The organism is Bacillus sp. JHAA (genome assembly GCF_036961585.1).
Classification (GTDB): Bacteria; Bacillota; Bacilli; order Bacillales; family Bacillaceae; genus Bacillus; species Bacillus velezensis.
In genome coordinates this window covers 57672-115342 of sequence record NZ_JBAMDE010000006.1, presented here as the reverse complement: position 1 = coordinate 115342, position 57671 = coordinate 57672, and the positions used below count along the sequence as shown (strand labels likewise).

Genomic DNA, 57671 nt, shown 5'->3' with positions numbered 1-57671 from the left:
TCCGCCGCCGACACACCCACTAATTCCACACCGACATAGGCGAAGATCACCATCTGGAACGAAAGCAAAAAGCCTGAAAATCCGTTCGGAAACAAGCCGCCGTGCTCCCACAGATTCGCCGCTGAAACCGTTCCGGTATGCGTTTTGAACCCAATCACCAGCAGAACCACACCGATGACAATTAACGCGAGAATCGTGACTACCTTAATTAAGGCGAACCAAAACTCCAATTCTCCAAAAATCTTAACCGTTAACAGATTAAGCCCTAATAAAATGAGCAAACAGATAAGTGCCGGAATCCACTGCGGAATATCAAACCAATATTTCACATACACACCGACGGCGATCACATCCGCCATAGCCGTCATAATCCAGCAAAACCAGTAGGTCCAGCCGGTGACAAACGCTGCACGCGGCCCTAAGTACGCCTCGGCAATATCCGTTAATGATTGGTAGCCTGCTTTAGATAACAGCAGTTCTCCCAGCGCCCGCATGACGAAAAAAAGCGCAATACCTACAATAAAATACGCAAAGATGATAGAAGGACCCGCCAGCTGAATCGCCTTACCGGACCCTAAAAACAATCCGGTGCCGATCGTGCCGCCAATGGCGATCAGCTGCACGTGCCGATTCGATAAGTCCCTCTTTAGCTCTCGCTGCTCCACATCTGACTCCTCCTTACCTCTCTAGTGAACGACGAGCAAAAAAAGCCAATAAAAAAAGAGATTGGATGCCCTCCAATCTCATGGTCATAAGAATATCAAATTATATCTGCGCCGCTGACAATCAACAGCATGACAAATACATATTCGGTACTCTTCTGTCCTTTTGCCTGAGATTGTGAACCCTTCGGCGCCGCGGAAAACCCGCGGTCTCTCCAGAAGCCGCTCCTGCTGTAGTTCGACCCACAGCAATCATAGCCTGCTACGTATTGAGTTTCTGATAGAAATACCTATCAGCTAACTTTTTATTTTAATGGAACTTGAATGCATTGTCAATAGAGGGATGAGCTGCACGGCGTTATCCCGGTCCAATTTTTGATGCCTGAAGCGCCGTATTTTCCGTTTTCATTGTCTCAAAAAGGCGTTATGCGGTACTATCATATAAGGTCTAATCATTTAAACATTATGTCATACTTTAAATTCACTTTATCATACAATTGCTCGTAAATAAAAAGGGGATGGACGAGATTGGAAACGAAATATTTAGATCTGCTCGCACAAAAATACGATTGTGAAGAAAAAGTGGTCACGGAAATCATTAATCTGAAAGCGATACTGAACCTGCCGAAAGGAACCGAGCATTTCGTCAGTGATCTGCATGGGGAGTATCAGGCATTCCAGCACGTGCTGCGGAACGGTTCAGGAAGGGTAAAAGAGAAGATCCGCGATATTTTCAGCGGCGTCATTTACGATAGAGAAATTGATGAACTGGCGGCTTTGGTCTATTATCCGGAAGACAAACTGAAGCTGATCAAACATGACTTTGATACGAAAGAGGCATTAAACGAGTGGTATAAAGAAACGATTCACCGGATGATTAAGCTCGTTTCTTATTGTTCTTCCAAGTACACCCGCTCCAAATTGCGCAAAGCACTGCCCGCCCAATTTGCTTATATTTCTGAAGAGCTGCTGTACAAAACAGAACAAGCCGCCAACAAAGAACAATACTATTCCGAAATCATAGAACAGATCATTGCGCTCGGCCAGGCCGATAAGCTGATCACCGGCCTTGCCTACAGCACGCAGCGTTTGGTGGTCGACCATCTGCATGTTGTCGGCGATATTTATGACCGCGGACCGCAGCCGGATAAGATCATGGAAGAACTGATCAACTATCATTCAGTGGATATTCAATGGGGGAATCATGATGTTCTCTGGATAGGCGCTTATTCCGGCTCAAAAGTATGCCTGGCAAACATTATCCGCATCTGTGCCCGCTATGACAATCTGGATATTATTGAAGACGTTTACGGCATCAATCTGAGACCGCTATTGAACCTTGCCGAAAAATATTACGATGATAACCCGTCTTTCCGCCCGAAAGCGGACGAAAACAGACCGGAAGATGAGATTAAACAAATCACAAAAATTCATCAGGCGATCGCGATGATCCAATTCAAGCTTGAGAGCCCGATTATTAAGAGACGGCCGAACTTTAATATGGAGGAACGGCTGTTACTGGAAAAGATTGATTATGACCGCAATGAAATCACGCTGAACGGAAAAACATATCAACTGGAAAACACCTGCTTTGCGACGGTGAATCCCAAACAGCCTGATGAGCTGTTAGAAGAAGAAGCAGAAGTCATGGACAAGCTGCTGTTCTCTGTTCAGAACTCCGAAAAGCTGGGCCGCCATATGAATTTTATGATGAAAAAAGGCAGCCTTTATTTAAAATATAACGGCAACCTGCTGATTCACGGCTGTATTCCCGTCGATGAAAACGGCAGCATGGAAACGATGATGATAGAGGATAAAGCTTATGCGGGCCGAGAGCTGCTCGATGTATTTGAACGGTTCTTACGGGAAGCGTTTGCCCATCCGGAAGAAACCGATGATCTGGCGACAGATATGACTTGGTACTTATGGACAGGCGAATACTCCTCCCTCTTCGGAAAACGCGCCATGACAACCTTTGAGCGGTATTTCATTAAAGAGAAGGAAACGCATAAAGAAAAGAAAAACCCGTATTACTATTTGCGTGAAGACGAAGCAGCCTGCCGAAACATCCTGATGGAATTCGGTCTCAACCCGGATCACGGCCATATCATCAACGGCCATACACCGGTAAAAGAAATCGAAGGCGAAGATCCGATCAAGGCAAACGGAAAAATGATCGTCATCGACGGCGGCTTCTCCAAAGCCTACCAATCCACAACAGGCATCGCCGGCTACACGCTCTTATACAATTCTTACGGCATGCAGCTCGTCGCCCATAAACACTTTAACTCCAAGGCCGAAGTGCTGAGCACCGGAACCGACGTCTTAACAGTGAAACGATTAGTCGACAAAGAGCTGGAGCGGAAGAAAGTGAAAGAAACAAACGTCGGTGAAGAACTGATGAAAGAAGTGGCGATTTTGGAGAAGCTGCGGGAGTATCGGTATATGAAGTGAAGAATATGGAGTTCAGGGATGATTCTCTGGGCTCTTTTTTTACGGTTTCCCTGTATGTAAAACGGATTTAACCGCTTCTTCAATCTCCCTATAACCCGTACATCTGCAAATATTGGACTCCAGCCAATTTTTTATCGTGTCATCACTTGCATTCGGCTCAGTATTCACTAAAGCATGACAATTCATGAGAAAACCCGGTGTGCAATAACCGCATTGAAACGCGAATTTTTCAATAAAAGCCTTTTGAATCGGCGTATTGATCAGTCCTTCAATTGTCGTAATGTCCTTTCCTTCCCCTTCTGCCGCAAGCATTAAGCAAGATTTCATCGGCACCCCGTCCGTTAATACCGTACAGGCGCCGCAATCCCCATTTAAGCAGCCCGGTTTTGCACCAGTTAATCCGAGACGAAGACGAAGAGCAAATAACAAAGTATCAGCCGGCCTGACCGTAATCTGTCTTTCCTCGCCATTTACTTTCAACGTAATAGGATCAGACATTTGGACCTCCTTCTAATTCCCGTAAGGCATCTAAAATTGTATTTTGCAAGACAAACATTCGGTATTCACTTGAGCCTTCTGCATCATCAAGAACGGGTTTGGGTACATACTGTAAAGACCTGCGCACCCTATCTTCTAATGAATAACTTTTATCGTTAAGCACAGCCTCCATTTCAGCAGAACGAAACGGAAATGGACATACGCCGCTGAAGGCCATTCTGATCTCATCATCTTTTTTCAGCGCACAGACTGTCACCAATGGATACCCGACATTCCACTGCTGTCTTCTTTTGATACTGACAAATGGCAGGTCAACGTACGCTCGATCGACAACGACATGAAATAAAAAATCACCTTTTTGCAACTGTATTTCCTTGTTAAATACTTTATTTATGGGACGGTAATGAATCCCCGCTCTCCCTGCAATCCCTATCAAACTATCAGAAATCAACAACGGCAGCACGGCCTCACGGTAATAGATGCCCCCGCAAATGTTTCCGCCCAGGCTGATCTTATTTCGAGTCGTCCGATCGGCTATTTCACTTACTGTTTTACTTAATAGCGGAAATGGATTTTCTTCCTCCAGTTTCGTTAATGACACGCCCGCTCCGATCACCAGATCATTTTCATAAAAGCGGATGGTTTGAAATTCCGGAAGCTCGTTCATATCTATCACCGCATCCGTATAGATGATATTCAGCCTTCCTAACGTGATAATTTCCGTGCCGCCGGAATAATACATTGGTGTTTTCTTTTCGGCCGCAAGCGAGTGAAATAGATTGATTGTTTCTTGAATGGTCTTCGGTTTAAAATAGTCGAAATCAAACGGTATCATCTTTCCACCCCTCTTGCGTCCTCCATAATCGTTCGGGAATGAGAGGAAGTTGATTCAATTGGACACCTAAAGCGGCGGAAAGGCAATTTCCCAATGCTGCCGGCATCCCCAACAGTCCGTGTTCCCCGCCTCCGCGCGCTCCATAAGGCGCAATCACATGCGGGGTTTCAACAAATTCTATGATATATTCAGGCTGCTCTCCATAGTGAAGGGGGCGGTATGTTCTAAGCTGAGGATTTAATACTCTGCCATATGAATCAAATACAAAGGTTTCTCTTCCTCCAAATGCGATTCCCATACTCATCCCCCCCATCACTTGACCCCTAGCAGCTTTTTCATTCAGTACAGTTCCTATATCCACAACAGAATAGGCTTTTGTAATTCGATACGTATAATCCCGTTTATCCAACTCAACTTCAATTCCCTGAGCACCGACAGCCCACTCGGGTCCCGGCTTTCCTCTTCCCGTTTCCCGGTCTAAATTCGTCATCCGGGTTAATGTGTAATTGCCGCTCGCAATGATTTGGCCGCCAATGGTATTTCCATTCGGAAACGTATATCCGTAAGCAATGTCTTTTATTTCAACATGTACAGAAGGATGATCTATAAAATAAACCTTTCCGTCGGCCACTTCCAATTCCTCGACAGGAACCCGCAACACACATGATGCCACGTCCTTAAGCTTTCGAATGGCTTCCTCCGCTGCATTCAGTACGGCATTTCCGGCCATTAACGTCCCTCTGCTCCCCACGGTTTTCCAATGCTCGGGTGTTGTTTGTGTATCTATAAGCATTTTTACATGAATTTTGCTTATATCCATTTTCATTCGTTCCGCCAGGATTTGGGCTAGCACTGTTTTTGTCCCTGTTCCAATTTCCACTACCCCTGACATCAAATTAATGCTTCCATCGGGATTAAAGGTTAAAATCACCCCGGACGTTGCATTTGTATCAAATGTTGAGGTTTTCCAAATGCAGCTGATTCCCTTCGCCCGTATCTTCCGGCCATCGATTTCAATTCGCTGTCCCTCGGACCAATTCATTAATTCCTTCAATCTCTCAATGCATTTCGGCACATTTCCGACCGTGCTTGAATTGAGAAGAACTTGAGTCGGTGTGGTGTCACCGGGGCGAATGGCATTTTTATAGCGGAGTTCTAATGGGTCCATGTTCAGCTTTTCCGCCAATACATCCATCGTCCGCTCAAAGGCAAATAACACTTCAGCATGGCTGTAGCCCCTGAATGCACTTGGATATGGATGATTCGTATACATACAATATGAATCACACCGTATATGATCGATCGCGTACGGACCCGTACAATCAACCACCGCAGCCCGGCTGATGTCCACTCCTTTATCAGAATACGCTCCGCCATCAAATAAAAACTGAATGTCCGCCGCCTTTAAGATTCCATCCTTTGTAGCCCCTAATTTGACAATGGCATCCAACCCGATATGAACGGGAGATGTGATCAGATCCTCTTCTCTCGTATTAAACAATTTGACGGGCCGGCCTCCGACTGCTTTTGATGCCAAATAGGCAATCACCTCTAACTGAACGGCTGCTTTTCCCCCGTACGCTCCTCCTACTAAAGGCGTTTTGACGATCACCTTTCCGGGTTCGATTCCAAAATACCACTGCATTAATTTTTTAATGGCAAAAGGAGCTTGAGAGGATGTGGTAATGATAATCTCCTCATCCGCCCGAATTTCAACAATCGAGCATCTTGTTTCCATCGCAGCGTGATCAGAAGGGTTAAAGGAAATCTGGAATTCTGCTGTCACATCACTTTCCCTAAACCCGTCTTCAGTATTTCCTTTTCTAACCTTATCCAAGTTTGCGATATTGGTCTTCGGAACCGGGAATACACCTTTTGTCTTCTCATAGCGGTCCGCATGTTCATGGACGAGCGGCGCATCCTTTTGAAAGGCCTCACGGGGGGAATTGACGACGGGAAGAGGTTTATAGGATACTTTGATGGCATCCGCGGCCTTTTTAGCTGTAATCGGATTTTCCGCAACAACAACCGCAACCGGCTCACCATGGTATCTGACCCTTTTATAAGCAATCGGCGATCTGTCTTTAATTTCCTCACCTGCAAGCGGAAAAGGTTCATCACCCAATATCGCTCTCACGCCGGGAATCTTCCAAGCCTCTGAAAAGTCCATAGACACAATATCGGCATGCGCATATGGACTGACCAGCATTTTTGCGTGTAATGTGCCTGTTTCTTGAAAATCATCCGTATATTTCGCTTTACCCGTCACTTTTTCAAGAGCCTCTTTTCGAATGACACTCTTCCCGATATACTCCAACTCATTCACTCCCCGAATTTATTCAGCAGCAGCGTATAATCTTCAACTGTATCGACGTCATAAAAAAGCAAAGGGTCTTGAAAGCTGATCATTTTTCCCATATTGATCATACTTTCACGGATGACGTGCCGGGCGCCCTGATCTCCCTTTAACTGATGCAATACCGGAAAACATTGATTTGAGAATAAAATGGGGGGCATAGGAAGATGATGATTTTCAGCGGCGATAAATGAATAACAGGGCTCCTTTTGATAGGAATCAATTAACGTATTGATGATATCTGCGGTGACAAACGGCTGATCTGCAAGGAGAATGATAACGGCGTCAGCCTCATACTCTGCCGCTTTTTGCAAACCGCATTGTATAGAATGGCCTTGGCCCTTACCCGCTTGCTCACATTCTGCCTGACTCCACTTATTTGATATGGGATCTAAAAAGAAAAAATCCGAAAGCCAATGCAGTGGATCTCCCTTTCCTGTTATAACGAAAATATGATCTAATTCAGATAACAAGGCATTTTTAAGAGCCATACTTCCAAGGGAAACTCCATTGAGAACTAAACTTCGCTTATCCGTCCCCATGCGTCTGCTTGTACCGGCTGCCAGGTAAATGGCTGCTGTTTTCATAAGCGAGACCTTTGTGTTCGCATTTTTTGAATCATCTCGCCAACAATGCTTACAGCAATCTCCTCAGGGCCTTGTGCCCCGATGGGAAGTCCGATAGGGGAATGAATATCTTCCGGAATCTCAGCTCCGCCTAATAGCCGTTCAGTGCGCCTTCTAGGGCCTAATACACCTTTATAAAACACATTCTCGTTTTTTAATGTATGTAAAATGATCTGATCTTTTTGAAAGCTGTGCGTCATAATGACAACAAAATCCCTTTTTGTCATGCTCAGGCCTTCCATGACTTCTTCCGGTGCTCCTGTTATCAAATGGCCGGCTTCAGGAAAATGGCCGTGATGACATAAAGCGGGACGCCAGTCAATCACCGTCACATGAAAGCCCGCATGAGCTGCCAACGAAACTAACGGCTTCGCATCTTCCCCTGCTCCGAAGACATATAAACAAGGTTTTGGCACCATCTGATGGATAAAAAATAAATCAGAGGTATGTTCATCCCTCTTGATTCCCTTTTCCGTCTGTCTCAGTTTTTGAATACGGCCTTGTTCCATAACATCCCCGGTTCCAAACACTTCGCCGTCTTCCACTATGTACAGATCTTCCTTCGGCTCTAACGTTTTAGTGAATCGTTTCATTCGGGTCACAGACTTTTTTTCATCTAAGCATGTCTTCACTGTCATCAGATTTCGTTCCAATTCCCCTTTTACAGGCTCAAGTAAAACCGTCAAAACACCATTACAGCCAATGCCCTGTCCCCAGGATAAATCGTCTTCCGCGCTCATATCAAAGCGGACAATCACCGGCTCTCCTGCAGCCCAGACCTGTTCCGACCGTTCAACGAGGTCTTCTTCCAGACAACCGGCGGATAACATTCCGACTCTTGTTTTATCCCCTAAAATCAACATCGAAGCCCCTTCTTTCTTATAAGCGGACCCCTCTGTTTTAATAATGGTAGCCAGTACCTTAGCTTTTTTAGAAGTGGCGATGACATCCAAAATCCGGTGTATATCATCCATTTCATGTCCCCCGTTTTACCTGATCATATCTGCATCTGTATATCCGTATTCTATAATTCCAGAAAACATTACAAACGCTTCAGCAATTTCTTCGTTTCTAAAAAAAAAGAGTCTTTATAGACCTTATGACCGGGCGGCGGATGCGACAGCATGTCGGAACGGAGAGATTCCAATAACACGCTCTGTTCCTTCTGTTTCCAATTGTCTGTTTCACCCTGTTGTATGCCTTTAAAGCCCGCAAAGTATTCACTTAACACTTGTAAATCATTGCCCAGCTCCCTTTTGTCACTTGAAGATAAAGCTCCTTCTTTTTCCCATTCTTTTAACGTTTTCACTATATTTGATAAATACTCAAATCCGGCGTTCAACTTTTGCATCTCTATTTGATAGCTTGAAATGATGATTTTATGTTTTTTTCTGACGGGGTTGAATTTTAAGCTGTCAGAGGCTGTTTGCAGCATCTCTTTTGTCATATGCAGCTCTTGCAGAAGATTGTTCATTTTATACGCCATGAGGTTCCCTTTTCCTTGTCCCCACTCTGATTGCACCCATTTGGAAAGGTCTGAAAGTGTGCCGGAAAGCTGACGAGCCAATGTTTGAAAAGAGTCCGCTGCCTTTTTTGTGTAGTCCGGCGGAAAAAGGAACATGTGAACCAGAATGGCGATGATGACACCGATCACCGTATCGATGATTCGGTCGAATGCATAATCTTTAGCGTTTCGTTCAAACGTAAAGACCAACAAAATGGTGAGCGCTACCTGATGTAAAACCGTTACATCTATTCGCAACCACTTGGCAATGTAAGTACCGCCTAATAGGAACAGCCCCAGCATCCAGCCATTCATTGGCAAGTGACTGACAAGAAAGGATGTTAGCATGATCCCAATCGCAGTTCCCGCAATACGATGAAAAGAAAAGCGAATTGACTGATCTATCGTTGGCTGCAAACATAAGATAACAGATAGAGGCGCTAAATAGGGGTGATCAGAGCCCGCCAGTTTTGCCGCTTCCCAAGAAACAGCAGATGCAATCGCCATCTTCCAAACCAAAGATGTTTTGTTTTGAATTTTTTTACTCTTCATCATATCCCCCTCCTTTCAGAAACCTTTTCCACTAGGTTTCCGTGACGCAAAGGGATTTATACTGTCGTATGGAAAATGTGAAAGAAGCTGTGATTCAAGGGGGGAATTCTTGAATGACAGCTTCTTTTTGGGGTTGGGGAACATTGGGAAATGACGCATTATTTTCATGGGCAGCATTTGATATTTCAGTCCAATACAGACCTACCGGAATACGATTTAGTAGTAGTTAGAGGTTCAGAGGTGATTCTCTGGGCTCTTTTTATGGTTTTTTTAACAAATCAAGTCTAATTAATTACTTAATACTTGAAACCGAATAACGCGCCTGAACCATCTTCATTTTGTTCAAGTTCACATACAATATCTTGACTATTTAACTTGTCTTTGGAAACATCTGAATCTATTAAACTAATGATATATTGTACATCATTATCTTTGCAATATTCTTCAATAAATTCAAGATAAGATCCCTTGCGATTCTCATGCAAAGCTTCAAAAGGTCCATCGTGATATAGAAACTTAAAGAAACTTTTATTAGAGTAATAACTTAAAATAGCTAGATCAAAACACATACACAGCATTTTCCGATATGAAAAGCCCTCATCTTCATGTGTCAAGGTACCACTGTCTGTTATGATACCAGCATTAAACTCTACATTAGATGTAGTATTAGTGGAAATATCAATTATTCCATTCTTGCTCGTTATAACTTCAAAATAAGTCTTAAATAAGAATCTTATATCATTTAAAACCTTATTTCCGTTTTCTATTTTTGACTCAATTGTTTCATTAATTTTTTCAAGTTTCTTTTGCTTTTCATTTATATCTTTAATATCTGTTCTTGTCTGTAAAATGATTTCTTTTTGTGTTTCAAGACTCTGGATGCTCTTTTCTTTTTCAATTAAATTAGTTCTCAAATTTTTATACTTATTTATAACATCACTATCTTGTAATATATTCAAGATATCTGATCGTTGTTTACCTAAGTCCTTTAGCTTTCCTTCGACTAACTTAAGTTCTGCTTTTTTATCATTAAGAAGATTTGATAGATGAACTCTTCTATCTTCAAGTAAAGACTTATTAAATCTAACTAGTTCTTCATATGATTTTTCTAATTGCTCACTAAAATAAATTTCTACTTCTTCAAAAAGCTCTTTTATGTAATCGAAATTAAGAAACTCTTTTGTCCCTAAAGAATTTTCAATAAGCTCAATGTCAGATCTTAATTTATAAGCCTTATTTTGTAAAGAAATCGATTTGTTTTCTATCTCTTTAATTAATTCATTACTAATCTGTTTTTCATTTAAATAAAAATTAAATGAGTCAAGATCCTCTTCCAACAATTCTTTTTCTCTGGTAAGAATATCTATTTGCCCATTAATTCTATCAATATCAGAGGGACTATAATAGTCTTCCATATTTTTTATCTTTGTTTTCAAAGCTTCTATTTCATGATTCAGTTTATACTTTTTTAAGAGTAATTCACTATCGAATCCTAGTAATTCATACACAAAGGGTTTCCATACTTGGTCTTTAGAACTTGAGAACTTTTTCAATTGAAAAACATCACCATAATCATTTTGAGTTCTAATAAAATAGCCTACTAGTTTTCGATAATCATAATCACATAATATATTAAAGTTTAATTTCTCATTTAAGATTGCTGTTGCTGAAACGACATTTTCACTTGTAGTATTGAGAACCAAGTTTGTGTAATCCCATTCATCACAATCTATTAATACTGTTGAATAGTCGAGTATTTTCATGTCTACTCTTGTTATGTTCCCAAAAGATCTTCTAATTGTTAAATAATTGTTATTGTTCAATTTTAATTCCAGATAAAATGTATGGCGCTTAAAGACCTTTTTCTTGTTATAAAAATAGTTTCCCTTTTTTACTTCCTTCAGCAACATGAAATCTATTAGATGGATAAGCGCACTTTTACCAAGGTTGTGGGGATCATTTGCATTTTTATCATTCACATAACCAAAAATGATATTTAATCCATTTTTAAATTCAATATCTTTAAATCTTGAATCATCGCAATATAGTCTTGATAATTTCATATTTTCATCTCCAAGACATCAGATTCGATATCATAGTTTATTCTTCCTATCAAGAATAAAAAATCTACTGCCGGTAAAAACAAATATAAGGCATCATCACCAATTTGCTTCTCTAATGCATTATAAAGCTTTCTATAACTGCATTTGTGGTCATTTTCTTTGAACAGCTCTATTAATAAAGCTACCACATATATTAAGCTTCTGTTTAATTCCGTAAATTTATCCGGTCTCAGCATTACTACCACCGTTTTCCCCGATGTGACATATGTAATACATGAAATGTATTATCACACTCACCAATTCCTCATTCTCTAATATCTCAATATCATTAGAATTTAAAAATCTATCAATAATATCATTAATTACTTCGCTGAAAAATTCCTTTTCTCTTTTTATTTCAGGTATTTTTCTATTAATGGTTTTCTTAATATTATTGTAGGACTTCTTTAATTTTTTATTACGAGGATCTGATAATATATCTTTAATAGTTTTGAAATAAATGCTACTTTCAATTATGATATTGTTGTAATCATTACAACCTTCTTCTTCCAAATTATTAATTAAGTTTTTTGCCCCAATGTTTATCCTCTTTAATCCATCATCATCTTCAACACCTTGGTTAGGCTCTAACTCATCTTCTAGCTCTAATTCCAAAAAATCTATTATCTTTTTTAAATTATATGGATTAATAATGTCGCTTCTCAAATGGATAATTTTTTGGTTATATACATTACCCTGATTGTTATATACTGGGCTATGATCACCTCTTGTATTATTTTTACTACCCGTCATCTTCCATCACCAAAACGTCCTTTTACATCGCCATCGTTATTAAAAATAGGACTATTTCGTCCTTTTGTTTTGTTAATGTTTTTTTGTTTTATCTTTATTGATTTAAGAACATAGCCCCCTGTAGCTCCAAGTATAAGAGTAAGTAGATGGGTTATAACTGTTGTCCACTCAATAGTCATTTAGATTCACCTTCTTAAAGAATTTATTAGATATATGTATTCCGTAAAAATTGAGACATTGATTAACACTTAGTTATATTCAACAAGAAAACTATACAATTTGTAAATACAACATAAAAAACAAAGTCATTTCTCTGGCCTACATACACTTTCAAACCTTATACTCCCCAATACTATTAGGTTTTAATCTCCTCCTTTCTCATTTGGTGAAGATTCGGTAAACAACTCAAAAAAAGATTAGTACTAAAACGCATATTTAAAACCATTATACCATATATTATGAAAAATTAAGTAATTCTTAATCTATAAAATTCCTAAATTACTTTCTAATTTCTCACTGATTCCCCAGAGTATCATCTCAAAAAGAATCCAACTGCTTGACCTCCAATACCTCTTCATAAACTCTAATTAAGTATATTTCATGCATTTATATTTTCATTGCTTACATCAATTTTTGAAAGATAATACTTGTTTGCTGTTTAAATTCAAAAAAGTCTAATCCTTCTTTTAGTTGTAAGTTGGATCAATAAAAATTATGTTATCCCATTTATTAAACTGTCATTTACTTCTTAGTGTTGTAAAAGCCACATCACCTTGAATCATTTTCTTTTGAGCGAATTCCGCCATAACTAAAAGATATCCTTTTTTATAGCTCATGCCTATGAAGTGGCGACCTTGTGACTCCTCACTTCATAGGATGAACAGCTTCCAATCATCCTTAAGAGTTACACTCACTTATGATAAGGCTCCCCACGATTAATTCGAAAAGCCCGATAAATCTGCTCCACTAAAATCAGCCGCATCAACTGATGAGGAAACGTCATCTTCGAGAATGACAGCTTGTCATCTGCCCGTTTCATGACGGCGTCGCTTAGGCCGAGTGAGCCGCCGATGACGAAGGTGATTTTGCTTTTTCCATAAGTCGCCAGCTTATCTATTGTATCGGCCAGTTCTTCGGATGTTTTCATTTTTCCTTCGATGGCGAGGGCGATGACGTGGGTGTCCGGGCTGATTTTGGCCAGGATGCGTTCGCCTTCTTTGTCTTTGACGATTTTCATGTCTTGGTCGCTCAGGTTTTCCGGGGCTTTTTCGTCCGGGAGTTCGATGATGTCGATTTTTGCGTAGGCTGAGAGTCGTTTTTTGTATTCTTCAATGCCTTGCTTGAGGTATTTTTCTTTTAGTTTTCCGATGGTCACAATATTGATATTCACAGGTCATCCCCACTTTAGAAACAAGTTATTCATATATATTGTCCACAATTGTGGATATCTTTTCTGTATTTTGTGTAGGATCATTCGTTCCCTACTAGATATGTTGCAGTGTCCCCACATAATTCACAGGCTGTGGATAAACTGTTAGTATGTTCGATTTTTCTGATTTCGGGCGGAAGCTCATGATCATCTATGTACATGTCCAGCACGGTTTCGATATGTTCTTCACAAGAATAATAAGCGGTTTTCATTGTTACGTCCTCCGGTTTTCTTTTGCACGCGGCAATTGTTCTCTTTTCAATATAACCTATTTATACACATGTTAGTAGTGCTTCGGGCTGAGTTTTATCCACAATTCGGCAAATCACGCGCAAAAAGAGCCGGCGTTTGCAGCATCCGGCTCTTTACGTGTTTTCTCTTTTTTCTAAGCGAAGGACGAACAGAATTCCTAATAGACACGCCAGCAGCGTACAGCATACATCAATCCAGTCCGGCTTTCCGCCGTTTAAAAAAGAGTTGGTTATTACGGAAACCAGGAGAATGGTGACAGTCACCGCGGCAAGCTTTTTCTTCATCGGCTCCCTCCTTCACCGACTGTCTTCTTGTTATATAGCCTGATTAAGAGGGTCACAACGATATATACAATCATAATCAATGCCCCGTTACTCACATCAGGGTATCCAATCAACATATTCATTATGACAAAAACAATGGTTATACAAATGACGGACAACAATAAGAAGATACTGAATGATTTCAAATGACCACCTTCTTTCTTGCAGTAACGTTTCATTATAAAAAGCTTACCAAAAGCGGCAAGCTCTTCCGAAATGTTTATACTCTTCAAAGCCCACCCATCACCTGCACATCATACAGCTTGAGATGGCTTTTCGGCGTGACGATGTTTTTTAAGTTTGGGATGGTCAGGTCGTTCAGCTTTTTGCCCGTTTTCAGGTCGAAGGATTCGATTTTGGCGGGCTTTTTGTAGCTGTACGTAAACAGATACAGCTTTCCGTTTTGATGCGTCAGCTCTTTGAAGTCGGCTTTCATTCGTGATGCGGGGAGCTTGAAGGCTTTTTTGCTTTTTCCGGTCTCAGGGTTGATGCGGTACACGTTTCCGAAGCCGTCAACGAAATAGAAGCTGCGCTGCTCCATGAAAAAGCTTTTTTTGAAGCTGAACGGCATGGAGTCATAGATCGTCTGTTCGTCATTTTTATAAGCGGCGATGTCATACGTTTTGATGGCGCCGCTGTTTTTCATGACTTTCACCATTTGATAGATGTGATCTGCTTTTTCCCCTCTGGTGACAAAGCAGACGGCGCTGTCGTCCGCGGTGAGCTGGGATTCGACAGACGTGCCTTCTTTATACGTCCATGTCGCGATTGATGTTGTATGGAGCTTCTCTTTATCAGCCTGAATGTCTTGGACGTGATAGCCTTTTTCGTCATCTGTCGGCGTGAGCGCGAAAAGATGATCTTTAAAAAAGCCTGAAGCGCGGATATAGTGCGGAATGACGTCTTGCTTCCACCTGCCGTCAATCTGGCGGTACAGCTCTGAGCGATAGCTGCCGCCGCTCTTGTCGTAGCCCGAATTATACAGCGTGTAAAAGCCTTTCGCCCGTTCGATATATCCCGCGCTGTCTCCCGTATGCTGGTACGCTCTTTTATACGTGTGAAGGCCGTCCTGAACGGTATAGATTCCTTTTTTGTCCTCCAGCAGTACGCTGCCGTCATGCATTTTGGCCGATCCGAGCTCAAGCCCCTTCATGTGATAAGAAGAAAGCCGTCCTTTTTCATCGGCGAAGAGGGCGTAGCTTTTTCCGCCGCCGAACGTGTCTTGGTCAGCCGCAGTGGAGAAGTACAGCAGCGCCTCTTTATCTTTCAGAAAATCAGGGTCATTTAATGTGTCTCTCACAACCTCCGCAGGATCTTCCGTGCGGAAATAGAAGAAGCATAAAACCGCTGCGGCGGCGATGATCACTAAGGGTATCCAAATGATTTTTTTCACGTTGTTCTCCTTAGTGAATGGTCAGAATCGTGGTTGTGTAGGACGAGCTTGTGATGTCGCGCGGGTATACGCCTAAGCCGCCATTAGAGTCGATATCAATCCCGGCTTTTAAGAGGAATGCCGACCACAGCAGTTTTGAGCAGTTTTTGGCGCCTTCATGGCCCGTATTTCTGTTATTGACGAAGTTGAAGGAGTACTCATCACCGACTCTTGATACAGCCCAGTCAGCGGCGGCTTGTTTTTGGGCGTCGGTGACTTTCACGGTCTGGACGATTGAATTGTCTTCGACTTCTCTGCCGTTATAAGCAATCTGGCGGACGCCGTCTCCCGGCACGGATTCAACAATTTTATCAGCGGATGAATACATGCCGACATGCCCGTGATTGTAATAAGCGGTGTATGAGTTCGTGTAATAAATATTGCCTTTTGTGCTTTTCGGAAGTTTTTTGGTTCCTGACGATCCGCCCATCGCAGAGAGCCCTTCTTTGGAAGCGATTACATTTCCCTGCACCTTGTCTGCCGTGATTTCTTGATGAAACTGCTTGAGAATTGCTTCTGTTGAAACGTGCTTCTGTTTGGCAAGCTCTTTGGCGGATTGGAGAACGTCTTGAGGAGTCGTGCCCTGCTGAAGCTCTGCGATTTCTTTTGCGTAGCGGGCTGTTTCTGTTTCTTTCGCTTTTACATTCATACCGGAGAATGACAGAACCATGGTGAATGACAGGGCCAACGGGAGGACGGCTTTGAACAGCTTTTTACACATATTACTTCGCCTCTTTTCTTTGAGTATAATTTTTCCACATTTGTATTATATGACGGAATTGCGATAAAAAAATAGATAATTTACAGATTTTTAAAAATTTTATAACAATATATAAATCATATGCATAAAACATTTTCAAATATCAGGAAATCCGGTTATCATACAAGAAAGGGGGAGGACATATGAAGGACAGAACGATCGGTTCGATGCGGGTTTCCGCAATGGGGTTAGGGTCCATGGGCATGTCGGAATACTATGGCAGCCAGAGTGAGGAAAAGTCGATTTCCACCCTGCATCATGCCGTTCATCTCGGCGTGAATTTGTTTGATACGGCTGATCAATATGGATTGGGCGCAAATGAAGAGCTTGTCGGCAGAGCACTCGCCCCATTCAGAAAGGAGCTTTACCTCGCGACGAAATTCGGTTATGTCCGAAGCGAAAAGGGTGAGTTTATCGAAATTAACGGACGGCCCGATTATGTGAAAAAAGCGTGTGACGCCAGTCTGAAACGCCTTGGGACGGATTATATCGACCTTTATTATCTGCACCGGGTTGATCCGCGGGTGCCGATTGAAGAAACCGTCGGCGCCATGAAGGAGCTGATAGACGAAGGAAAGGTGAGATATATCGGATTGTCAGAGGCTTCCGCAGAAACGATCAGGCGCGCCGTCCGCATTCACCCGATTGCCGCGCTTCAATCGGAATATTCTTTATGGAGCAGGGAAGCGGAGGAGCATGTGCTGCCCGCCTGCCGTGAGCTCGGCATTTCATTTGTGCCTTACAGTCCGCTCGGCAGAGGTTTTCTTTCCGGAAAGATGACGTCGACCGATCAGCTGGATGCCGATGATTACAGAAGAAGAACGCCGAGATTCCAGGGAGACAATTTGGCGGTGAATATAGGGCTCGTCCAAAAACTTACCGCCATTGCCCGGGAAATGAATATCACTGCTCCTCAGCTTGCGCTCGCATGGGTTCTCGCAAATGGCGATGATCTCATTCCGATCCCGGGCACAAAAAAGAAACACTACTTGGAAGAGAACCTCGCCGCTCTCGACATTGTGCTTCCCGAGGATGTGAAGGCGCGTTTGGATGAGATGTTTCCGATCGGCACGGCGGCCGGCGAGCGTTATCCGGAACACATGATGACATTGTTAGATGAATAACAAAAGAGGCCCATCGTGCGGGCCTCTTTTCATGACAGCTTTTTGCTCATGATGACATCCGTCTCCAGAAATCCGGTCTTCTCATACAGCTTCCGCGCCGTTTCGTTATGAGCGAACACATGGAGAGAAATCTTGCGGACACCCAGGTCTTTGGCTTTGTCCTCCAGCCTTGCGAGCGCCTCTTTCGCATAGCCTTTGCCGCGGAAAGGCGGATGAAGGCCGAAATCATAAATAAATGCGTCCTGCTGCGGGTGGTCCGGATCGGCGTGCAGCCACAGCCAGCCGGCATTTTCCTTTCCGTCCAATGTCAGCGTCCATAAATAGTGATCGGCCGTCTCCAAGCCGTCAGGAAGCAGGTCATTAAACGCCAGCTCCGCTAATTCCGGCGCTTCGTCAGGCAGCCACGTTCCCGCTTTTACCTTTTCTTCAGCGTAATGCTTGGTTGAATGGGCGAGATAGGACTGAAATTCTTGTTCTGTCATCGGCTGCAGCGTGATAGCCATTGAATCACTCCTTACAAAACACAGACTGAAAGCGGTATCATGAAGTATTATCCGAAGGCTCCGTTTTCCGCCGGTTTTATGATTTGTTCGGCTTGTGCCGTTGAACCAGTTTGCGCAAATAATCCAATCGAAATGAGACTTGCCAAGGCTGCTGAGAGTACAATGAATTTACATGTTTTCATTACGAATCCCCTCCGTTAATCTCAAAATTTGGTCATTGGCATCAATTGATTCTTGAAAATACTTCGCCGCCGGTTTGTAATTCTCCTGTTTTTTAAAATGCGCCGCGGCCTGATACGACAAGTCGGAAACGTCACTCCACAGCTCTTTCCTTCTTAACTCGGCGAAAGCTGATTCAAGCGCTTCTTCATTGCGGTCAATAAAGACATGCTGTAAGATGCGCAGCTTTTGGGTGTATACGGGCTCGTTTTTTTCTTCAGCGGCATTCAGCGCTTTATGCAGCCAAAACCGGCCCTCATCCGCCTGTTCCTGTTTCAATAACACTCTGGCCAGCATGTACAGACTCCGCACCGAATACGCTGATTGCAAATGCTCCTTTTGATCGAGAGCCGTTTCAAACTCGACCCGCGCCTCCTCAAGCTTTTCCTGTCTTTCATAGCAAATGCCTGCGTTAAAGTGGGCGAGCGCCTCAATATGCGGATCGCCCGCTTTGGCGGCTTGATGAACCGCCGTCTGCAGGAGCTCTTCGGCTTTCTGATAGTGAAACAAGTCCATTCTGTTACAGCCGATCACCATTAAACACTGTGCTTCTCTGACCGCGTACATTTCATTGGCTTTGTAGATCTCCAACGCTTTTTCCGCGTGGTTCATCGCAAAGTAGTTTTGGCGGATTTCATAGTAGGCAATCGCCACTTGATAATTAAACTCGGCTCTTTCAATCTCATTCGGTATGTGCCGGAGCCTGCTTTCAGCAATCCGGTAAAAATTAATGGCGTTCATAAACCGTTTACGGTAAAACTCGTGCATTCCGGAAAAGAAATAATAATAGTATTGAATCATCTGGTCTGTTTTTTCTTTATCGGCGTTCAGCTGGATCGTTTTTAATATGCCGTCTGTTTTCTCATACTCTTCCATCAAAAGCTTATAGCGGGAATCAATTAAATTAAAATAAAGGAGCACCGTTTGATTTTGTGTCATATTTTGCAGATCCGTAAGCAGTTGTTCTCTTAACGCCTCAGCCGATTCGGTGTTGTGCTTTTTGATTTCCTCATACCAGTCACTGATTTTTTTCGCAACTGTTTCGTGGGCCATCACTTCAGCCATCTGTCAGGACACCTCCCTTTCCCATTTTGTGTAATAAATATATCATATTTACAGGTTCAAAAAGAGGGTGGCAGCCCGCTAGTTTCCTCGTGGCAACAAAAAAACCTCCGCAGGTGCGGAGGCGCATATTTTATAACAGTTTTTTTCCTAACAAAGATTCTACCAGCTCGACCGCTGTTTTGCCGGTTTTGTTTTTGTGATCGAGGATCGGGTTGACTTCGACAAATTCAGCTGAAGTGATGATGTCGGCATCATACAGCATCTCCATTGCCAAATGGCTTTCACGGTAGCTGATGCCGCCGACGACAGGTGTGCCTACGCCGGGCGCGTCGCTCGGATCAAGGCCGTCGAGGTCAAGGCTGAGGTGAACGCCGTCACAGTCTGACAAGTAGTCAATGGTTTCTTCAATGACCTTTGTCATGCCGAGGCGGTCAATCTCATGCATCGTATAGACCTTCATGCCTGTTTCCTTAATGTACTCACGCTCGCCTTCATCAAGCGATCTCGCGCCGATGATGACCACGTTCTCCGGCTTGATTTTCGGGGCATACCCGCCCAGGTTCACCAGCGTGTCGTGCCCGACGCCGAGGCTGACGGCCAGCGGCATTCCGTGAATATTGCCTGACGGCGATGTTTCCAGGGTGTTTAAGTCGCCGTGCGCGTCGTACCAGATGACGCCGAGCTGTTTATAGTGCTTTGCCGTTCCTGTCAGCGTTCCGATCGCGATGCTGTGATCGCCGCCCAAGACGAGAGGGAACCGCTCATTCTCAATGACGCTGTCCACCTTTTGGGCGAGCTGCTCGTTCCCCGAGAGCACAGAGTTCAGATTTTTCAGCTCTTCATCATTTTTGAGTTTTTCACGATTAACGGGGATGTCGCCTAAGTCTTCCACCGCATACCCCATGTCAGATAACCGTTCAATGAGATGCGCGTAGCGGATGGCGCTCGGGCCCATGTCCACTCCGCGTCGTGCTTGTCCTAAATCCATCGGCATTCCAATAACTGAGATATTCTTGTTCATCCGTTTTTCCACCTCAACATGTTGTATGTTGTCCTGTGCGGGTTTATCAAAGATGACTTGGACACGAAAAGATTTAAAGCTCTATCTGTTTTTCTGACTGCTTATGCTTTTTTACATACAGATGATAGACGATAACGCACACCGCCATGAACGGGATGCCGCAATAAAGGGCGAGCCGCTGTTCTGAATCAAATGCGAGACTGATCAGAACAACCGTATTTAACGTCAGCCCGATAATAGGCAGCACCGGGTACAGCGGTGTTTTAAACTTCAGGTCTTCCACTTTGCCGCCTTCGCGGATGTATTTCCGTCTGAACATCAGCTGCGACAGGGAAATCGTAATCCAGCCGACCTGCGCGCTTAGTCCGGCTAATGATAAGAGAAACATATAAACGGTTTCCGGCGCAGCCACCTTAGACAGCAGTGACAGGCAGGCGACGGCCAGCGTCACGATCAGAGCGTTCATCGGCACGCCGCGTTTATTTATTTTGCCGAGCGATTTAAAGGCTTGTCCTTCGTTCGCCATGGCATATAAGATACGCGTCGATGCAAACAGGCCTGAGTTGGCCACTGAGAGCAGCGCAATTAAGATAACAAAGTTCATAATATCGGCGGCATATGGAATACCGATTTGTTCAAACACCACGACAAACGGGCTTTCGACCACTCCCGCCTGCCTCCACGGAATCATGCCGGCAATGACGATGATGGAGAGAACGAAAAAGACAAGCGTTCTCCATACCGTCTGCCGGATAGAGCGCGGAATCGTTTTCTCGGGATTTTCACTTTCTCCCGCGGCAACCCCGATCAGCTCCGTTCCCTGGAACGCGAAGTTTACGGTAATCATCGTAATAAGCATAGCCTTAATGCCGTTCGGAAACAATCCATCCTCATAAAAATGAGAGAAGAAAGGAGCCTGCTCGCCGTGTTTCATGTCAATCAGGCCGAACATGGCGGCGCCGCCCAAAATAATAAACAGCAGAATGACTAAAATTTTAATACCGGAAAACCAAAATTCCGACTCAGCGAACGCTTTTGTGGTAATGGCGTTCAAAAGAAACATCAGTCCGACAAACACGAGGCACCACACCCATACGGGAACATGCGGAAACCAGCGGAGCATCAATTGTCCCGCAGATAAAAACTCAATGGCGCATGTCACCGCCCAGCCGAGCCAGTAGAGCCAGCCGAATGCGAAACCGAAAGCGGGGCTGATGAATTTGGTTGCGTACGTCTGAAACGACCCTGATACGGGAAGGGCAACCGCAAGCTCGCCTAAGCAGAGCATTGTCAAAAACATAATAAAACCGCCGACCAGATAAGACAGAACCGCGCCCAGCGGTCCCGCCTGGTTAATTGTAAATCCGGTACTCAGGAAAAACCCGGTGCCGATCACTCCGCCCAAAGAAATCATAAACAAATGGCGTGATTTCATTGTGCGCTGAAGCTGATTCTCTTTTTGATTTGTATTCACTATTCTGCACCCCTTCAGCAACTTGTATTGGAACCAAGCCGGTGCTTTGAAACCGATTTGCTGTCCAAAGAGCCTCTATTTGTATATGAATGTTATATGAAATTCATTTTCGTACATAAAGATACATTATACTAAAATACTGTCGCCACGCAAATAGAGTGTGCTGAATTTTTTATTTGTAAATTCCATACAAGCCGAGGGAAAGCATTGCCGCATCAAGGTTTTACGCGTTTTGAAGCACGTTTGTGATCTTTTGGATCGCCCAGTCCAAGTCTTCCTTGGAAATCATTAACGGCGGTGCAAAACGGATCACGGTATCATGTGTTTCTTTGCATAAAAGCCCTTCGCCTTTCAGCTTTTCACAGTACGGGCGGGCCGCTTCTGTCAGTTCAACGCCGATAAACAGGCCGCGTCCGCGCACGTCTTTTATGATCGGGTTATCAATTTTCTCAAGCTCTTCTTTAAAATAACGGCCAAGCTGAAGGGAACGCTCTGCCAGCCCTTCTTCCTCAAGGACTTCAAGAGATGCGAGCGATACCGCGCAAGCGAGCGGGTTTCCGCCGAATGTCGAGCCGTGGGAACCCGGGTTAAACACACCGAGAATGTCACGGTTCGCCGCGATGCACGAAATCGGGAAGACGCCCCCGCCGAGCGCTTTGCCTAAGATGAACATATCCGGTACGATATTTTCCCAGTCAACCGCGAATGTTTTCCCTGTGCGGCCGAGTCCCGTCTGAATTTCATCAGCGATCAGAAGCACATTTTCTTCCTTACAAATGGCGGCCGCTTCTTGTAAAAATCCTTCCGGCGGAATGACGATGCCCGCTTCTCCCTGAATCGGTTCGAATAAGAAAGCGGCTGTGTTCGGCGTGATCGCCCGGCGCAGCGCTTCTGCGTCTCCGTATGGAATTAATTTTATACCCGGAAGCATAGGTCCGAAACCGCGTTTATACTCATCTTCTGAAGAAAGGGATACCGCAAGCATCGTTCTGCCGTGGAAGTTGCCGATACACGCAATGATTTCCGCCTGATTATCCGCTACTCCTTTGACCTCATATGCCCAGCGTCTCGCCGCTTTGACAGCGGATTCAACGGCTTCCGCCCCCGTATTCATCGGCAGAATCATATCTTTTCCGGTCAGCTTGGCTGTTTTCTCATAAAACGGACCGAGCTGATCATTATGGAACGCGCGTGACGTCAGAGTGATTTTATCCGCCTGATCCTTCAGCGCCTGAATGATCTTCGGATGTCTGTGCCCCTGGTTCACCGCAGAATAAGCACTCAGCATATCCATATATTGATTACCTTCAGGGTCTTTTACCCAAACACCCTGCGCTTCGGAAATAACAATCGGCAGAGGATGATAGTTGTTCGCGCCGTAATGTGAAGTTTGGCTGATAATTTCTTGAGATTTTGTGAAAGCTGACATAATCTGATTCCCCCTTGTTTTGTAATCATTCAACATTAGATCTTGCTTTCCCTTTTTATAAAGCAAGTTCCGTGCCAATCCGAAAAAACGGGATGTTTCGCCAGCATTCTTTCTTTTCCCGCAAAATTTTCCGGCAGTTTGTGTGCAAACTTCAGCCAAGCGCAAAAATTTTTTGCGTTTCCCGCTGACAAAATAGGAGCAATCCAATTAGATTGCTCCTACTCAACAGTTATTTATTCAATTGTCTCTGATATACAATGTAAGAATATAGTAAAGATAATATGATACAGCCGATCGCAGACATGAAAATGACTGACACTCTATACACCGGCGGCAAAAAAGCTGCAAGCATCATGAGCATGCCCGCTAAGACAAAAAGTTTCGAACTAACCCTGTGTGTATCCTTCCAAACTCTTTCACTGCTCAGCGTCCAAGGTGTTCTTATCCCTAAAAAAAAATTAGGCTTAACGATCTGAATGAAGTTTCCAAACACCATGAAAATGACTCCCACTATAAAGTTTCCTAAATAAGATATAGGGAGATCATATCCCAGACCGGTAAAGATGGTAATCAGATTAATGACAAACAGAACCGCAAACATTGTATTAAATATAGCCATATATGGCCTGATAAATGTTTTGTAGTTATTTTTAGGATCAATCTTAGGGATGATAACCATTAAAATATATAGAATAATCATGATGCCAATAAGCATCATCATCGCATTAGCTTTCGTTTGGTAATCATTTGCACTTCCGTTTAATCCCCAGTGTGTCGCCAAATTGTCCGGTAAAGATGAATATGTGCAAACCCATGTGAAAACAGTTAAAACTATGATTCCTGCTGAAAAGAGATATTTTTTCATGATTCCCCGCCTTTCTTATTATCATGTTCTGAATCAGTCAGAGAAAAGAACCAGCCTATAAGATCCTGTAATACAGTGGTATTTAATGAATACATAATAAATTGGCCTTTCCTCTCATCGTGAACCAAATCAGTATTTTTCAATATGGTAAGGTGATGAGAAATACTGGGTTTTGACATGTCGAAGTGTTCCGCAATTTCACCAGCCGTCATGTCTTGTTTCTTTAATAAATCCAAAATTCTTCTCCTTGTAGGATCGGCCAGTGCTTTAAAAGCTTTATTCAAAAACTTTCCCCCTCTCATACATACATAATTTAGATATTTAAGTATATATCTAAATATCAACCATTTTCCTAAAAAAGTCAATGGTTTTATTACCTCAATTTCCATTTATTTTTAAACATTGTCCAAGCGCAAAATTTTTTTGCGTTTCCCGTTCGATTTATTTTAAAATAATGAATGTTAAGACGATTGAGAGGAGGAATTGACCTGCACACAACCAGCGAATTTTACACACTCGTGTTACAAAGCATTTTGGAAGAGATTGATGTCGGGCTGCATGTGGTGGACGAGAAGGGCAGCACCGTCATTTACAATAAGAAAATGATGCAGATTGAAGATATGGATGAACGGGACGTCCTGCATAAAAACCTGACTGATGTATTTATGTTTTCCAATCAGCAGGACAGCACGCTCGTTCAGGCCCTTCAAGAAGGCAAAACGATTAAAAACGTGAAGCAAAGCTATTTCAATAACAAAGGCCAGGAAATCACGACGATCAACCACACCTTCCCGATTGTGCAAAACGGCGAGATCAAGGGAGCCGTGGAAATCGCCAAGGACGTCACCAAGCTCGAACGGCTGATCAGGGAGAACATGCACAGGAAAGAACAGAACAGCTACACGTTTGACAGTATTCTCGGCAACAGCCCGGTCATTCGGGAAGTCATCGAAAACGCGAAACGGGCAACCCGCACATCATCATCGGTGCTTTTGGCCGGCGAGACGGGAACGGGCAAGGAACTGTTCGCCCAAAGCATTCACAACGGCAGCCAGCGCTCAGGCGCCCCGTTCATCTCACAAAACTGCGCCGCCCTGCCGGATAGCCTGGTCGAAAGTATTTTATTCGGCACGAAAAAAGGCGCCTTTACCGGAGCCATCGACCAGCCCGGCTTATTTGAGCAGGCGCAGGGAGGCACCCTGCTCCTCGATGAGATCAACTCGCTCAATCTCAGCCTGCAGGCAAAACTGCTCCGCGCCCTTCAGGAAAAGAAAATCAGGCGCATCGGATCAGCGCAGGACAAACCGATTGACGTCCGCATCATCGCCACGATGAATGAAGACCCGATCACCGCCATTTCAGAAGAGCGGCTGCGCAAAGATTTATACTACCGCTTAAGCGTTGTCACACTGATCATTCCCCCGCTCCGGGAGCGCAAGGAGGATATTCTGCCTCTGGCCGAAGTCTTTATCCAGAAAAACAATCACCTGTTCCAAATGCATGTCGATTCGATCAGTGACGATGTGCAGCGATTCTTCCTGGAATATGACTGGCCGGGCAACATCCGCGAGCTTGAACATATGATTGAAGGCGCCATGAACTTTATGACGGATGAAACGACGATTACGGCGGCCCACCTGCCTTACCAATACCGGATGAAAATCAAACCGGCTGACACGGAAGCCAAAGCCGCCGCAAGCACCCAGCCCGGCACCGATTTAAAAGACAAAATGGAAAACTTCGAAAAATACATGATCGAAAAAACCCTGAGAAAACACGGCAATAACATATCCAAAACGGCAAAAGAGCTCGGAATCAGCAGACAGAGCCTGCAATACCGCCTGAAAAAATTCGGTCTGGACCGGATGAAATGAATCCATACAAAAAAAGGCTGAGATGCTCCTCAGCCTTTCGTTTATATCTGATTGGCAAGCCGCTCTCCAGTAAACCAAAAGTTCTCACTCACTGCCAATGTATGTTCCGTATTCTCGACTTGATGCCACCAATGGCGCGGCGCGTAAATGATTTCTCCCGCCTTTTGTCTGAAACGGATCGGAGACGCCTTTTGCACCAGCGGTTTTTGCTCAATGTCTTTTTCATCAAAGACATTGATATTTCCTTCGTACAAATACGGAGAGTCGTCCGGATGATAGAAGATCCATTCCTTCTCCCCGAAAATGACGCCGTTCCACGCGTGCGTATTGTTAAAATCCTGATGCAGCGGTGTGCCTGTCTGCTTAGAACCGAGAAAGAACCATTTCCAGTCCCGTCCCGTTTCTTCATCCGCTCTCAATGTGTCTTTTGTAAAATACTCGGGTGCGGAATAGACAAGGTCTAAGTCATTTTGGTTCAGCTGCGTAAAATTCCAGTCACAGTACCATTTGTCATCATTCTGATCAATGTACTCGATATAGTTGGAAAGCTTTACTTGTTTAAACGTTTTGACCCCTTCGATATCTGATTTCCGGATGGTGACCATTCTGTCCCCATAGTGTTCGTCAATGTATTCAAGCGTCCACGGCCTGCATTCCCAGTGATCCATTGCCCCCGTCAAAATAAAAGGTTTCTTATCAGCATACTCGCTTACAAAAAGATCGTACGATAACTCATTGATTGTCAGTCTGTCAATGGTCATATCCATTCCCCTTTTATTCGGCAATCTGCCGTTTTTTTTGTTTGGCGTAACTGTATGGACCTGAAAAGATGGTGACGTTTTGATTCTCAAGCCAGAAAATCTTGTTGAACTTCTCCAGCAGGTTTCTGTCGTGAGAAACGCAGATGATGGTGCCTTGAAACTGCATCAGGCTGTTTTCGAGAATTTCCTGAGATTCAATATCCAAGTGGTTGGTCGGCTCATCCAGGATCAGGACATTCAGCTTTTTTTCCATTAAGATGGACAGCTTCAGCCTGATTCTCTCACCGCCCGACAGGACGGAAAGTTTTTTAAAGACCGACGACCCGTAAAATCCGTACTTGGCCAGCATATTCCGGGCCATGCCCTCTTCAGTCAGCAGATTTTCTTTAAAAAATTGCAGAATCGTCTGACTCGAATCTCCGACATGGCTCTTTTGATCAATGTAGCCTATTTTAAGATTTTCTCCCACTTTAATGGTGCCGTCCGACAGTTCTCTTTCCCCGATGATGCAGCGGATCAGCGTTGTTTTGCCGACGCCGTTTCTGCCGACGATGCCGATTCTGTCTTTATGCTTTATGCGCAGGTTCACATTTTGATATAAAAGGGAAGATCCGTTGGTCACCTTTCCGTTTTCAATGAACACAATATCTTTTGAACCGGCGCCCGCTTCCTGAAATGCGTTTTTTAATTTTTGCTCTGTCCGGACCGGCTTATTGATCAGCTCGATCCTTTTCAGCGCCTTTTCCATATTATTCGCGCGTCTGTGCAGGCCGACAGACGGCGGATTTGAGCGGTTGGCCCAATCTCTCAGCTGGGCGATGGATTCCTTCATCTTCTGTATTTTTCTCTGCTGTTCTTCATATTTCTCAAACTGGGCGATGATGAATTCTTCCCGCTTTTTCAAGTATTCGCTGAATCCGTAAGGCCAAATCTTCACCTCGGTATCGTCAATCTCGAGCACCTTCATCGCCGTTTGGTCGGCAAACGTTTTATCGTGGGTCGTAAACAGAATGGTTTTGTTCGATTTTTTAATAAACCCTTCAAGCCACTCAATCGCATGGACATCCAAATGGTTGGTCGGCTCGTCCAGCAGTATAACGTCGTCGTTGCGGATTAAAATTTCGGCAAGGCCGGCTTTTGTTTTTTCGCCGCCGCTCAGCTTTGAAAACGGCTGATCCTTTAATTCGCTGAGGCTGAGCCCGTTGCATACCTCGTCAATCATCGCATGCATCTGGTAGCCGTTGTTCCGCTCAAATGTTTCCGTGTATTGACTGTACTTTTCCAATAAAGCAGTCAGCTCGTCACCACTCATCGGTTCTGAAAGCTTCAGCTCAATGGCCTTCATTTCCTTCTGGATCGCCGCTAGAGCTTCAAACGATTTTTCCAGATATTGATACAACGTCAGATCCTCATGGGGATCAGCGATCTGCTTCAGCAAACCGACCTTCGCCCCTTTGTTGATCGCAATTGTTCCTTCATCTGCCTCAAGCTCCCCGGAAAGCACCCTGAACAGCGTGCTTTTGCCGGAACCGTTCGGCCCGGCCACAAGCACTTTCTCGCCTTCATTGATGAAAAAAGAAACTTGTTTGAAAATGGTATCTCCCGCTAAATTTACCGTAAGATTATGAATATTCAGCAACTCACATCATCCCTTTGTCATTCTGGTTCAAAGCTCGACTTTATTCTGGATGGCGACGCTCGCTTTCAGTTTGTAAAAGCTGAGCATCATAAACAGCGACAATAAGATGGATAATACCCCGATTGCGGTCAGCAGCAAAGCTGAATCAAAATAGTCCGTTAAGAATCCGATAAACGGAAAGGCAATGAACATGAAGAGCGAGGTCATCAAACTGATAATGGACAGCAGCGTGGCTCTCGTTCTGGACGGAATCTCATTATTCACCACCTGACTGGATACGGGTTCTATCACATCATAGAGCGCGTTAATGACGACAAAAGCTGCAATCGTCACGTACAGACTGCCCGAAGGTATAAACAGGTAGGCCGCCCCGATGATGCAGAATGTCAGCAGAAGCACGCGCCTCGGCGTGAATTTTTCCGCCGGCTTGGAAGAAAAGATGGAGCACAGCGCCTGCAAGATGGACAGTCCCGCAAAAATAATGGATATATTGCGCACGGACAGCCCTTCCTGACTTAACAAATCTTGTCCGTACATATAAAAAACCGATGTAATCGCAAAGAAAACGGAGAGTGACAGCACCAGATATTTAAAGGCTTTGTTCAGCCTGAAGAAATCTTTGACTTCTTTTAAGATGTCACCGACCGTCTGCGTTTCGTGTTCACTGTTTTCAAATTTAATTTCCGTCAGCTGTGTAATGACCGCCATTGCAATCAGCTGAGTGACAATCCCGGCGATAAACACATACGACCATGATATTTCCTGCAAGTAGCCGCCGATGCCCATGGCGATCGCAAGACCGAGTATGACAAGTCCGTTATAATTTCCGATGGATTTGCCGTACCACTTTTCTTTCCCTTGTTCTTTCAGTGAATCAAACAAAAAGGCATGATCCGTTCCTGATATAAACGTCAGCCCGATACCGTATATAATATGGGCGATGAAGAGGGCGATGAAGTTATGGAAGCTCAGGAACATCACCAAATAGACAATGACCATAAAATGGCCGAGCAAGAGCGATTTTTTTCTCCCGATTCTGTCCGAGATGACGCCGCTCGGCACTTCCGCCAGAAACATCGCCAAATTCAGGACCGATTGCAGGATGCCCACAAGAAACAATGAATAATTCATACTTGTTAAATATAAAATCCAAATTCCCCGTTCGAAAAAGAAGTTTCCGAAAAAACCGGAGAAGTAAAGCAAATTTCGATTCCGCAAATGAATACCCCTTTCCAGCTATCTGCATTTAACATCATGAACAGAAAGGAGCCCGTCAGTCTTTACACTAAAACCCTCTATACATGGATCTTGCAGATACAGACTTTTCCCAAAACAAATTGGGCAATAATGAGTTGTATTCTCGAATAACCCAAAAAGTTCCTTCTTTTTTTCAGATCCTATGGCATCAATGATCGTTTTTTTCTTCTCTGGATCGCTGATGTCGCGGATGAAATATTTGATATAGCTCAGCTCATGCATGTAAGCCGGCAGGAACAAATGGAGCTCAATATCAAACCCGCTTTTATCCATATGGTAATAATCATTGAAATGACTGACGCGGGAGACGGACACGTCCGCTCCGGCCCGCCGAAACAAATCAGCCAGCCTTTCAATAATCTCTCCGTTGGGATAATAATCGGCATAAACGATTCGGATCGGTTCTTCTTTTGTCAAAAGGGGCGGATCTTTCTGCGGTGTCCTCCCGCTTTCCCATATACCGATCAGTGAATCAGTCGGTGTGATGATATGCCCCAAATCCCCGGCCAGCTTTTGTTTATCAAAATAATGCTGAATAAAAGTTCTCAGCATGTCGTCCTTTACCTTGAAGGTAAATAACATCGGCAAATGATTTTCTTTAAAATCAGCATACTGCCGATACCTCATGTTTGAATGATGAAACTGGGTGTGGCAGGTCACGTCCGTTTGATTCGCTTCGTACAGCCCGATGCTTTTTTCCAGATCATCATTCAAAATAAATTGGATGGTCTGAACCGTGCGGTGATCCGCGGGCGTCATTTTATATTGCGGATTCCGCTCAAATTCCAGCCCCTTCTCAAACGTGCGCTTGAATCGGTACGGGCCGTTTTCCGGCACATCGCCCCCGGCGGTCCCCGGAATCAGAAAGCTGCTCTGCAAAACGGCTTCTATCTCATCAGACGGCTCGTCCAAGGTGACTCCAAAGCGTTTTTCGCCTGTTACGTTCACCCCGAGCTGATCGGATGAGACGAGGCCTTTTACATACGGAACGGCCTGTTTTATGTTCAGGAAACTGCCGAGATGGGGGCTTTGATTTTCTTTCGTCAGATGATAGATGATCGTTTGAACCACACCCTCGGCGTCGCCTAAATAGTCCGGGTGAATGTCCACCTGACAGGTGCGGGGATCTTTGCGGATGATCCGGCAGTTATAGCCGTCCTGCAGACTTTCATACATAATGCTGCAAATCATCTTGCTTGTGTAATCCTGCGTATCTAATGGGTTCAAGCGTATCGGGCTTGTGTCGATTTCTATTTTTAGAGGGTCGCCCGGTTTTCTCGCCGTACGATGCATCGTCTTCATAAAGCGCTTTCCTTTTGAGAAAGCTTCGTTTCTGTAATATGAAGGCCGTCAAAGTCCAGGCCGATGCGGGTATTCAGGGATTTCGGGCTTCCGCCTGCAAGGTATGTGATAATGTCATGAGACATAAACGAGGATATAATACCGTTTGTCGCTCCTAAGGAACCTTTGATCGGTTCATCGGGGTAACAGTTCAGAAGTCCGGCCGGCATGTTTTTTTCATAGGTGACGCCGGATTGATAGGATTCAGGCGTGAGCAGAGGCCCCCATTGGCCGCTGAAGCTGCCGACACCCCCGGTCATAAACGCGATATTCCGCTCCTTACAATACCGGTAAACCCATTCAGAAATGTTATGGGGTTTGTCAGCGGCATTTATGACGATATCAATTTCATACGGATCTAACACACGCAGGTCCTGCGGCTGTGTCATTTCCTTATGGTAAAGTGCTGCGTCCGCATTGGGGTTGATACCCGCAATATAATCTCTGCATTCTGAGATCTTTAATTTGCCTACAGAAGATTGATTATAGACGAATTGTCTGTTCAGGTTATGTACTGATACGGCATCGAAATCAATGAGAATAAAATGCTGCAAGCCCGCCGCCAAAAGGTTTTGAAGAATGATCGTTCCGACGCCCCCCAGACCTACGATCGCTGCCCTGCTGCCGTCTAATCTCTTTTGGATCAGATTGGGGTTTTGGTTGTATTTCTCAAAATGGTACAGCTGCTTTTCAGTGATGCGGCCTTCACGGCCGTTTTGCCATGGCTCTATTAAAGCATCCAATTTCATTAATGCATCGAAAAAATGGTTTCCCGCTTCCTCTCCCAGAAGATCAGAAAGCTCTTGTTTTTCACAGCCGATGATCAGCCGTTCAACCGCCTCTTTGATCTCACTCGTATGCGCAAGCTTAATCGCCTTTCGATTTTGAATGATAATATGCGCCGTGTAGGTCAGCACCTGCACGCTGTCTTTAAACTTCCAGCGCTTACAGTCCGTTGACATCATGACATACCCCCTGAAAGATAATAACTCCCCAATGAGGGGAGTCACGGCTTTACTAGCAGCGATGCACCAAGCTTGCTGTTTCTGTATCAAGATCAAGTTCTTCAATCTTCATCAGTACACACCCCCTTTACCAATAACTAGATATTATCACCAATATTGGAAAAGGACAAGTTATTTTTTGAAAATTTAGAATTTATATATAAATTGTGATTTTTCTTCCTTCTGCCCGGTTTATCCCGGCAGCCGGATGATGAACACGGAGCCTTTTCCCTGCTCACTTTTCACTTCAATTGTTCCGTTATGGCTGTCGATAATGGTTTTTGTAATGGTAAGGCCCAGCCCCGCGCCGCCGGATTGACGGGATCGGGAGGTTTCCGCCCTGTAAAACCGGTCAAACAAATGAGGGACATGCTCCGGAGCGATTCCCGTTCCGTTATCCGCAATCATAAGCATGATTCCTCCGTCTTTCTGCAGGGAGACGGTGATGACACCCTTGTCTTCATCCGTATGCTGCACCGCATTGTAAAAGAGGTTGAGAATGACCTGCTTCATTTTGTCTTTGTCAAAAACGGCTTCTATCTTTTGATCGACAAAGAACTCGAGCTTCCGGTTTCTCGCGAGCAGCTTCAGCTGAGCCTCCATTTCCAAAATGACGTCTCCCAATGCGCCTTTTTTCATTTCAAAGCTCGGCACCCGGTCAATCTTCGCGAGAAACAGAAGATCCTCTATCAGCTTATTCGCCCTGGCGGATTCCGCGTACATGCTTTGAAGCGCTTTTTCTTTCTGCTCCGGCTTCTCCGCCGCTCCGCGCATTAACATTTCGATACAGCCGTGAATGGAGGTAAGCGGCGTTCTCAGCTCATGTGATGCGTCTGATACAAACTGCCGGATGCGCTCCTTCGCTTCTTTTTCCGCCTGAAAAGAGGTTTCAATCCGTTCCAGCATCTGATTGATGGAGATACCCAATGACTCAATTTCGGCCTGCCTTTTATCAATCGGCAGCCGTTTATCGAGACTGCCGGCATGAATGTCACCCATCATACGCACAATGCGGGACAGCGGCTTGAGTGTGAGCCGGATCACCGGCAAGAAAACAAACAGGCCGATGACCAAAGCCGCAAAGGAAAGCACCGCAAATATGCTGATCTGGCGGAAAAGCGAATCATTCAAAGGCTGGGTCAGCGTGCTCATCTGCACAACTCCCGCCTGCCTTCCGTCAACGGAAATCGCCTGAAACACGACGATGATTTCCTGACCTGACTTATTGTGAGCCACCTGATAGTGAAGCGCCATGGTATCTGTCAGCGCATCCCGGTACACTTTTTTCGGGAAAGAAGGAGCAGCCCCCGCGTGCGGGTCTTCTGATAAAACAGACATCTTGTATGATTGATTGATAAAAGCAACCGTCACCCCGGGGTAAATCAAATTCGGATGAGCCGGTGTTTCGGAACGGGCAAGGGTTTTGATGGACCTCCATACGCTTTGATCCATTGAATTGATATCACTCTGAATGCTGATCGCCTGATTTTCATACATCGTCCGTGTCATAAACATGTACTGAGTGCCGCCGATGAAACATAACAGCAAAGCCAAAATCGCCAGTGACCTGAACAGGAGCTGGAACCGCAGGGTTCTGTACAGCCGTTTCATTCCAGATCCACCCTGTACCCGGCGCCCCGAACCGTGCGAATCACCTTGTGCTCTTTGTCCTTCAGCTTTTCGCGCAGAGAACGGATGTACACCTCGACGATATTGTCTTCCCTAAGGACCGTTCCGTAATGAAGCCCCATCGTTAAAGAATCAATGAGTGCAGACTCGCCGTCTGCACTCAGCTTGATGCCTTTCAACTTTTCCATGATGCAGTCTCTCCTTAGATGTATCAGCCTGTGTTTATTTTTTTCGCTTCCCCTTCTATTATTCGCTTTTATCTGAAACAAAACGGAATCTAAGCTGAATTGGTGAAAGGAAACGCTGAAAACGGAGCAATCTGCAAATAAAAATCATTATCTGCCGCTTCAATTCAGCAGCACCAGTCTGTTTCAATCACAAAGTTCTAAGTTCACGTCTACCTTTTTCTACATATATCCATTTTTAACTGAACGTGTTGTGACCCGCGTTCAGTTCTTTTTTATGGCTTCTGAAAAACGGCATAAAAAAAGCGCCCTGAAAAAGGACGTTTAATATAACATGTTTCATGTTCTTAAATTCTGCATTCTAAAATAATTCTTCCTTCACATTCACCTTCAATTTCATTCAATACGATGATCACATCAGCCGTTTTCATGTGTGTCACCTCCCGTTTTCATAATAGTATAATATTAACAAATAAATCAATAAAAAACAGCCCGGTTGTCCGGGCTGTTTTTTTATTTCTGTAATCGATCCGCTTCTGTCAGTTTGACTTCCGCTGTTTTTTTCTTTCCCGAACGGTAGAACGTGATGTTCACACGGTCGCCGATCTTTTTGCGATACAGGCGCTCACGGAGATCCACAACGTCATTGACCTTATGTCCGTCGAACCCGGTGATCACGTCGAGCTTTTTCAAACCCGCTTTTCCGGCCGGTGAAAACGCGTCGACACCCATAATGACCGCCCCGGTTTTAACGCCTTTCGGAAGTTTCAGCGTCTGGCTCCAATGGTAGCTCGCAATATCCGTTAAGGATTTCATCTCAATACCGAGGAAAGGCCGTCTGACTTCTCCGTATTTTTCTAAATCCTGAATAACGGGAATGACAAGCTTTGACGGGATGGACAGGCCGATGCCTTCAACGGCGGATTCAGCGATCTTCATTGAGTTGATGCCGACCACCTTGCCCGATATATCCATCAAAGCGCCGCCGCTGTTGCCCGGGTTAATCGCGGCATCGGTCTGCAGCACTTCCGCATTCCAATCCGGCTGTCCGTCGCCGTTTGAGTCAACGGGCACCGCCCTTTCCGTGCCTGAAATGATCCCCTGTGTCACTGATCCCGCAAATTCAAGCCCGAGCGGATTTCCGATCGCAATGACCGGTTCTCCGACTTTGACCTGATCAGAATTGCCGAACTGGGCGGCCGATTTGATTTTATCAGACTTTACCTTCAGCACGGCGAGATCCATCAGACGGTCGCTCCCGATCAGCTCAGCAGGCACGCGTGAGCCATCCTTCAGGCTGATCTCAATCTCAGTCGCACCTTCAATGACATGGTGATTGGTTACGATATAAGAAGTGTTTCCGTTCTTTTTGTAAATGACGCCCGACCCGCTTCCCGCTTCGCCGCCCTCTCCCCAAATATCGGTCTTTTGGATATTGAGAACGCCGACTACCGAATCTGATACACGGCTGACCATATTCGTGACAGCGTCATTGACATTTACGTTGACTGTTTTCACCTGTTCGCTGCCGAGACGCTGGCTGGTGCTTTTGCTGCTTTCCCCATGATCTCCGCCTGTCCAGTACGGCAGCAGGAAAGCCATGAGCGCGGCCCCGACGATGACGCCGATCAGACTTGATAGAAAGTACCCTCTCTTGCTGCGGCGGGGCTGTTCGGAGGCGTACTGTTCATCATCGCGATTATAATCCACCCTATCTCAAATCCTTTCAAGAGTACTCGATTTGCTTATAGTGTGGGTCAGATCGCGGATTAATAATCATGATTCATTTGGAAAAATTACACGGCGCACAGCGGCGTCGGGATTTTCGGATCGGTATCAAATAACTGAAACGTTTCCCCGGCGACAAATCCTTTCGCAGCCAATGTCTGCTGCACGGACATTCTCGCCAGTTCCTTCATATTGTTGTCTTGGCTCAGATGCGCCAAATAGATGCGCGATGTGCCGTCGCCGATGACATCAGTCATGGCGAGCGCCGCATCTTCATTGGAGACGTGGCCGACATCGCTTAAAATCCGCCGCTTAATGCTCCATGGGTATCTGCCCATTTGCAGCATGCCGACATCATGGTTGCTTTCAAACACAAACACATTGGCCGAACGGATAATGCCTTTCATTCTGTCGCTCACATACCCGGTGTCCGTCATCAGCGCGAGCTTTCTGCCTTGGTAGTGGAAAACATAAAACATCGGCTCGGCCGCGTCATGAGAGACGCCGAATGACTCAACATCAAGCCCGCCGAAGGATTTCACGCTTTCCATCGGGAACAGAAACTTTTGTCCGGTATCCAGCTTGCCGATCTGATTCTCCATCGCTTTCCACGTCTTTTCATTGGCGTAGACGGGAAGTCCGTACTTTCTCGCAATGACGCCGAGCCCTTTAATATGGTCGCTGTGCTCGTGAGTGACAAAGATGCCGTCGACGTCGTCTATCTTGCGGCCGATTCTCTCCATCAGCCCGTCCATCGCTTTACCGCTCAGGCCGGCATCCACCAGAAAAGAGTGCTCCTCTGTCTCCAGATAAAACGCGTTTCCGGTACTCCCGCTCGCAAGCACGCTAAATTGCAAGCCCATTATGTCTCACTCCATTATTTATTTTGATTGTTATCAATGACTGTGCTTTCCAATGCATTCACAGTGTACGTTTGCTGTGTCTTTTTCTTCGTCCCTTTTGACTTATCTTCAATTGTAATTCTCCATACCGGCGCCAGCACCTGCGTACTTGTCAGCGGATATTGGGCAATATAGCCGAACTTAACGCTTTTAACGGCGCAATTCGCTTTTAAGTAATTTTGAGAATACAATAATTCGACCGCATCAAGCTCAGGAATCAGGCTCTCCGTCTGGATTCGCTTGAATGACTCCAGCATGGTCTGCTCGTAAGATACGACCTCGTTTTTATCGTTCAAATGCAGAATCACCTGTCCGATCGCATCCGTGGACGAGTCAAAATCCTGATAAATAAACTGGCCGTCATACATCTGGTAAAAAATGATCTGTTTTTTATCCTTGTCGACTTTCCACAGTTTATATTTTTCACCGCCGGTTATTTTAGAGCTGACGAGCGATTCCGCATCCTCTTGCGGTTTTTGCTTCGATAAACCGACCGGATCGGTAAATTTCATTTTCAGCGTCGTAACCTTGTGATCATCCGCCGGCATCTCCATTAACGGCTTTTGATCCTTCAAAGCATCAATATCTTCAGCGGTAAATACTTTTTGGCCCGCCGTCAGCCGGTAGCCCGTCGCGGAATCAGAAGACAGGTTGCCGAAAGTGATATGATCCATCTCCATGTCTTTTTCCACATTTGAATTTTTAATCACTTCGTATTCACTGCTCGAGCGTTTTTCAAAAAACTGATAGCCGAGAAAAATATCAAGGATGAGGAAGGCAATGATGAAGATCGTTTTTGTCTTATTCCACTCCATTATCGTCCTCCTCCTTCCCCAGCAGATCTTTCGTAATCGGAACGATCTTCCCGTTGATTTTCATACTCCAGACGGGTTCCAGTTCAACGAGATCATTCGTTGATGAAGAGACCATTTGATAGGCCAGGAAGATCTGGTCGATTTTATTCACGTCGTATTTATCCTGCTGCTCCAGCAGAGACACAACCTCATTGCCGTTCATCATTTTTACGTCTTTTGTTTTAATCGGATTCGGTCCGAGAACATAGTTCGGCCGCTTGTAGCTGAGAACCTCGTCATTGGCCCATTGCAGGGTCAAAACAGGTCCGGATCCGAAAGGCTTAGACGTGCTGTTGATCACAGGCATTTGGTCTTTAAACATGTAGAAACTCAGCTGCTGGTTATCACTCACATTGAAAAATTGATAATGATCCGTCCAGCTTCCCGTATCCTCTAAATACTTATAGCTTTTCTTAATCAGCTCCCCTGTTTGATAAGAAGCGCTTTGTGCCAGGTTCCGATGCTGGAATTGAATCTGCCGCTGTGTCGAATTGATTTCCAGACGGCTGATTCCGTCAGTCAGCACATTCCGATTGTAATTCGGGTCTTCTCTGACCGTGCTCGGATCATTAAAAAGCGTCTGCTTAAACAGGTTCGTCTTAATGGTTTCAGTGATAAATTCTTTTTCCTTCATATTAAATCGCGCATTCGGCATGAGAAATTCTTTGCTTTTTCCGACCGAATAGAGGTGGTATAACGGCATACTCGACTTTTTGCTGTACAGCTCATTCATCAGATTGCGGTAATTCGCCGATTCCACAGTCACTTCCAAAATCAGCTGCTTGCTGTATGAGACCATGTAAATCTTCTTATTTGTCTTATTCTCATTAAACGGAATGACAATATGGTCAAATGAGCTGTATTCCATTGACGGATTCGACCATTTAAACATCGATTGGAAAAAATCAATCGGAATGGTGTCATTGAATTGCAGATCGAGCTTTGCCGAATTGCCGTTTCTGCCGTAAAGCCAATTTTTAAAACCGAGCTTGTCGTATTGATCGGAAATATCCTTCATCCCTTTTACTTCCCATTGCGGCAAATCCGCCCACAGGTCATTAAAGAGCGTCTCATCATCCACTTTATAATGAGAGCCGTTTGTATGAATAAACATATCCCGGGGTTTTACCGTTTGCGACACTTTTTGGCTCGTTTTATCAATTTTATGCTTTTCCCGGACAGTCGATTTGGTTGAGGCCGTGCCTTCTGAAAAATTGGGCTGGAATGTCCAAATTCCCCATGTTAAAACAAGACTAATGACGACCAGCACTGACAGTATGACTGTTTTTATATTTTCACGCCTCATCCCAATCATCCTCTTGCTCTTCTTTATATGGAAGAGTAAATGTAATCTTCGTTCCTTTGCCTTCTACACTGTCGGCCCAAATGTCTCCGCCGTGCGCCTGAACCATCTCTTTTGCAATCGCAAGGCCGAGCCCGGTGCCGCCGAGTTTTCTCGTGCGCGCTTTATCCACTCTGTAGAAACGGTCAAAGACTTTTTCCACATCTTTTTTCGGAATGCCGATACCTTCATCTTTTACGCTGATATAAAGCAGCTCTTCTTTCTCATTCACATCGACTGAGAAAGTGACATGTCCGCCTTCCGGTGAGTATTTCAGTGCGTTAGAAATGATATTATCGAGAACCTGCGTCACTTTATCCTGATCAATCTCCACGTACAGATTTCTGTCCGGAAGCTCGCGGATAAATTCGACATGCTGTTCTTTCGTCATTTCAAAACGATCGATAATCAGTGACATAAAGCGGATCATATGAATCCACTCCCGATTAAACTGATAATCTTTGCTGTCGAATTTAGAAAGCTGAAGCAGGTCGTTCACCAATCTGATCATGCGCTCAGTCTCATTTTGGGTCACCATTAAGAAACGCGGAGCGATATCTTTGTTTTCCCACGCGCCTTCTGCAAGCGCCTCTAAATAGCTTCGCATGGTCGTCAGCGGTGTCCGCAGCTCATGAGACACGTTGGCAACGAACTCTCTGCGTTCCCGATCGAGTTTTTCCTGTTCGGTGACATCATAAAGAACCGCGATTAAACCGTCGATTTTTCCGTGCTCTCTCTGAATAACGGAAAAATTCACCCGCAGTACAGTCGTTTCATCGTCACGTTCGATCTCCAGCAGCATGGAATCCTGCTGTTCTACTAAATCCTCAAATGTAAAGTTCTCTTTTATGCCTAATAAAGACGTAATCGGCATCTCTAAAGCCGTTTCACGTGAAACATTCAGCAGCTCAAGCGCAGGGCTGTTTAAAAGAATAATAGCTCCATTGCGATTCGTAGCGATGACACCGTCCGTCATATACGCGATAACGGAAGAAAGCTTTCTTCTCTCCCCTTCCGTCATGGCTTGGGCATCTTCAAGCTCTCTCGTCAGATGGTTGAACGTCGTTGCGAGCTGACCGATTTCATCATGCCCGTATTTCCGCACCTTTCTGGAGAAATTCCCTTTTGCCAGTTCCATCGCCTGCTTACGCATATCTGAAAGCGGATGGGTAATGGTGCGGGCGAGAAATATACCGAGAAGAGCCGTCAGAACAAGGGCTAAGCCTGTTCCAGAAGCAAGAATCGAGTTGACGGTTTTCATCTGGTTAAAGGTATCTTCCATACTGGCCACGACATATATCGCGCCGACAACTTCCTGATTCTCTGTGACGACAGGTTTTGCTGAAATCAGCACTCTGTTTTTGCTTTTAGGATCATAATATTTTTTTGAATAGGCCTGTTTTGTTGAGAAAATCCGTTTAAAAATCGGGTCAGTCGTCTGTTTCCCCGCTATTTCCTCGCCATAAGGCCTCGAAGAACCGACGACCTCATAGCTTTTATCAACAAATGTAATCTCCCGTATTTCATTGTTTTTCGTAAAATCATTCAAAATCCGTTTGACGTCATCTTTAATGACGGTGCTGTCATTATCTCCTTTATATTCCTGCTCAATATAATAGGATAGATTGTCAATGCGCTGATTTAACGATAATTCATAGGACTTGAGAAGAGAATTCTCCACCTGTTTCACAAAGTACACGCCGATAATCTGCATGGCGATGATAATGAGAAGCACATAGATCAGCGTGATCTTAAATTGAATCGACCGAAAAAAACCAACCTTATTCATCGCCGGTTAGTCCTGTTCAGGGTTTCTCAAGTAATAACCGACACCCCGTCTTGTGACGATCCAGTTCGGATGGCTCGGATTATCCTCGATTTTCTCACGAAGACGGCGCACTGTTACATCCACCGTTCTCACATCACCGAAATAGTCATAGCCCCACACAGTCTGCAGCAGATGCTCACGCGTCATGACCTGTCCGATATGTTTGGCTAAGTAATGAAGCAATTCAAACTCACGATGAGTCAGCTCGATCGTTTCTTCTCTTTTTGATACGACATAAGCGTCAGGGAAGATGACGAGAGAACCGATATGAATGTCATTAGAAGCTGATTCTTCCTCAGCCGGCGCAACCGTAAGCTGGCGGCGCAGGTTCGCTTTGACGCGGGCCAGAAGCTCACGCGTGCTGAAAGGCTTCGTGACATAGTCATCCGCTCCGATTTCAAGCCCGATGACCTTGTCAATCTCCGAGTCTTTTGCCGTCAGCATAATAATCGGCATATCATATTTTTTCCGGACTTCCCGGCACACTTCAACTCCGTCTTTATTCGGAAGCATAATATCTAAAAGAATTAAATCAGGCTGAAGCTCCTCCACCATTTCCACGGCTTCGTTTCCGTCGTACGCACAATGCACGTCATAGCCTTCTTTTCTTAAATTAAACTCTAATATATCTGCAATCGGTTTTTCATCATCGACTACAAGGATTTTCTTATCCATCATCTTGATTTTCCTCCTGCCAGAATGACTTCATTTCATCTATTGATGTTTCATGATGATCACAATTCGGATCGTGAAAAACGTTCCCCGTCTATTATAACGGTTTCAGGTCAAAAGATAAAAAAATTAAATAGAACAGCGCAAAAACGTATTGAACTGCCATCCTTTTGTCATGTTTTTTATTTTCTTTTAAAAAATAATATTTTTTTGAAACCTCACGAAAAAAAACGCCGTCTAGTGTTTGACGTCTTCTTCTGGGCCGGCTGAAAAGCCGGCTCTCCCTTTTTTTATAACAAAAGAAAAAACGCACCTACTATTGCAGATGCGTTTGGGTAAGTGGCTCGGGACGGAATCGAACCGCCGACACACGGATTTTCAGTCCGTTGCTCTACCAACTGAGCTACCGAGCCAGATGTTTCTTTTCTATACTATAAAGTAAAGTAAAATGGCGGTCCGGACGGGACTCGAACCCGCGACCTCCTGCGTGACAGGCAGGCATTCTAACCAACTGAACTACCGGACCTTACAGTAATTTGTCCGGAGAGCCGTATCGTGGCGGCCCTCCGAGGACAAATAAGGAGTTAGCAATAACGCTAAAGTAAATCAATGACCCGTACGGGATTCGAACCCGTGTTACCGCCGTGAAAGGGCGGTGTCTTAACCGCTTGACCAACGGGCCATAAAAAGTGGTGAGCCATGAAGGACTCGAACCTTCGACCCTCTGATTAAAAGTCAGATGCTCTACCAACTGAGCTAATGGCTCCTGATGTGTCGGATTATGTATCATAGAGCATTCAGACAAAAGCTTTCTTGCAGTACTCTATTGAAGCTGTTCCGTAACAACGAGATTTATAATATCATAGAACATTCGAAAGTGGCAACTACTTTTTTGAAAAAAATCTATTATTTTTTTCCTACATAAAAAAACAAGCCTCCGTGACCGGAGGCTTGTTTGCTGCAAATTCTTAGTTAGCGCGGTATACACTGCGGATGACGTTCGTTTGTGAACGGTCGGGACCGACAGAGAAAATAGAAAGCGGAATACCTGTCAGCTGAGATACGCGTTCCAGATAATGGCGCGCATTTTCAGGAAGATCGCTTAATGTTTTTGCGCCTGTGATATCTTCCGTCCAGCCAGGCATTTCTTCATATACCGGTTCACACTCTGCGAGAGCTTTCAGACTTGCCGGGAATTCTTCAATCACTTCACCTTTGTAGCGGTAAGCGACACAGATTTTCAATGTTTCAATGCCAGTCAGCACATCGATTGAGTTCAGAGAAAGATCTGTGATTCCGCTGACGCGGCGGGCGTGGCGGACAACAACGCTGTCAAACCAGCCGACACGGCGCGGACGGCCTGTCGTTGTGCCGTATTCGCGTCCGACTTCACGGATTTGATCCCCGATTTCATCTTTCAGCTCAGTCGGGAAAGGACCGTCACCGACACGGGTTGTGTACGCTTTAGATACACCGACGACGTGCTGGATTTTTGTCGGGCCTACGCCTGAACCGATCGTCACCCCTCCGGCGACCGGGTTGGATGAAGTGACAAACGGGTATGTCCCTTGGTCAATATCAAGCATAACCCCTTGAGCGCCTTCAAATAAAACGCGGCGGCCTTCATCCAGCGCGTCATTTAAGACGACGGATGTATCGCATACATACTTTTTAATCTGCTGGCCGTATTCATAATACTCATCCAGAATATCTTCAATTTTGAAGCCTTCTGTTTCATACATTTTTTCAAGCAGACGGTTTTTCTCTTCAAGGTTCCGTTCAAGCTTTTCAGCAAACACGTCACGATCTAGCAGGTCTGCGATCCGGATGCCGATCCGCGCCGCTTTGTCCATATAAGCAGGTCCGATGCCTTTTTTCGTTGTGCCGATCTTATTGGCCCCTTTGCGTTCTTCCTCTACTTCATCCAGTTTCAGATGGTATGGAAGAATGACGTGGGCTCTGTTGCTGATTCTCAAGTTATCCGTGCTCACATTGCGTTCATGAAGATACGCAAGCTCTGTTATGAGCGCTTTCGGATCAACAACCATTCCGTTCCCGATGACACACGCTTTTTCTTTATAAAAAATTCCTGATGGGATTAAATGAAGCTTGTACGTGACGCCATCAAACTTGATGGTATGTCCTGCATTGTTTCCGCCTTGATAACGTGCGATCACTTCTGCATTTTCTGATAGGAAATCTGTAATTTTACCTTTTCCTTCATCGCCCCACTGCGTACCTACTACGACTACTGAAGACATATATCCGTGCACCTCCGTTAACCTTTCAAAACGATATCTCATTCAAACAAATTAAGTGTATCAGTGCCGAAACAGAAAGTCAATCGTAAATCCGAACATTTAAATCTTATCAATCTATATTTGTTCGCCTTAAACATGATTAAAAGCGTTTTCTCTTTCATTTGCTATCTATTACTCCCGAAACTTTCATGCTTTAACAAGAAAAAGAACCCGTAATCAGGGTTCTTCAGACAGTCACTTATATGCCGCTTGTATTCATCAGGACGACCCGCCAGCCGTCAGGATCTTCGATGGTCACGCCTTTTTCTTCCCAGTACGGGTTTTCGGGTGCTTTCTCCTCATATCCCATCTGCTTTAATGTCGTGCTGATGCGGATGACCTCCTGCTGATCCTGGATGTAAAAGACAAGCAGGCTGTCGCCGTGCGGAACGGGCGCCGGCTGAGACGCGCCGGTTTCTTCGGTGAATTCTAAGTGATATTGCGTATGGGGCAGGCCGAACATGACGCCGCTGTAGCCCTCATGTCCGGAAAAACTGCTGACCCTCTTCAGCCCGAGGCCCTCTTCATAAAACCTGATGATTTCTTTGAGCTGTCCGGTCGGCCGGGCAATCCGGATTTGCGCCGCTTGAAATTGAGGAAATTCAATTGTCATCATCATCCCTCCCTTAATGCCATTATATAAAAGCGCTTTCTTTTTTTCGTCTGCCGAACGGACGGCATTCTCTCATTCTTTCGGATGAAAAAAAGCCTCAAGACATTGCTTGAGGCTTTACGCACCTGCCGGAACACCGCCGTCATCAAAGCGCCTTTCCAGGTTTACGAACTTATTGTATTCTTTCACAAAAGCCAGTGAGACGGTGCCCACCGGGCCGTTACGCTGTTTGGCAATAATGATTTCGATGATGTTTTTGTTTTCGGATTCTTTATCATAGTAATCATCACGATACAGGAAGGCGACGATGTCGGCATCCTGCTCAATACTTCCCGACTCACGGATATCTGACATCATCGGACGTTTATCCTGCCGCTGCTCAACACCCCGGGAGAGCTGAGACAGGGCGATGACCGGGACTTCAAGCTCCCGCGCCAGCGCTTTTAGCGCCCGTGAAATTTCCGATACCTCTTGCTGGCGGTTGTCGCTTGAACGGCCGCTTCCCTGAATGAGCTGCAAGTAGTCAATTAAAATCATGCCCAATCCGTTTTCCTGCTTCAGCCTGCGGCATTTTGAACGGATTTCGCTGACGCGGATGCCGGGGGTGTCATCTATAAAGATACCGCTGTTTGACAGACTTCCCATCGCCATCGTCAGCTTGCCCCAATCTTCTTCCGTCAGATTTCCCGTTCTGAGATTTTGGGCATTAATATTCCCTTCAGCGCAGAGCATACGCATGACAAGCTGCTCGGCACCCATCTCAAGACTGAATATCGCGACGCTCTCATCCGTTTTGGTGGCCACGTTTTGCGCAATATTTAAGGCGAACGCCGTTTTCCCCACAGACGGACGGGCCGCGACAATGATCAAATCATTCCGCTGAAAACCCGCCGTCATCCGGTCAAGCTCAATAAAACCAGTCGGAATCCCGGTAATATCGCCTTTCCGGTTGTGAAGCTGCTCAATGTTGTCGTATGTTTGCACAAGCACGTCTTTGATATTTTGGAAGGCGCCCGAATTTTTTCGCTGCGCGACCTCCATAATCGTTTTTTCCGCATCGCTTAATAAATCTTCAACTTCATCCTCGCGCGTATACCCGTCTTGAGCGATCGAGGTCGCCGTTCTGATTAAACGGCGGAGAATCGATTTTTCCTCAACGATTTTCGCGTAATATTCTATATTAGCCGCTGTCGGAACGGAATTCGCGATGTCCGTCAGGTAAGAGACGCCTCCCACCTCTTCTAACAAATCGGTATTCGCAAGCTCTGACGTTACCGTGACCAAATCAACCGGTTCACCGCGGTCTCCGAGCACGAGCATGGCATTGTAAATTTTTTGATGTGACATTCTGTAGAAATCATCCGGAATCAACACTTCAGAAGCCAGTGTTAACGCAGACGGCTGTAAAAAAACAGCACCTAACACGGCCTGCTCAGCTTCTATGTTTTGCGGCGGCAGCCGATCATTCAGAAGGTCTGTCATGCTAAGCACCGTCCTCTCCTTAAAAAATATCCAAACTCCATTTTACCATTTCTCAAGAAAAAGAATAGAAAAACATCACTTTCCCTGTATTTGTCAAACAGCGGCTGCGTGTTTCACCATTCCGAATGCTGGGAAACAAATAAATAAATCGAAACCAGGAGGTAAGAAGGATGAAAACATATGCAGTAACACCCAGTATTGATGCGGACGGATGGTTTGTGAAGGTGGAAAATGTGGCGCCGACGGCTCTTTATACATCAAAGGACGCGGCGATCGAGAAAGCGGAGCAGACGGCTAAAGAGAACAGCCCGTCTAAGCTTGTCATTTATGATCAGCATAAAAACATTGAAGAAGAACGGTCCTTTTAAGAAAAGCCTTCGCCCGAGCGAGGGCTTTTCTTATTCGATGAAACGGATGTGCAGCACCGTCTGCGCCATGAGATCGGCCGTTTTTTGATACAGCTCCCATTCTTCACAGGCGGCGAATACTTTCATCATGTCCTGCAATGTCTGTTTCAGTATGATAAATTCGTCAATTGTCCGCAGTTCTGCGGCTTTTTTCTGATAATCAGCCAGCTTCAGCTGTAATAACATCAATGGCGATTGCATAAAAAACCTCCCCCATTCTGTTATAAAGCCCCGCTTTTCAAACCTCCATTCCTTTGTCATATCCTCTTACGATAGATTTCTGATTTTAGTACAATAAAGAAACGGAAGGAGTGATCACATGAAACCGCTGCAAATTTCCGCCGAAACGGCGCAAAAGCTCGCAGAATCACTGAATATGCCGCTTGAGAGAATCATGCACATGCCTCAGCACATTCTGCTTGCCAAATTAGCTGAAGTCCAAAAAGAGAACGATCACAAATAAAGGCTGCTCTCTCATATATATGTGCGGGAGGCGGAAGCGATGGCTTTCCGCCTCTTTTTTTGTGAAGAAAATTTTGGCAAAACATTCTTTGAACGGAACCGCTCCGATTTTAACCGTCTCACAGCTGAAAAAACTTGTTGACGAAGGAAAAGTGAAATATTTCTTATTATCCGGAAACAATTCAGGCAACACGAAGCTTGTCTCATGGATGAAAAAGAACGGCACAAAAATCTCAGCTGACCAATACAGCACCGGAAAAACAAGCTCAGCCCGGCAAGGAATGACGGGCGGCCCGGGCGGACAAAGTCAGCAGACTCTGTATGAGATGAAAAAATAGCTCGGAAAGAGGCTGGATAGTTAAACACCGGCCTCTTTATTTTGCTCTTGAAGCACCTTCCATGCGGCGCCGGTATCATTCAGAAAAATGATTGATAAATCCTTTCTATTTTTGAAACCATCAGTTCCTGACGCAGATGCCGGCCGGCATAGGAGCGCGCTTCTTTTCCAAGCCGTTCCCTGAGAGACTGATCCGTAATCAGCATTACGAGAGCATCAGCAAGTTCGCGGCTGTTGCCGGGCTGACAAATAAGCCCTGTGGCCTCATGCCGGATCATCTCAGGGATTCCTCCGCAGTCAGTTGCGACAATGGCTTGACCTGAGAACATCGCTTCGATGATCGCTATAGGGAAATTATCATTCAATGTCGGCAGGACAAATATAGATGATTCAGCCAAAAGCGCCGGCACATCACGTCGTTTTCCGAGGAAAAACACATTTGAGAGGCCCAGTTTCCGTCTCTTCTCTTCCAGAAACCCTCTCATGTTTCCGTCTCCGATGATCCATATATCAACTCCGGATAAATGGTGCCGGATGCGGGCGAGAGCGTCCAGCAGCACATCATGTCCTTTTCGCTCGGTCAGACGGGAAACGCACGCAATCACGAGCTTTTCAGCACGTTTTGACTCAGGGGCATCCTGAATATCAATGCCGGTATGAACAGTCGTCAGCTGAGCCTCCTTCGCTCCGTACTCCAGCAAGGGCTCGTGAAAGGAGTCGCTGATTGTAATGATTTTATCCGAAGCCCGAATACCCTGCCTTTCTATTTCACTGAAATATGCCTCTTCTATTGAACCCTTTTGGATTTTATGAAACTTCATCCGGCTTTTCGTAAAATGTCCGTGCGGCGTGAAAAAAAGAGGACGCTGGTACGTTTGATTAAGGTATCCCAGCAAAAATACCGCAAATAAATCCTGCGCGTGAAACAGGTCATATTGTTCTAAGTCTTTCTCCTTCAAAAATCTTTGAAAGACATGTAAATAGCTGAGATTCTTCACAAACTTTTCGTTTGCGGCGCCGTTTCTGCCAACAAGAAACGCTCTGATCTCGTCAGCGGCCCGCGGGATATCTTCCTGAAAAAAAGATGGCGGCATTTGAAGCGGCGAGATGACATCCGCCTGATGACCGATGCGCTCAAAACCCGTCTTAATTGATGTGATATAACTCGCCAACCCTCCGACATTCGGGTAACGGAGAAAGGTTGCGTACAGAATACGCAATGGCTTTTTTCGTTTGGGGGAGCTTTTTCCTTCCGCACAGAACGAATACAGCATCTCTGGCTCACTTTGATGTTCGATCCCGTAAAATTGATCCATGACGCGCAATAAGGCTGGAGGCACCAGACCGTTCGGCTTGCCGATCTCTTCTTTCACATCCGCTCCCCCTCTCTCAAACTTATAATCCTAATTCCCGTCCCCATTTTGACACTTTGTCAACATGATACGGCAGCAGTTCCCCTCCCCGATTGTCGAAGATTCTCCGCAATTGGGTATGAAGCCCTTTCTCAAGTGTTCTCTGCAAATAAGCCATTTTATAAAGCGTCATAGGAGGGGTCTGAAAATGAATGCCCCGCTTTTTCATTTCTTTCGTATACACTTTTACGCAATACGTCCGAATATCTTCTGCGTGCCGGCTCCAATCTTTTCTGAAGCCAAGCAGAATTTCAACCAGCACCGTCATATCAAACCAAACCGGCGCGTATTTTGCGGATTCCCAATCGATGAATTGAATATCCCACGGTTCATGTCCGGACGCATCGTGGGTGCAGATATTCTGCATATGAAGATCACCGTGTGTGATGGCTGAGCCGTTTTGTATCAATTCAGGGAAAAAATCCGGCTCCTCCTGCTCAAGCAAGTTTGTGATTTGCCGATAATGAGGCTTCACGATATCTTTTGTGCGCTCATCTTTAAGAGCCCTATCCAATAATTCCGCTGTCTTTTTGATCTGCTTTTTACGCCCTTTTCTCACGGTTTCCGATTCGTATACCGGCAGCCACGACCGCCATTTACCGTCAAAAATATTCTTGTTTTCAAAGGTGCGGCTGTGCAATTCTGCGACAGTCGGAATAATATACTTGAAATGCTTCGGGTGAAATGTAAGCTGTCCCCTGATCTGGCTGACAAACTCCATAAATATCCACGTTTCATGGTCACTTTCTTCTATAAGATAGATATCCGGCAGCAAATCCCCTAAAACAGAACGGGCTTTCCCGTATATATTAATCTCGACCTTGTTTTTTTCACGGGAAGATTTATATACCTTCAATATCAGCGGAACAGTGCCGGATTTTTTCTTTACAAACAGTTTATAAATGGCGCTTCTGTCCGTCGATTTCAGGCATGTGATGTCATCCGGATTCACCGCAGCCCTTTCACCGAACGAATACGACAGTTTTTCGTCAATTCTCAGTTTTTGAAATGCGCCATACAAAATCTCCTTTTCATACATGCCGATCTTCCTTCCGCTTCCGTTTCCAGCTGTTTTTGAGATGAGACCAAGTGTTTCTGATAAATGGCATCGGGTCATTCCAAGCAAAAAGAGCGTACTCTTTTTTTCCTTTACACCCTTTCCAAAAATCCCGGAACGTCATTTCTCCTCTTTTTCGTTTCTTCAAAAACGTTAAGAAATAACGCACCTCATAAATCCAGTTGATTCCGTCTTTTTGTTCGAGCTGGGGCTTCACATGTTGTCCGGTCAAATACAGATAGTACATGTAAACGAAATGAACGCCTGCCGGTTCTGTCAGGCTATGGCTGAGCCAAAAGCGCGGATTAATTTCGATAAACTTGTAAACATTGTCCCGGGGATCCTTTTTAAATTCCGCCATGCCTACTCCCTTCAGCTGAATCGCTTCAAAAAACGGCAGGGTCTTCTCGATTAAATCAGGAAGCCGTTTGCTGACGACGTGGGCCCCCGCGCCAAAATCTGCAGGGAATTGATGGTTCTTTTGCAGAGAGAATAAGCCCATTAATTTCATTTGGTCATCATAAAAAGTGGCGACTTTATAAAAACACTGGTTGTCTCCGGGGATGATCTCCTGCACGAGCAGTTCTCCATTTTCTCTGTAGGAGCTGAACTCCTTGCGCAATTGTGCGGCATCCTTCATTACAATTGCTTTTTTGTTTACTTTTTTTCTGTATTCATGGCCGGCCACCGGTTTTAAAATACACGGGAAGTCAATATTGGCGATGGCCTCTTCCAGCTCATCCTGATTGTTCGGAAAAAAGGTTTTCGGGCAGGGGATGTTATGCTTGACCGCTAATTCATATGCTTTGCTTTTATCTAAGACCGTTTCTAACAGAGAGTGGCTCGGGAGCAAAAATAAAAAAAAACCGGCTAATGTCTCGCGGAATTTAGATATAAATCCCGCATAATCATCAGATCCTGCGTACAGAACCGGCTTTGCTTGGAATCGCTTCCCGAAATCAGTCAGAAATGTCAGCAGTTCTTCCTCTTGTGTTAAAGGGCTGGGACATATCCCGCAATCTGCCAATCTTGATTTTCCGATACGATAAGGTCCCTCCGTGTCAAACGCGTAAACATCGATTCCTCTTCGGGCCAGGCTGCGAATGATCCCAATCCCGTTTGCACTGAAATCAAGTACAACGGCTGCATGTTCATGTTTCATGATCTCCCTCCGAGCTGTTGGTATTTTGATAAATCGATTCGATATTTTTTATCATCGTCTCACTGCTTAAATATTTCTCCGCGTAGGCCTTTGCGTTTGAAGCAGCTATCTTCCGCGCAGATTTGTTAGTGATAAAAAACGCTAAAGCCCGGGCAAGAACCTTTACATTTCCCGGCTCGACAATAAGCCCCGTTTTGTTATGGCGAATCAGATCCGGAATACCCCCGCAATCGGTCGCGATGATAGCCGAGCCGCTGAACATCGCTTCAATAATCGAAATAGGCAGACTATCATTAATGGTCGGCAGTACGAATATGTCCGTCATATTCAAAATAGCGGGAACATCATCTCTTTTTCCTAAAAAGGAAACCATAGATAGATTCAATTTTCGAGCCTGTTCCTCTAAGGCGCTCCTCATCTCTCCGTCGCCCGCGATCAGCACTTCAACATGCTCAAGTACATCAGATGGAATTCTCGAAAGGGCGTCCAGTAAATATTTGTGACCTTTTCTCGGGCCTAATCTTGCAATACACGAGATGATGATCTTATTTTTCGGTACCGGGGTTTTTCTTTTCCCGCCTGTTTTTGCATCGTAATCGATTCCTGTGATCACCGTTGTCATGTCTTCCTGTTCGGCTCCGAGCTTCATGAGCGGGCTGCGGAACGTATCGCTGATAATAATCAGGCGATCTGCGTATTCAATGGCTTTCATCTCTAATGTTTTATAATAAATCTCTTCTACCGAGCCTTTTTTAAAGATGTGAAATTTAAGTCTGTTGAAAGTAAACATGCCATGCGGTGTGAAAAATAAAGGTTTTTTATAGATTTGATTGAACCTGCCTAACATATTGGCTGTAAATAAATCTTGAGCGTGGAACACATCATATCTTTCCAAATGAATCTTTTGAAGCATTTGCTCGTATATAAACATCAGCCGATTATTTTTCAAAATATGATCGTTATAATCCCCATATCTGTCTTTAAAGAAATCTTTTAATTTCGGAACAACAGCCGCCCGCATTTCTTTTACCTGTGCGGACGGAAACAGATTAGGGGATATGACATCCACCTTATGACCTCTCTTTTTCAGGCCTTCACTAAGCGTTTTAATATAGTTTGATAAACCGCCCGTGTGCGGGTAGTCCCAAAACGTGGCAATCAAAATGGATAACTTCTTTTTTTTCCTGTATACCGGCGGAATTTGATCTGCATGTTTCATCTGTGTCTTTATGGCTTTCTGTTTTTGCAGGCGCGTTTTGACCCCGTAGTAGCGGTCAAGCGTCTGGATCATATACGGATAGGGGACGGAAAATGTCTTGTTCATTTCCAGATCCTCCGCACGATTTCAAAAGCTTCAGCGTATTCCACACCCGCCGTCATCCCTCTGACTTTTCCTAAATGTTTTACGCCTTCATATGAACGGGGATGAGGGTAATCCCTCATTTCTACGTCATAGTGGTGAAGCGCCGCGAGTTTGGCATCCATTGTGTCTGTGATGTTAACGAAGTAATTAGGCTTGAAGAGTTTATCAGCCGTATTCCTCTCCCACTCGCTTGAAGATAGCGTTTCAAACGTAAGCAGTTCGATAGGCTTTTGATTCGGAAGCGGTCTGGCGGCTGTTAAAACTGCTTGGAATGTTCTCTGGTGGTCCATATTGATATCGCCGTAATGATGTGTAAAGATTTTATCAGGCTGATAGACGCGAATGAGCTGCTCTAATTCTTTGACAAGCTTATGAAGAGGGATACATTCCAGCTCTAAATTCGTGTGCTCCAAAAAGATGACTTTCTCAATTCCAAGCTCTTGATTCGCGCGTTCGCCTAATTGTTTAATATGATGAGCTTCTTCTTTTCTTCCTAATGCCGTAATAACGGAAATCACTTTATATCCTTCATTGATCAGCCGTTTTATGGTGCCCGCTGATCCCAATAGTTCATCATCGGGATGAGCGCCGATAACCATAATGTATTCTGCCATTTTTTCCACACTCCACCAAACAAATGTTACAAATATCATATGACGACCCTAAAAAAAGGAAACTTACATGTGCGGATTTTCAGAAACTTACATGTGCGGCTGCCATTCCAGGTAACGTGACGGATTTAATTTTTTTATAGTGTTCAAAAACTCATCCGCCAAGCCGTATTTGTCCAGTCCTTTTAATAGTTTTACGGGAAACCGGGTAATGGCGGAAAAAGCTCTTTTATGGTCGATGACTTTAAGATTGCCGTATTCATTGATCAGAATGTGCCTGATTTCGGCATCCCATCTGGTAAAACCGATTTTCTTTAATTCATCCAGCATATTTAAAATATCAGCAGTCAGTTTGACGGACAGGGATTTTTCTTGTTTGATATGGCGGGCAAGAGAGGTGCCTTGGACATATTCCATCACAATATAACGATCTCCGTATTCATACAGTCTTGGAATCACCGGGGAACCTTGTCCGGTCTTTAAAGCTGCCAATTCCTTCTTGCATGTCTCTTTTTCAAAGAAGTACTTTACGCATTTGTTGTGTGTTAAACGATAGACTTCCCCGTCTTTTCCGTCACCGATCAGCGGATAGTGCTCCAGCGCCTTTTTATTCTCCGGATGATTAAAATATGTTTCAGAAAAAAATCGTTTCATACCGACACATCCTTCGTTATGATGTAATATAATATGCAATCTGGTAACGATCGGAAATGAAACAATCTCATCATTTTCTTGCGCTGCGCCGTCTGCTGACATGAAAAAAACCCGCCGGATCGGCGGGTTTTTCATTGTATTTTACGCTTCTTCTTTTACGTGAACCTTCAGCACAGCCTGAACTTCAGGGTGCAGCTTTACAGGAACGTTTGTATATCCCAGTGTACGGATACCGTCTTGGAGCTCCAGTTTCCGTTTATCCACTTTAATCTTATGCGTTTTTTGCAGCGCTTCTGCAATCTGTTTGCTTGTGACAGATCCGAATAGACGGCCGCCTTCACCGGATTTGGCACTCAGCTCAACAGTCAGCTGTTCAAGCGTTTCTTTCAAATCTTTCGCTCTTTCAAGCTCGGCAATCGCTTCTTTTTTCTCTTTTTCTTTCTGTCCTTTCAATGCGCTGATGTTCGTCGCATTTGCTTCGACAGCGAGGCCTTTTTTAATGAGAAAGTTATGTGCATAACCGTCTGCTACGTTTTTCATTTCGCCTTTTTTTCCTTTACCTTTTACATCTTGTAAGAAAATAACCTTCATCTCTGAACGCCTCCCTCAAAATATTCATCAATGGCTTCCTTCAGCCGGACGAGCGCTTCTGAGACAGAAATGCCCGATAACTGGGTTGCCGCATTGGTTAAATGCCCTCCGCCATCCAGCGCCTCCATAATAATCTGCACATTGACCTCGCCCAGCGATCTCGCACTGATGCACACCGTATGCTCATCCCGTCTGGCTACCGCAAATGAAGCTTCCACTTCACTCATCGATAAGAGGGAATCAGCCGCCTGCGCAATCAGCACCTGGTCAAAGTACTCCTCTTCGTTCTCAGGAAGAGAAGCAATCGCGATATGTTCTTTATAAAGAGACGTATGCTGGATCAGTTTCGCCCGCTTGATATAAGAACCGACGGATTCTTTGAGAACTTTCTGCACCAGAACCGTATCTGCGCCTTTCGCTCTCAAATAAGAAGCGGCGTCGAACGTCCGCGAGCCCGTGCGAAGGGAAAAACTCTTCGTATCCACTATTATACCAGCTAACAGGGCCGTCGCTTCAATCATATTGATTTTGAGCCGCTTCGGCTGGTATTCAAGCAGCTCCGTCACGAGTTCTGCGGTGGATGAAGCGTATGGCTCCATATAAACGAGCAGCGGGTCTTTAATAAATTCCTCGCCTCTGCGGTGGTGGTCAATCACAACGATGTGCTCGATTTTGTTCACGAGACGCTCTTCCATCACAAGGGACGGTTTATGTGTATCAACGACGACAAGCAGCGTGTCATCATTTGAAATTTCCATCGCCTCTTCCGGCGTGATGAACCGCGACCACAGCTCTTCATATTTTTTAATTTCTTCAATCAGACGCTGAACGCTTGATCCGATCTGGTTCGGATCAATGACGATGTAGCCTTCTTTGCCGTTGGCCTGCGCCACCTTCAATATTCCGATTGCGGCTCCGACTGCGTCCATATCAGGAAATTTGTGCCCCATGATAATGACATTGCTGCTTTCTGAGACAATTTCCTTGAGCGCGTGGGAAATCACCCGGGCGCGCACCCTTGTGCGCTTCTCCATCGGATTCGTTTTGCCGCCGTAAAATTTCACCTTGCCGTTCGGCATTTTGATCGCCACTTGGTCGCCTCCGCGGCCGAGAGCCAAATCGAGGCTGGACTGCGCCAGATCTCCAAGCTCCTTCAAGGAAGAAACCGATGCGCCGATCCCGATGCTGAGGGTCAAAGATACAGTGTGAACGGATGTTTTTTCTCGGATTTCATCCAAAATCGAAAATTTCGCGTTTTCAAGCTCCGTTAAAATGTGTTCATTTAACACCGCGATAAACCGCTCCGAGGACGTCCGTTTCAGGAAAATGCCGTACTCCTGCGCCCACGCATTTAATAATGAGGTGACCTGGCTGTTCATCGTACTTCTCGTTTGGTCATCCAGCCCCTGTGTGACGTCATCATAGTTATCTAAGAAGATATATGCCAGCACGGTTCTCTCATTTTCGTACTGCTTTTCAATCTGAATCTGTTCTGTCACATCAAAGAAATAAAGCAGGCGCTCATCTCTTTTAATCACTACTTTAAACTTCCGCTCATTCAAGGTGATCGTTTCCGAATCGACCTCCTGCTTGATCAGCGGCACGACGGCCTCGCATGTGTCATACAGCGACCGTCCGACGAGCGTGCTTTCATTAAAACAGGAAGACAAAAACGGATTCGCCCACTCAATGTAATATTGATCATTAAACAGCATAATCCCGATAGGCATTTCCATTAATGCCTCTTCGCCTACTTTTTTCAATCTATACGATAACGTGGAGATATAATCGTCAATTTCTTTTCTGATCAGAGAATCCGCACGCTTAATGAAAAACAAGATCACGGCGAGCAGCACAACGCCGATGGCTCCTATCAGCCAGTTAAAGTAAATGCTGATGAGAATTATGATGATTGACAATGCAATCAATGCATAGATGGGATACCGAAACAACGGTTTTTCATAAAAACTAGGCATTTCTATCAACTCCCCACCTGTAAGTCACACTCAATTTCGCGTCACCTTATTTCTTATGTTAAAGCCTATGTCAATGATGCCTAAGAGGAGATACACGGACAAGATGAGCGGAAAAAGCACCCCCAGCACAATTGCTAATACAGGAACGGCTTTCGGCATCTCCATTTCGCGGCAATAGAAAAAAATAAACGCTAATCCTTGAATACAAATCAGCAAGCTGAGAATAAATCCCCCATTCAATGAAACCGAATACAGCATATGCCCTTTTTCTAAAGGCAGAAACCCTAATATCGTCACAATAAAATACAGAATGACAACGCTTTGCGGGAGTTTGAGCTCTCTAAAAGGCTTCATCTTCGGAAGATCAGGGGAAAATCGCCGTAAAAGCGGCCTTGCCATAGCATAACTGAGGAAAGAAAAAACGATGCCGGTCAATACGAGCACTGTCGGAAAAAGATGTTGAACCGTGCTCAGCTGACTTTCCATCAGCTTGATCTGCTTCCCGAACTGGTCTCCATAACCGAGCTGCTTTGACATGGTATCAGCCACAGACAGCGACTCCCGAAGCTGGGACATGGTGGTATCAACCACATTCATATTAAGAAACACGATGCTGACCACAAAAAAAACGACGCCGCACAGCACATACGCCATAGCGCCGGCAGCAACCGCATAGCCGGGCTGTTTCTTTTTAAAATAATATCCCATGGCGATTCCCGTACAGGCCGCCGTAAAAGCGCCTGTAAGCCCGGTAAACGAACTTACAACAAAGCTGACAGGAAGGCTGGCAAGCCCCATCCATACCCCGGGCTTCAGACCGTGCCGAATGGTGTAAAGAATGATCGGCAGCGGCAAAGCAAAGAAAAGAATTGCCCCCAGTAAAGGGAGGTACACGACCAAAAGGGAAATGATTGCAAAAATACTGATCAAAATGGCGCCTTCTATTAGAGCCCTTGTATTTTTCACTTACTCACCTCAAACCTTGTATCATTCGAACATACGAATAGAAAAGAGCAGCTTAGACGACTGCTCTTTTGACGCCGCAATGTCTCTTTCAAGACCTGAATTTTCCATAAACTCTCCAAAATACACGTATATATTTTAACATAAGTCGAAATCGCAAGTAAAATGAGCGCGGACAGCCGCAATGTTCCATGTGAAACATGAAAACAGACAAACGGACATCCCAGTGAAAGAATGCCCGTTGTATCAGTGATCCTGATCATCCATGAAACCAGAAGTATCTCTGTTTTTCTTTTTGGTTTTTCGTACATATAACAAGACGATAACGATAAGTAAGAGAGTGGTCGCCTGCAAAACCCCGCTGCTGAAAAGGAAGAAGTTCTTTATCATGTCCCACATATAGTTTCACCTCTATTTCGTATTTCCTTTACATTGAGTTTCCCTTTCTGGAAACTTCAAAACATCAGGAACAACATCGGGACCGGGGCATATGCTGAAAGTGAAAATGAAGGATAAAGGAGATTCTTACACCATGACTGAGCGGAGAACATTAGCATGGCATGAAACGTTAGAACTGCATGAGTTAGTGGCTTTCCAGGCAAACGGACTTGTGAAATTAAAAAGAACAGAGCGGGACGTAAGCGATGCCAGATTAAAACAGCTTTACAGATTTTCCATCCATTCGCTGGAACAAAATCTGCGTGAACTGCTTCCTTTCTTCCCTGAAGCTCCCGCCTTTCGTGAGGATGAAACAGAAGAGCGCTCTGATTCCTCCTTTTACAGCGGCGGCCTGCTCATTCTGGCCAAAACATCTGTCCGCAATTATGCCGGAGCCATTACAGAGACGGCCACACCTCAATTAAGACACGTCTTCGTCAAGCACTTAAACGCGGCCATCAAGTGGCACCAAATGGTCTTTGAGTATATGGAAGAACGCGGTCAATATCCGGCTTACAACCTGAGCGAATTGCTGAAAAATGATGTGCGCAACGCCAGAAAAGCCATCGCGATGAAATAAAAAAAAGCA

At 44.9% G+C, this 57671-nt stretch carries 57 protein-coding genes, 4 tRNA genes, 1 pseudogene and 1 riboswitch (1 of these 63 only partly in view); of the genes and pseudogenes, 7 read left to right on the top strand and 55 right to left on the bottom strand.

The window, feature by feature from the left end:
- A protein-coding gene (locus V7728_RS14980) for an amino acid permease (protein WP_007614904.1) crosses the window boundary here: on the bottom strand, window positions 1–665 show its 5' end (the start). It extends 682 nt beyond the left edge of the window; only the first 665 of its 1347 coding nucleotides appear in the window; it begins with the start codon at window positions 663–665; its stop codon lies off the left edge, out of view.
- A gap of 145 nt (window positions 666–810) precedes the next feature.
- A riboswitch (glycine riboswitch) is annotated at window positions 811–891 on the bottom strand.
- A 299-nt stretch (window positions 892–1190) separates the two neighbouring features.
- Between V7728_RS14980 and fbp the strand changes: the two genes are divergently transcribed.
- Window positions 1191–3116, top strand: coding sequence for a fructose-1,6-bisphosphatase (gene fbp / locus V7728_RS14975; RefSeq protein ID WP_012118863.1), 1926 nt, complete (start codon window positions 1191–1193; stop codon window positions 3114–3116).
- A gap of 39 nt (window positions 3117–3155) precedes the next feature.
- Here the strand turns inward: fbp and V7728_RS14970 are convergent, their stop codons facing one another.
- The 15 genes from V7728_RS14970 to V7728_RS14900 all read right to left on the bottom strand — a co-directional run bounded on the left by V7728_RS14970 (window position 3156) and on the right by V7728_RS14900 (window position 16499).
- The gene (locus tag V7728_RS14970; RefSeq protein WP_015418586.1) at window positions 3156–3614 is read right to left on the bottom strand and encodes a (2Fe-2S)-binding protein; all 459 of its coding nucleotides are present in this window, start codon (window positions 3612–3614) and stop codon (window positions 3156–3158) included.
- A complete protein-coding gene (locus V7728_RS14965) occupies window positions 3607–4449 on the bottom strand; it encodes an FAD binding domain-containing protein (protein ID WP_069007574.1) in 843 nt (280 codons plus the stop codon). The genes V7728_RS14970 and V7728_RS14965 overlap by 8 nt, the downstream gene beginning before the upstream one ends.
- Complete coding sequence (locus tag V7728_RS14960) at window positions 4436–6766, bottom strand: xanthine dehydrogenase family protein molybdopterin-binding subunit (RefSeq protein WP_069007575.1); 2331 nt, start codon at window positions 6764–6766, stop codon at window positions 4436–4438. Before V7728_RS14960 ends, V7728_RS14965 begins: the two co-directional genes overlap by 14 nt.
- A 5-nt stretch (window positions 6767–6771) precedes the next feature.
- Window positions 6772–7392, bottom strand: a complete 621-nt coding sequence (locus V7728_RS14955) for an NTP transferase domain-containing protein (RefSeq protein ID WP_032868077.1) — start codon at window positions 7390–7392, stop codon at window positions 6772–6774.
- Window positions 7389–8405 (bottom strand): XdhC family protein, encoded by a 1017-nt coding sequence (locus V7728_RS14950; RefSeq protein WP_032868079.1) that lies wholly within the window; start codon window positions 8403–8405, stop codon window positions 7389–7391. The genes V7728_RS14955 and V7728_RS14950 overlap by 4 nt, the downstream gene beginning before the upstream one ends.
- 68 nt (window positions 8406–8473) lie before the next feature.
- On the bottom strand, window positions 8474–9490 hold the full coding sequence (locus tag V7728_RS14945; protein WP_032868081.1) for an FUSC family protein: 1017 nt from the start codon (window positions 9488–9490) through the stop codon (window positions 8474–8476).
- 293 nt (window positions 9491–9783) lie between these two features.
- Entirely contained in the window at window positions 9784–11550 is a 1767-nt protein-coding gene (locus V7728_RS14940; protein ID WP_099567225.1) for a DUF2326 domain-containing protein, read from the bottom strand.
- Window positions 11547–11786, bottom strand: a complete 240-nt coding sequence (locus V7728_RS14935) for an ABC-three component system middle component 8 (protein ID WP_099567226.1) — start codon at window positions 11784–11786, stop codon at window positions 11547–11549. Before V7728_RS14935 ends, V7728_RS14940 begins: the two co-directional genes overlap by 4 nt.
- On the bottom strand, window positions 11770–12342 hold the full coding sequence (locus V7728_RS14930; protein ID WP_099567227.1) for an ABC-three component system protein: 573 nt from the start codon (window positions 12340–12342) through the stop codon (window positions 11770–11772). The genes V7728_RS14935 and V7728_RS14930 overlap by 17 nt, the downstream gene beginning before the upstream one ends.
- Window positions 12339–12521: a hypothetical protein gene (locus V7728_RS14925; RefSeq protein ID WP_099567228.1), complete on the bottom strand. Its 183-nt coding sequence runs from the start codon at window positions 12519–12521 to the stop codon at window positions 12339–12341. Before V7728_RS14925 ends, V7728_RS14930 begins: the two co-directional genes overlap by 4 nt.
- Before the next feature lie 731 nt (window positions 12522–13252).
- Window positions 13253–13732 carry a 23S rRNA (pseudouridine(1915)-N(3))-methyltransferase RlmH gene (gene rlmH / locus V7728_RS14920; protein ID WP_013354196.1) on the bottom strand — a complete coding sequence of 160 codons (480 nt, stop codon included), beginning with the start codon at window positions 13730–13732 and terminating at the stop codon, window positions 13253–13255.
- Window positions 13733–13812: 80 nt separating this feature from the next.
- Window positions 13813–13983 carry a CxxH/CxxC protein gene (locus V7728_RS14915; protein ID WP_004393147.1) on the bottom strand — a complete coding sequence of 57 codons (171 nt, stop codon included), beginning with the start codon at window positions 13981–13983 and terminating at the stop codon, window positions 13813–13815.
- Between the two features lie 153 nt (window positions 13984–14136).
- Window positions 14137–14307 (bottom strand): hypothetical protein, encoded by a 171-nt coding sequence (locus V7728_RS14910; RefSeq protein WP_004393146.1) that lies wholly within the window; start codon window positions 14305–14307, stop codon window positions 14137–14139.
- Window positions 14308–14575: 268 nt separating this feature from the next.
- Window positions 14576–15739 (bottom strand): hypothetical protein, encoded by a 1164-nt coding sequence (locus V7728_RS14905; protein WP_099567229.1) that lies wholly within the window; start codon window positions 15737–15739, stop codon window positions 14576–14578.
- Between the two features lie 10 nt (window positions 15740–15749).
- Window positions 15750–16499: a hypothetical protein gene (locus V7728_RS14900; protein WP_373467139.1), complete on the bottom strand. Its 750-nt coding sequence runs from the start codon at window positions 16497–16499 to the stop codon at window positions 15750–15752.
- 182 nt (window positions 16500–16681) lie between these two features.
- On the opposite strand from V7728_RS14900, the gene V7728_RS14895 reads away from it, so the two are divergent.
- The gene (locus V7728_RS14895) at window positions 16682–17662 is read left to right on the top strand and encodes an aldo/keto reductase (protein ID WP_099567230.1); all 981 of its coding nucleotides are present in this window, start codon (window positions 16682–16684) and stop codon (window positions 17660–17662) included.
- 29 nt (window positions 17663–17691) lie between these two features.
- Here V7728_RS14895 and V7728_RS14890 read toward each other — a convergent pair whose 3' ends face one another.
- From V7728_RS14890 to V7728_RS14855, 8 genes are all read right to left on the bottom strand, one after another.
- Entirely contained in the window at window positions 17692–18165 is a 474-nt protein-coding gene (locus tag V7728_RS14890; RefSeq protein ID WP_099567231.1) for a GNAT family N-acetyltransferase, read from the bottom strand.
- Window positions 18166–18212: 47 nt separating this feature from the next.
- A complete protein-coding gene (locus V7728_RS14885) occupies window positions 18213–18347 on the bottom strand; it encodes a hypothetical protein (protein ID WP_007407881.1) in 135 nt (44 codons plus the stop codon).
- Entirely contained in the window at window positions 18334–19449 is a 1116-nt protein-coding gene (locus V7728_RS14880) for a response regulator aspartate phosphatase (RefSeq protein WP_032868107.1), read from the bottom strand. Before V7728_RS14880 ends, V7728_RS14885 begins: the two co-directional genes overlap by 14 nt.
- A gap of 130 nt (window positions 19450–19579) precedes the next feature.
- The gene (rocF, locus tag V7728_RS14875; protein WP_007407883.1) at window positions 19580–20470 is read right to left on the bottom strand and encodes an arginase; all 891 of its coding nucleotides are present in this window, start codon (window positions 20468–20470) and stop codon (window positions 19580–19582) included.
- A gap of 73 nt (window positions 20471–20543) precedes the next feature.
- A complete protein-coding gene (locus tag V7728_RS14870; RefSeq protein ID WP_020958097.1) occupies window positions 20544–21944 on the bottom strand; it encodes an amino acid permease in 1401 nt (466 codons plus the stop codon).
- Window positions 21945–22167: 223 nt separating this feature from the next.
- Window positions 22168–23373, bottom strand: coding sequence for an ornithine--oxo-acid transaminase (locus tag V7728_RS14865; RefSeq protein WP_004393130.1), 1206 nt, complete (start codon window positions 23371–23373; stop codon window positions 22168–22170).
- A gap of 229 nt (window positions 23374–23602) precedes the next feature.
- Entirely contained in the window at window positions 23603–24238 is a 636-nt protein-coding gene (locus V7728_RS14860) for an SdpI family protein (protein ID WP_099567232.1), read from the bottom strand.
- Window positions 24235–24522, bottom strand: a complete 288-nt coding sequence (locus V7728_RS14855; RefSeq protein WP_015240946.1) for an autorepressor SdpR family transcription factor — start codon at window positions 24520–24522, stop codon at window positions 24235–24237. Before V7728_RS14855 ends, V7728_RS14860 begins: the two co-directional genes overlap by 4 nt.
- A 174-nt stretch (window positions 24523–24696) precedes the next feature.
- Here V7728_RS14855 and V7728_RS14850 point away from each other — a divergent pair, with 174 nt between their 5' ends.
- Entirely contained in the window at window positions 24697–26112 is a 1416-nt protein-coding gene (locus V7728_RS14850; RefSeq protein ID WP_069007586.1) for a sigma-54 interaction domain-containing protein, read from the top strand.
- Between the two features lie 41 nt (window positions 26113–26153).
- On the opposite strand, the gene V7728_RS14845 is transcribed toward V7728_RS14850, so the two are convergent.
- The 20 genes from V7728_RS14845 to dnaB all read right to left on the bottom strand — a co-directional run bounded on the left by V7728_RS14845 (window position 26154) and on the right by dnaB (window position 45649).
- The gene (locus V7728_RS14845) at window positions 26154–26873 is read right to left on the bottom strand and encodes a cupin-like domain-containing protein (RefSeq protein WP_007407887.1); all 720 of its coding nucleotides are present in this window, start codon (window positions 26871–26873) and stop codon (window positions 26154–26156) included.
- A gap of 13 nt (window positions 26874–26886) precedes the next feature.
- Window positions 26887–28512 carry an ABC-F family ATP-binding cassette domain-containing protein gene (locus V7728_RS14840; protein WP_059367460.1) on the bottom strand — a complete coding sequence of 542 codons (1626 nt, stop codon included), beginning with the start codon at window positions 28510–28512 and terminating at the stop codon, window positions 26887–26889.
- 27 nt (window positions 28513–28539) lie between these two features.
- On the bottom strand, window positions 28540–29730 hold the full coding sequence (locus V7728_RS14835; RefSeq protein WP_014306161.1) for an MFS transporter: 1191 nt from the start codon (window positions 29728–29730) through the stop codon (window positions 28540–28542).
- A gap of 18 nt (window positions 29731–29748) precedes the next feature.
- Window positions 29749–31071 carry an ABC transporter substrate-binding protein gene (locus V7728_RS14830; protein ID WP_069007587.1) on the bottom strand — a complete coding sequence of 441 codons (1323 nt, stop codon included), beginning with the start codon at window positions 31069–31071 and terminating at the stop codon, window positions 29749–29751.
- Window positions 31068–32075, bottom strand: coding sequence for a ThiF family adenylyltransferase (locus V7728_RS14825; RefSeq protein ID WP_099567233.1), 1008 nt, complete (start codon window positions 32073–32075; stop codon window positions 31068–31070). The genes V7728_RS14830 and V7728_RS14825 overlap by 4 nt, the downstream gene beginning before the upstream one ends.
- 231 nt (window positions 32076–32306) lie before the next feature.
- The gene (locus tag V7728_RS14820; RefSeq protein ID WP_099567234.1) at window positions 32307–33725 is read right to left on the bottom strand and encodes a sensor histidine kinase; all 1419 of its coding nucleotides are present in this window, start codon (window positions 33723–33725) and stop codon (window positions 32307–32309) included.
- On the bottom strand, window positions 33722–33931 hold the full coding sequence (locus V7728_RS14815; RefSeq protein ID WP_099567235.1) for a winged helix-turn-helix domain-containing protein: 210 nt from the start codon (window positions 33929–33931) through the stop codon (window positions 33722–33724). Before V7728_RS14815 ends, V7728_RS14820 begins: the two co-directional genes overlap by 4 nt.
- Window positions 33932–34441: 510 nt before the next feature.
- A complete protein-coding gene (locus V7728_RS14810; protein WP_007614967.1) occupies window positions 34442–35638 on the bottom strand; it encodes a S1C family serine protease in 1197 nt (398 codons plus the stop codon).
- An 86-nt stretch (window positions 35639–35724) separates the two neighbouring features.
- Complete coding sequence (locus V7728_RS14805) at window positions 35725–36519, bottom strand: MBL fold metallo-hydrolase (protein WP_004393110.1); 795 nt, start codon at window positions 36517–36519, stop codon at window positions 35725–35727.
- Between the two features lie 14 nt (window positions 36520–36533).
- Entirely contained in the window at window positions 36534–37373 is an 840-nt protein-coding gene (locus V7728_RS14800) for a two-component system regulatory protein YycI (RefSeq protein WP_040238684.1), read from the bottom strand.
- The gene (gene yycH / locus V7728_RS14795; protein WP_064108028.1) at window positions 37360–38718 is read right to left on the bottom strand and encodes a two-component system activity regulator YycH; all 1359 of its coding nucleotides are present in this window, start codon (window positions 38716–38718) and stop codon (window positions 37360–37362) included. Before yycH ends, V7728_RS14800 begins: the two co-directional genes overlap by 14 nt.
- The gene (walK, locus tag V7728_RS14790) at window positions 38708–40543 is read right to left on the bottom strand and encodes a cell wall metabolism sensor histidine kinase WalK (protein ID WP_004393106.1); all 1836 of its coding nucleotides are present in this window, start codon (window positions 40541–40543) and stop codon (window positions 38708–38710) included. Before walK ends, yycH begins: the two co-directional genes overlap by 11 nt.
- Before the next feature lie 6 nt (window positions 40544–40549).
- A complete protein-coding gene (gene walR / locus V7728_RS14785) occupies window positions 40550–41257 on the bottom strand; it encodes a cell wall metabolism DNA-binding response regulator WalR (RefSeq protein WP_004393104.1) in 708 nt (235 codons plus the stop codon).
- A gap of 337 nt (window positions 41258–41594) precedes the next feature.
- Window positions 41595–41667: transfer RNA gene (locus V7728_RS14780), tRNA-Phe, on the bottom strand.
- A 36-nt stretch (window positions 41668–41703) separates the two neighbouring features.
- Window positions 41704–41780, bottom strand: a tRNA-Asp gene (locus V7728_RS14775).
- Window positions 41781–41864: 84 nt separating this feature from the next.
- Window positions 41865–41936: transfer RNA gene (locus tag V7728_RS14770), tRNA-Glu, on the bottom strand.
- 8 nt (window positions 41937–41944) lie between these two features.
- A tRNA-Lys gene (locus tag V7728_RS14765) sits at window positions 41945–42020 on the bottom strand.
- Between the two features lie 202 nt (window positions 42021–42222).
- Window positions 42223–43515 carry an adenylosuccinate synthase gene (gene purA / locus V7728_RS14760; protein ID WP_012118894.1) on the bottom strand — a complete coding sequence of 431 codons (1293 nt, stop codon included), beginning with the start codon at window positions 43513–43515 and terminating at the stop codon, window positions 42223–42225.
- Window positions 43516–43753: 238 nt separating this feature from the next.
- Complete coding sequence (locus tag V7728_RS14755; RefSeq protein ID WP_099567238.1) at window positions 43754–44167, bottom strand: VOC family protein; 414 nt, start codon at window positions 44165–44167, stop codon at window positions 43754–43756.
- 117 nt (window positions 44168–44284) lie between these two features.
- Window positions 44285–45649 (bottom strand): replicative DNA helicase, encoded by a 1365-nt coding sequence (gene dnaB / locus V7728_RS14750; protein ID WP_004393100.1) that lies wholly within the window; start codon window positions 45647–45649, stop codon window positions 44285–44287.
- Between the two features lie 170 nt (window positions 45650–45819).
- Here dnaB and V7728_RS14745 point away from each other — a divergent pair, with 170 nt between their 5' ends.
- The gene (locus tag V7728_RS14745; protein ID WP_025285570.1) at window positions 45820–46017 is read left to right on the top strand and encodes a DUF2188 domain-containing protein; all 198 of its coding nucleotides are present in this window, start codon (window positions 45820–45822) and stop codon (window positions 46015–46017) included.
- 30 nt (window positions 46018–46047) lie between these two features.
- On the opposite strand, the gene V7728_RS14740 is transcribed toward V7728_RS14745, so the two are convergent.
- On the bottom strand, window positions 46048–46257 hold the full coding sequence (locus tag V7728_RS14740) for a hypothetical protein (RefSeq protein ID WP_015418617.1): 210 nt from the start codon (window positions 46255–46257) through the stop codon (window positions 46048–46050).
- A 118-nt stretch (window positions 46258–46375) separates the two neighbouring features.
- Here V7728_RS14740 and V7728_RS14735 point away from each other — a divergent pair, with 118 nt between their 5' ends.
- Both V7728_RS14735 and V7728_RS14730 read left to right on the top strand, forming a co-directional pair.
- A complete protein-coding gene (locus V7728_RS14735) occupies window positions 46376–46519 on the top strand; it encodes a YycC family protein (protein ID WP_007407902.1) in 144 nt (47 codons plus the stop codon).
- A gap of 85 nt (window positions 46520–46604) precedes the next feature.
- Window positions 46605–46856, top strand: a pseudogene (locus tag V7728_RS14730) (hypothetical protein); the annotation flags it as partial.
- Window positions 46857–46935: 79 nt separating this feature from the next.
- On the opposite strand, the gene V7728_RS14725 reads toward V7728_RS14730, so the two are convergent.
- From V7728_RS14725 to V7728_RS14680, 10 genes are all read right to left on the bottom strand, one after another.
- Window positions 46936–48228, bottom strand: a complete 1293-nt coding sequence (locus V7728_RS14725; RefSeq protein ID WP_099567240.1) for a glycosyltransferase family 4 protein — start codon at window positions 48226–48228, stop codon at window positions 46936–46938.
- A 22-nt stretch (window positions 48229–48250) separates the two neighbouring features.
- A complete protein-coding gene (locus V7728_RS14720; RefSeq protein WP_099567241.1) occupies window positions 48251–49306 on the bottom strand; it encodes a phosphotransferase in 1056 nt (351 codons plus the stop codon).
- Window positions 49299–50486, bottom strand: a complete 1188-nt coding sequence (locus V7728_RS14715; RefSeq protein ID WP_007614989.1) for a carboxylate--amine ligase — start codon at window positions 50484–50486, stop codon at window positions 49299–49301. The genes V7728_RS14720 and V7728_RS14715 overlap by 8 nt, the downstream gene beginning before the upstream one ends.
- On the bottom strand, window positions 50476–51810 hold the full coding sequence (locus V7728_RS14710; protein ID WP_099567242.1) for a glycosyltransferase family 4 protein: 1335 nt from the start codon (window positions 51808–51810) through the stop codon (window positions 50476–50478). The genes V7728_RS14715 and V7728_RS14710 overlap by 11 nt, the downstream gene beginning before the upstream one ends.
- Window positions 51807–52463 (bottom strand): PIG-L deacetylase family protein, encoded by a 657-nt coding sequence (locus V7728_RS14705; RefSeq protein WP_023357224.1) that lies wholly within the window; start codon window positions 52461–52463, stop codon window positions 51807–51809. Before V7728_RS14705 ends, V7728_RS14710 begins: the two co-directional genes overlap by 4 nt.
- Before the next feature lie 87 nt (window positions 52464–52550).
- The gene (locus tag V7728_RS14700) at window positions 52551–53249 is read right to left on the bottom strand and encodes a kinase (protein ID WP_025285575.1); all 699 of its coding nucleotides are present in this window, start codon (window positions 53247–53249) and stop codon (window positions 52551–52553) included.
- 6 nt (window positions 53250–53255) lie between these two features.
- Window positions 53256–53705 carry a 50S ribosomal protein L9 gene (rplI, locus tag V7728_RS14695; protein ID WP_004393063.1) on the bottom strand — a complete coding sequence of 150 codons (450 nt, stop codon included), beginning with the start codon at window positions 53703–53705 and terminating at the stop codon, window positions 53256–53258.
- On the bottom strand, window positions 53702–55681 hold the full coding sequence (locus V7728_RS14690) for a DHH family phosphoesterase (protein ID WP_007407911.1): 1980 nt from the start codon (window positions 55679–55681) through the stop codon (window positions 53702–53704). The genes rplI and V7728_RS14690 overlap by 4 nt, the downstream gene beginning before the upstream one ends.
- A gap of 30 nt (window positions 55682–55711) precedes the next feature.
- Window positions 55712–56647, bottom strand: coding sequence for a YybS family protein (locus tag V7728_RS14685; protein ID WP_099567243.1), 936 nt, complete (start codon window positions 56645–56647; stop codon window positions 55712–55714).
- Between the two features lie 243 nt (window positions 56648–56890).
- The gene (locus V7728_RS14680; RefSeq protein WP_004393059.1) at window positions 56891–57043 is read right to left on the bottom strand and encodes a hypothetical protein; all 153 of its coding nucleotides are present in this window, start codon (window positions 57041–57043) and stop codon (window positions 56891–56893) included.
- A gap of 133 nt (window positions 57044–57176) precedes the next feature.
- Between V7728_RS14680 and V7728_RS14675 the strand changes: the two genes are divergently transcribed.
- Window positions 57177–57662 (top strand): spore coat protein, encoded by a 486-nt coding sequence (locus tag V7728_RS14675; protein WP_099567244.1) that lies wholly within the window; start codon window positions 57177–57179, stop codon window positions 57660–57662.
- Window positions 57663–57671: the final 9 nt, after the last annotated feature.

What these genes read in the sequence shown, in the direction of transcription:
- V7728_RS14970 (WP_015418586.1), bottom strand. Translation starts at nt 3,614, where the DNA reads ATGTCTGATCCTATTACGTTGAAAGTAAATGGCGAGGAAAGACAGATT.
- V7728_RS14965 (WP_069007574.1), bottom strand. Translation starts at nt 4,449, where the DNA reads ATGATACCGTTTGATTTCGACTATTTTAAACCGAAGACCATTCAAGAA.
- V7728_RS14955 (WP_032868077.1), bottom strand. Translation starts at nt 7,392, where the DNA reads ATGAAAACAGCAGCCATTTACCTGGCAGCCGGTACAAGCAGACGCATG.
- V7728_RS14950 (WP_032868079.1), bottom strand. Translation starts at nt 8,405, where the DNA reads ATGGATGATATACACCGGATTTTGGATGTCATCGCCACTTCTAAAAAA.
- V7728_RS14945 (WP_032868081.1), bottom strand. Translation starts at nt 9,490, where the DNA reads ATGATGAAGAGTAAAAAAATTCAAAACAAAACATCTTTGGTTTGGAAG.
- V7728_RS14940 (WP_099567225.1), bottom strand. Translation starts at nt 11,550, where the DNA reads ATGAAATTATCAAGACTATATTGCGATGATTCAAGATTTAAAGATATT.
- V7728_RS14935 (WP_099567226.1), bottom strand. Translation starts at nt 11,786, where the DNA reads ATGCTGAGACCGGATAAATTTACGGAATTAAACAGAAGCTTAATATAT.
- V7728_RS14930 (WP_099567227.1), bottom strand. Translation starts at nt 12,342, where the DNA reads ATGACGGGTAGTAAAAATAATACAAGAGGTGATCATAGCCCAGTATAT.
- V7728_RS14925 (WP_099567228.1), bottom strand. Translation starts at nt 12,521, where the DNA reads ATGACTATTGAGTGGACAACAGTTATAACCCATCTACTTACTCTTATA.
- V7728_RS14915 (WP_004393147.1), bottom strand. Translation starts at nt 13,983, where the DNA reads ATGAAAACCGCTTATTATTCTTGTGAAGAACATATCGAAACCGTGCTG.
- V7728_RS14910 (WP_004393146.1), bottom strand. Translation starts at nt 14,307, where the DNA reads ATGAAGAAAAAGCTTGCCGCGGTGACTGTCACCATTCTCCTGGTTTCC.
- V7728_RS14900 (WP_373467139.1), bottom strand. Translation starts at nt 16,499, where the DNA reads ATGTGTAAAAAGCTGTTCAAAGCCGTCCTCCCGTTGGCCCTGTCATTC.
- V7728_RS14895 (WP_099567230.1), top strand. Translation starts at nt 16,682, where the DNA reads ATGAAGGACAGAACGATCGGTTCGATGCGGGTTTCCGCAATGGGGTTA.
- V7728_RS14890 (WP_099567231.1), bottom strand. Translation starts at nt 18,165, where the DNA reads ATGGCTATCACGCTGCAGCCGATGACAGAACAAGAATTTCAGTCCTAT.
- V7728_RS14885 (WP_007407881.1), bottom strand. Translation starts at nt 18,347, where the DNA reads ATGAAAACATGTAAATTCATTGTACTCTCAGCAGCCTTGGCAAGTCTC.
- V7728_RS14880 (WP_032868107.1), bottom strand. Translation starts at nt 19,449, where the DNA reads ATGGCTGAAGTGATGGCCCACGAAACAGTTGCGAAAAAAATCAGTGAC.
- rocF (WP_007407883.1), bottom strand. Translation starts at nt 20,470, where the DNA reads ATGAACAAGAATATCTCAGTTATTGGAATGCCGATGGATTTAGGACAA.
- V7728_RS14865 (WP_004393130.1), bottom strand. Translation starts at nt 23,373, where the DNA reads ATGTCAGCTTTCACAAAATCTCAAGAAATTATCAGCCAAACTTCACAT.
- V7728_RS14860 (WP_099567232.1), bottom strand. Translation starts at nt 24,238, where the DNA reads ATGAAAAAATATCTCTTTTCAGCAGGAATCATAGTTTTAACTGTTTTC.
- V7728_RS14850 (WP_069007586.1), top strand. Translation starts at nt 24,697, where the DNA reads ATGTTAAGACGATTGAGAGGAGGAATTGACCTGCACACAACCAGCGAA.
- V7728_RS14845 (WP_007407887.1), bottom strand. Translation starts at nt 26,873, where the DNA reads ATGACCATTGACAGACTGACAATCAATGAGTTATCGTACGATCTTTTT.
- V7728_RS14830 (WP_069007587.1), bottom strand. Translation starts at nt 31,071, where the DNA reads ATGAAGACGATGCATCGTACGGCGAGAAAACCGGGCGACCCTCTAAAA.
- V7728_RS14825 (WP_099567233.1), bottom strand. Translation starts at nt 32,075, where the DNA reads ATGATGTCAACGGACTGTAAGCGCTGGAAGTTTAAAGACAGCGTGCAG.
- V7728_RS14820 (WP_099567234.1), bottom strand. Translation starts at nt 33,725, where the DNA reads ATGAAACGGCTGTACAGAACCCTGCGGTTCCAGCTCCTGTTCAGGTCA.
- V7728_RS14815 (WP_099567235.1), bottom strand. Translation starts at nt 33,931, where the DNA reads ATGGAAAAGTTGAAAGGCATCAAGCTGAGTGCAGACGGCGAGTCTGCA.
- V7728_RS14805 (WP_004393110.1), bottom strand. Translation starts at nt 36,519, where the DNA reads ATGGGCTTGCAATTTAGCGTGCTTGCGAGCGGGAGTACCGGAAACGCG.
- V7728_RS14800 (WP_040238684.1), bottom strand. Translation starts at nt 37,373, where the DNA reads ATGGAGTGGAATAAGACAAAAACGATCTTCATCATTGCCTTCCTCATC.
- yycH (WP_064108028.1), bottom strand. Translation starts at nt 38,718, where the DNA reads ATGAGGCGTGAAAATATAAAAACAGTCATACTGTCAGTGCTGGTCGTC.
- walK (WP_004393106.1), bottom strand. Translation starts at nt 40,543, where the DNA reads ATGAATAAGGTTGGTTTTTTTCGGTCGATTCAATTTAAGATCACGCTG.
- walR (WP_004393104.1), bottom strand. Translation starts at nt 41,257, where the DNA reads ATGGATAAGAAAATCCTTGTAGTCGATGATGAAAAACCGATTGCAGAT.
- purA (WP_012118894.1), bottom strand. Translation starts at nt 43,515, where the DNA reads ATGTCTTCAGTAGTCGTAGTAGGTACGCAGTGGGGCGATGAAGGAAAA.
- V7728_RS14755 (WP_099567238.1), bottom strand. Translation starts at nt 44,167, where the DNA reads ATGACAATTGAATTTCCTCAATTTCAAGCGGCGCAAATCCGGATTGCC.
- dnaB (WP_004393100.1), bottom strand. Translation starts at nt 45,649, where the DNA reads ATGACAGACCTTCTGAATGATCGGCTGCCGCCGCAAAACATAGAAGCT.
- V7728_RS14745 (WP_025285570.1), top strand. Translation starts at nt 45,820, where the DNA reads ATGAAAACATATGCAGTAACACCCAGTATTGATGCGGACGGATGGTTT.
- V7728_RS14740 (WP_015418617.1), bottom strand. Translation starts at nt 46,257, where the DNA reads ATGCAATCGCCATTGATGTTATTACAGCTGAAGCTGGCTGATTATCAG.
- V7728_RS14735 (WP_007407902.1), top strand. Translation starts at nt 46,376, where the DNA reads ATGAAACCGCTGCAAATTTCCGCCGAAACGGCGCAAAAGCTCGCAGAA.
- V7728_RS14720 (WP_099567241.1), bottom strand. Translation starts at nt 49,306, where the DNA reads ATGTATGAAAAGGAGATTTTGTATGGCGCATTTCAAAAACTGAGAATT.
- V7728_RS14715 (WP_007614989.1), bottom strand. Translation starts at nt 50,486, where the DNA reads ATGAAACATGAACATGCAGCCGTTGTACTTGATTTCAGTGCAAACGGG.
- V7728_RS14710 (WP_099567242.1), bottom strand. Translation starts at nt 51,810, where the DNA reads ATGAACAAGACATTTTCCGTCCCCTATCCGTATATGATCCAGACGCTT.
- V7728_RS14705 (WP_023357224.1), bottom strand. Translation starts at nt 52,463, where the DNA reads ATGGCAGAATACATTATGGTTATCGGCGCTCATCCCGATGATGAACTA.
- V7728_RS14700 (WP_025285575.1), bottom strand. Translation starts at nt 53,249, where the DNA reads ATGAAAAACCCGCCGATCCGGCGGGTTTTTTTCATGTCAGCAGACGGC.
- rplI (WP_004393063.1), bottom strand. Translation starts at nt 53,705, where the DNA reads ATGAAGGTTATTTTCTTACAAGATGTAAAAGGTAAAGGAAAAAAAGGC.
- V7728_RS14690 (WP_007407911.1), bottom strand. Translation starts at nt 55,681, where the DNA reads ATGCCTAGTTTTTATGAAAAACCGTTGTTTCGGTATCCCATCTATGCA.
- V7728_RS14680 (WP_004393059.1), bottom strand. Translation starts at nt 57,043, where the DNA reads ATGTGGGACATGATAAAGAACTTCTTCCTTTTCAGCAGCGGGGTTTTG.
- V7728_RS14675 (WP_099567244.1), top strand. Translation starts at nt 57,177, where the DNA reads ATGACTGAGCGGAGAACATTAGCATGGCATGAAACGTTAGAACTGCAT.